Origin of the sequence: Roseateles sp. L2-2 (assembly GCF_050613215.1) — a bacterium.
Lineage (GTDB): Bacteria > Pseudomonadota > Gammaproteobacteria > Burkholderiales > Burkholderiaceae_C > Roseateles > Roseateles noduli.
In genome coordinates this window covers 108,522-163,370 of sequence record NZ_CP192509.1, presented here as the reverse complement: position 1 = coordinate 163,370, position 54,849 = coordinate 108,522, and the positions used below count along the sequence as shown (strand labels likewise).

Here is a 54,849-nt window from a genome sequence, read left to right as displayed (position 1 = left end):
TGCAGGAGCGCGCGGAGCAGCGCGAGGTGCTCGTGGCGGGCATCGAGCACGCGCCGACATTGCGCAACTACATCGAGCGCCAGACCTACACGATCAAGAACGCGCCCGCCGACTATGAGAAGCAGCTGCGTGACTCGAAGCTCGGCGATCCGGTGCTGGTCGTGCCGGCGGACTTCGAGACGCTGCTCGCCGGCGGCGAGCCGGCGACGGTCGAGATCGTCAGCGACAGCGCGAACCAGCGCGCCGAAGCCGGCGTCGGCGCGCTCGGCCGATTGCTGCAGGGCTTCAGCACCGAGCGCGCGACGCTGACACTGGCGATGCGCGGCATCGGCACGCAGCAGCTGCGCCCCATCGACGTCCAGGAACGCGATCTGGCCAGCATGCAGGCGCGCTCGACGCGGCTCACGCAGATGCTTCCGATGTTCATCATGATGGCCGTGCTCTACGGCGCGCTGACCGCGGCGCTCGACAGCACCGCCGGCGAGCGCGAGCGCGGCTCGCTCGAGCCGCTGCTGGTCAATCCGGCGCCGCATTCGGCCATCGTCGCGGGCAAGTGGGCCGCCGTGCTGATGGCGGGCCTGCTGGTGGCGGTGCTCTCCAACCTCAGTTTCCTGCCCGGCCAATGGCTCATGCGCAGCGACGCGCTGGCGGCGATGTTCCAGTTCGGATGGGGCGAGGCGCTGCGCTTCCTGCTGCTGCAGATCCCGCTCGGCGCGGGCCTGTCCGCGGTGCTGATGGCGCTGGCGATCCGCACCAAGACCTTCAAGGAGGCCCAGGCCAGCACGACGCTCGTCATCACCGCCATTGCGCTGACGCCGATGGTGGCGATCGTGAATCCGGGGGGCGAGGCGTCCTGGCACCTGTGGGTGCCGGGGCTGGGTCAGAACCAGTTGATGATGCAGGTACTCAAGGGCGAGCCGCTGACCTTCGCGAAAGTGATGCCGACGGTGATCGTGGGCGCGGCGCTCACCTTCGGCGGGCTGGCGCTGGTGGCCCGCTCGATGCGCGCGGCGGTGGCGCGCTGAGCGAAGGAGGAGCGGGCGATGACCGTGCGAAGGGGTGCCGTTTCAGTGCCGCGTGGCGAGCGCCAGCTGGACCTGTTCCTGCCACGGCAGCATGTGCACGATGCCGTTGAGCTGGATGGCCGATTCGATCGGCGCGAGCACCTCGCCCTCGCCGTTCAGGAACTGCATGTTGGTCACGAGCGCCATCGGATCGACCATCGAGACGACGCCGTAAGGCATGCGCACCCAGTCCCAGGCCACGCCGGCCGCACCGAATTCGGATTCGCCGCTCCACAGGGTTTGCCCCATGGCCGGGTGATCCTCGTCTCCCGTCACCAACACGCGCGTGCTCAAATGCGCGAACTGTAAGCGGGGCAAACGCTGGACATCACACAATATTCGTGGCCACGCGTACACAATCCAAGCTGGTGTCATTGTCAGAATTGTTTGGTTTGGCTATTGCGGATCGGCGCGGTTGCTGCTTCTCCCCTTGACCAGCAGTGTGGTCACGAAGCGGTCGACTCGCCAGCTGTAAACCCTGTCAGGGGCGTGAATGCGTCACGTGACCTATGCGGCCCATGCGGGCGCGTGGCGGATCACAGACAGGCGAACGGGTCCGCCATGGCGACCGAAGAGGCCCACTAGGCCGGCCATGGGCCGGAGCGATCAATGCTGCAAGGCGGTTATCAATCAGTCCTGGAAGCGCGCTCACGCGAGGAATTCCGCAGTGAGGTGATTCGCTTCGCCCATAAGCTGGACTTCCAGACGGTCTCGGCCATCACCGTCGTCGACCATACGCTGGCCGAGACCGAGTTCATCACCATCGACAACTGTCCCGTCGGCTATGCGGAGGTCATGCATGCGCCGGAATTCGGCCGTCGCGATCCGGTGATGCAGCACTGCAAGCGCAACAGCATGCCGATCGTGTGGGACCGGCAGACCTACGCGCGTCACGGCGCGAGCGACATCTGGGAATCGCAGGCCCAATTCGGCTACAGCACCGGCATCTGCCTGGCGCTGCACCTGCCGGAGGGGCGGCATTTCGTGCTCGGCGTCGATCGCGATCAGCCGCTGCCCAGCGATTCGGGCCAGCTCACGCGCATGGTCGCGGACCTGCAGCTGTTCGCCGTCCACGCGGTGGACACCGCGCTGCGCGTGCTGCTGCCCGAAGAGAAGGTCACAGAATCGCCGCGGCTCACGCCGCGCGAACTCGAGTGCCTGCATTGGACGATGGAAGGCAAGACCGCCTGGGAAGTCGGCGCCATCCTCAGCATCACCGAGCGCACCGCCGTGCTGCACATCAACAACGCGATGCACAAGCTGGCCTGCTCCAACAAGCACCAGGCGGTGCTCAAGGCCTTGCGGCTCGGCCTGATTCGCTGATGCTGCCCTCGACGCCAGCTTGTAAACACTGTAAGAGCTGACAGTTATGCGGGCGTGCGCGCGCTGCTTCAATCCGTTCCGTGCTCAACACTTTCCTGGGCACGTCACCGAATCTGGAGCCTCTCATGCAAGCCCAACCGCAAAACGTCGCTGTCAACACGCAAGTCGAAGAAGGTCTGGTCGAGTTGGACCTGCAATCCCTCGTGCATGTCGGCGGCGGCGCGCCCAAGGGCACGTGGCTGGTGGGCCAATCGGTCCTGGTCGACGTGTCCGCCGCGGAAGTCGAACCCGCGCCGAAGGGCACCTGGTAAGCCTCCCTCACGCTGCGATCCGTCAGGTTCGCAACAAGGCGTAGCAAATCGTGGTGGCGCTGTTCCGCGCCGAGGCGCAAGCCTCGCAGCAGCAGGCCTGGCTGGGATCGGTGCAATTGCATCGGCCGACCACGTTGAAATGGCTGAGCATCCTGGCGCTGGGCGGCGTGGTCGCCGTCGGGGCCTTCCTGTTCAGCACCGAATACACCCGCAAGGCCCGCGTCAACGGCCTGCTGGTGCCCGAGCGGGGCGTGATGCGGCTGAGCGTGCCGCAGAGCGCCACGGTGATGGCACGCCCCGTCCAGGACGGGCAGCAGGTACGCGAAGGCGACGTGCTGTTCGTGTTGTCGCTGGACAGCGCCAATCCGACCGGCGACGGCCTGTCGCGGACCTTGAAGGATCGCGAGCAATCGCTGGGCGCCGCGCAGGCGCAGCAGCGGGAACTCGCGCAGAGCCAGGCGGCCTCGCTGAAGGCGAGGATCGCCACGCTCACATCGACACTGCAGCAGGCCGACGCCGAGCTGCAGCTGCATGCCCAGCGCGAAGCGCTGGCGCAGCAGAGCCTGGGACGGCTCGAGTCGCTGGCGAAAGACCAGTTCGTCTCGAGCGCCCAGGTCCAGACCAAGCGGGAGGAGTTGCTTGGCTTGCAGGCCCAACGGCAGGCACTGGCGCGAGAGCGCGAGAACCTGCAGCGGGAGGCGTTGGGCTTGCAAGCTGAGCTTCAGGCGATCCCGCTGAAGGCACAGGTCCAGCAGGGGGAACTCGCCCGCGACATCGCCGCGCTGCAGGCGCAGGGCGTCGAGAACGAGGCGCGCCGCCGTCTCGTACTGCGCGCACCCAGCGACGGCCAGATGAGCACCGTGCTCGCCGAGCCCGGCCAGGTCGTCCAGGCCGGCACCCAGCTCGCCGCCCTGCTCCCCGCTCGCACGCCGCTGCAGGCGCATCTCTACGCACCCTCCAGCGCCGTCGGTTTCCTGCGCCCCCACCAGGCGGTGCTGCTGCGCTACCAGGCGTTCCCGTATCAGAAATTCGGACAGCAGCAAGGCGAGGTGCTGCAGGTCTCGCGCACGCCGCTTCAGGCCGCGGAACTCGCGCAGCTCGGACTGCCCGCCGCGATGGCGCAGGGCGAGCCGATGTACCGCATCACCGTGCAGCTGCAGCGCCAGTCGGTCGAGGCCTACGGCCAGGACCAGACGCTCAGCCCCGGTATGCTGCTCGAAGCCGACGTGCTGCTGGAGCGGCGCCGTCTGATCGAATGGATCTTCGAACCGCTGCTGAGCCTCGTCCGCCGTGTCTGATGCCCCTTCTTCAGGCGCTCGCGCCTCGAGCGCCACGTCCGGCGGCGTCCTGTCGCGGCTGAACCTCGGCTGGCGTCGCCGCCGTCCCGCCATCCTGCAGACGGAGGCCGCCGAGTGCGGTCTCGCCTGCCTGGCCATGGTGGCCGGCGCGCATGGGCAGCGGTGGACGCTCGGCGAGCTGCGCGACCGCTTCGCGGTCTCCCTCAAGGGCCTGACGATGGCCGACCTGGTGCGCATGGGCGCGCAGCTCGGCCTCACCGCCCGCGCGCTGCGCGCCGAGCCGCACACGCTGCACAAGCTGCAGACGCCCTGCATCCTGCACTGGGACTTCAATCACTTCGTCGTGCTGGAACGCGTCGACGGAGACCGGGCCGTGGTGCTCGATCCGGCGCACGGCGAACGTCGACTCGCCTTGGCCGAAGTCTCCAAGCATTTCACCGGGGTCGCGCTCGAGTTGCGTCCGGGCATGGACTTCGCCCGGAAGGCGCCAGCGCCCGCGCCCAAGTGGCGCCAGCTGCTCGGCCATGTGACGGGGCTGAAGCGCTCGATCGCGCAAGTCCTGGCCCTCGCGCTGGGGCTGGAACTGCTCGGCCTGCTGGCGCCTTTCCTGCTGCAGTGGACTGTCGACGGCGTCATCGTCAGCGCCGACCGCGACCTGCTGGTGACGCTGGGCATCGGCTTCGCGCTGCTGGTGCTGCTGCAGGTGGGCGTCGGACTGCTGCGCTCGTGGGCGGTGATGATCCTGTCGGCGTCGCTGAACCTGCAATGGCTCTCCAACGTCTTCTCGCACCTGCTGCGGCTGCCGCTGGCCTGGTTCGAGAAACGGCATCTCGGCGACATCTGGTCGCGCTTCTCCAGCGTGCAGGAGATCCAGAAGACGCTCACCGGCAGCTTCATCGAAGCCATCCTCGACGGCCTGATGGTGCTGCTGACGCTGGCGATGATGGTGCTCTACAGCGGTCGGCTGACGGCCGTGGCGCTCGCTGCGGTGGCAGGTTATGCGCTGCTGCGCTGGGCCTGCTTCCGACCGCTGCGCGACGCGCAGGAAGAGGCCTTGACCCACGAGGCGCGCCAGAACACCCACTTCCTCGAATCGCTGCGCGGCGCGCAGGCGATCAAGCTCTTCAACGCACAGGCGGACCGCGGGGCGCGCTTCGCCAACCTGATCGTCGAGCAGATGAACGCGTCGTTGACCGGTCGCAAGCTCGAGCTCGGCATGACGCAGGGCAACAAGCTGCTGTTCGGCCTGGAGCGTGTGGTCATCGTCGCGATGGGCGCGATGCTCGTGCTGGACAACGCATTGTCGGTGGGCATGCTGTTCGCGTTCCTGGCCTACAAGGACCAGTTCAGCCAACGCGTCGCGGGGCTGATCGACAAGGTGGTCGCGCTGAAGATGCTGCGGCTGCAGGGCGAGCGCCTGGCCGACATCGTGCTGACCGCGCCCGAAGCGGAGTTCGAGGCTCCCGGCCGCGCCGTGCCGCCCGACGCGGCGCTGGAGCTCGACGGCCTGCGCTTCCGCTATGCCGACGGCGAGCCCGAGGTCATCGCCGGCTGCTCGCTGCGCATCGAGCCGGGCGAGTCGGTCGCGATCGTCGGCCCCTCGGGCTGCGGCAAGACGACGCTGATGAAGCTGATGCTGGGCATCCACGCACCGCAGCACGGCGAGATCCGCATCGGCGGCGTCGCCCTGCCGCAGCTGGGCGCCAACGCCTGGCGCGAGCGCATCGGCACGGTGATGCAGGACGACCAGCTCTTCGCCGGCAGCATCGCCGACAACATCAGCTTCTTCGACCTGGACGTCGATCCGGACTGGGTGCGCGAGTGCGCGCGCCTGGCCTGCGTGCTCGAGGACATCGAGGCCATGCCGATGCGCCTGCAGACGCTCATCGGCGACATGGGGTCCAGCCTGTCCGGCGGTCAGCGCCAGCGCATCCTGCTGGCGCGCGCGCTGTACAAGCGACCGAGCTTCCTGTTCCTGGACGAGGCGACCAGCGCGCTCGACGTGGAGCGCGAGCGGCTCGTCAATGCGAGCCTGCGCCAGCTCCCGCTGACGCGGATCGTCATCGCGCACCGCCCGGAAACGATCGCCGCCGCACAGCGCGTCGTGAGCCTCCAGGGCGGGCGCGTGGTGCAGGACCTGCGATCGGTCCAGCACCGCTGAGGAGACCCTGGCGGGCCCCTCCGAACCCGTCCGACGGGTTCAGTCGGGCTTGATCTTGGCGCGGGCCACGACCTGCTTCCAGCGCTGCTGTTCCTGCGCGATGAAGGCGGTGAACTGCGCCGGCGTGTTGCCGACGGCTTCTGCCGCGTCATGGCTCAAACGCTCGCGGGCCGAGGCCGAACGGATCGCCTTCACCGATTCGATCGCCAGCTTGTCTGCGTTGGCCTGCGCCAAGTTGGCCGGCGCGCACAGGCCGTACCACTGCGTCATCTCGAAGCCGGGGTAGCCCTGCTCTGCCACCGTCGGGACATCGGGCAGTTGCGGCAGCCGCTCCTTGGAGCCCGTCGCGATGCAACGCAGCTTGCCCGCCTTGATGAACTGCATGATGGCCGGCGCGCCGACCGAGGCCGCCTCAAGGCGCCCGGCGAGCAGGTCCGTCAGCTGCGGGCCGGTGCCGCGGTACGGCACATGCAGGATGAAGAGGTCGGCGACCATCTTCAGGTATTCCATCGCCAGGTGTCCCGCGCTGCCGTTGCCCGCCGAGCCGTAGCTGAACTTGCCCGGGTTCTTGCGCACGAGGGCGACCCACTCCTTCAGATTGCGCGCCGGCACGTCGGGATGCACGACGTAGAGGCTGGGCACCTTGGCCAGCAGCGTGATGGGCTTGAAGTCGCGGTTCGGGTCGTAGGGCAGCTTGTCGTAGATATACGGGTTCACCGCCAGCGTGCCGATGTGGCCGAGGATCAGGGTGTGCTGGTCTTCAGCGCGTGCGACCTCGCCCATCGCGATGTTGCCGCCGCCGCCCGGCTTGTTGTCGACGTAGACCGACTGCCCCAGCGTCTTGCTGAGCTCGGCCGCCGTGGCGCGGGCGACGATCTCGCTGCTGCCGCCCGGCGCGAACGGCACGACGAAGCGCACGTTGCGCGACGGCCAGGTCGATTGCGCGAGCGCGGGGAGCGACGTGCCGAATGCGGCCCCCGCGGCGCCGAGCGCGGCGGACTGCAGGAGGAAGCGGCGGCGGTCCTCGTCGGTGGGAATCATGCGGAGTCTCCGATCAGTTCTTCTGGAAACTCCGACTCTACGCGGGGCGCGCTGTCAGCGTGCTTTCAGCACCCCGTGCCGGGCGGCGACCGCCCCGCCGCATCAGCTGCGGATGTCACCCTTCTTGGGCTGCAATGTCTTCGGCGCGGAAGCGGCAGTGGCCGTCGCCTCGGCGAGCATCTCCTTGATGGCGAGCGTGTCGATGGCCGCCGAGCGCGCGGCGACGCCGCTGCGGTCGAAGTAGAGGCGGTACTTCTGGCGGAAATCGAAGTCTTCACTCAGGTCGCGCAGCGTGTCGACCTGCGGCTTGAGTTGAGCTTCCGACTGTTCCGCGAAACGCTTGCACGTGTCGCTCTTGTCCTTGCCGGCCAAGGACAAGTGGTTGCGGCAGTCCCGGGCCTTGAGCGCAATCGCTTCCACTTCGGCGGTCGCCCGGGAAGCGCGATGCACGCGCTGATCGGTCACCCGAGCGAGGCTAGGCAGCGAAGGCATTCGCGGATCGGAAGTCTGCCGCGAAGACGACGGCGTCACCTTGATCTCGATTTCCTTGGACTCCGCCTCCCGCGGACAAGGCGCGTCCTGGAACGAGACGGTGCCATCCTTGTTCGTGCACTTGTTGATCGCCCAGGCACCGTCGATCGGCGCCAGGAGCAACGGCAGCCATAGAGCCCACTGCTTCATTCGGAACTCCCTCATTGTTTGGGGCGAGAGGATACGGCACGGCAGGGCCTCCGCCTCTCCCCCGGAGAGAGGGATCGACCTGGCGCTCAGACGGGACGGGTCTCTTCTTCCATCCACCCGAGCCAGCGCATCGCCTGCTCCCGGGAGTCCCCGCACATATCTTCTGACGGAGGCAGAGAGCCGCACACGGCAGGCCGCTCCGGTCGTCCGAAGATCTTGCAGCGCAGCGCCTCGTCGAGCTGGATGCAGCGCACCCCGGCCGGCTTGCCGTCGGGCATGCCGGGGATGGGGCTGCTGATCGAGGGGGCGATGCAGCAGGCGGCGCAGGAGGGACGGCAATTCATGGGAGGCGGATTGTCGCCGCCGTCCGCGAGCGCCGCCGACAAGGTCCGCCCGGCATGCCCCTGAGGCAGTGACTTATCCACAGCCCCGCGTAAAATCACGCCCTTCCCTCATCTGAACGCCAGCCGGCTGCCCCTCGCCTGATTCCGCGCCCTGCGCGCGTCGCGATGGCTTCGATCCCACCCGATCGCCGATTCCGCTGGACGCCTTGCCATGCTTTATCCCAAAGAGTTCGACGTGATCGTGGTCGGTGGCGGCCATGCCGGCACCGAAGCCGCACTGGCGGCCGCCCGCATGGGCGTCAGCACGCTGCTGCTGACGCACAACATCGAGACGCTCGGACAGATGAGCTGCAACCCGTCGATCGGCGGAATCGGCAAAGGCCACCTGGTCAAGGAAGTGGATGCGCTCGGCGGCGCGATGGCCGCGGCGACCGACGAGGGCGGCATCCAGTTCCGCATCCTCAACGGCTCCAAGGGGCCGGCCGTCCGCGCCACCCGCGCCCAGGCCGATCGCATCCTCTACAAGGCGGCCATCCGCCAACGGCTGGAGAACCAACCCAACCTGATGCTGTTCCAGCAGGCCGTGGACGACCTGATGGTGGAAGGCGATCGCGTCGTCGGCGCCGTCACTCAATCGGGACTGCGTTTTCGCGCTCGCGCCGTCGTGCTGACGGCCGGCACCTTCCTCGACGGCAAGATCCATATCGGCCTCGAGAACTACGCGGCCGGCCGCGCCGGCGATCCGCCGGCGGTCTCGCTGTCGGGCCGTCTCAAGGAACTCAAGCTGCCGCAGGGCCGTCTGAAGACCGGCACCCCGCCGCGCCTGGACGGTCGCACCATCGACTTCTCCCGGTGTGCGGAACAGCCGGGCGACCTGGATCCGGTGCCCGTCTTCAGCTTCATGGGGAACGCCGCACAGCACCCGCGACAACTGCCCTGCTGGATCACCCACACCAACGAACGCACGCACGAGATCATCCGCTCCGGCTTCGACCGCAGCCCGATGTTCACCGGCGTCATCGAAGGCGTCGGCCCGCGCTATTGCCCGTCCATCGAAGACAAGGTCAACCGCTTCGCCGACAAGAACTCACACCAGATCTTCCTGGAGCCCGAGGGTCTGACGACCCATGAGTTCTATCCGAACGGGATCTCGACCTCCCTGCCCTTCGACGTCCAGCTGGCCGCTGTCCGGTCGATTCCCGGCCTGGAGAACGCGCACATCCTGCGTCCCGGTTATGCGATCGAGTACGACTACTTCGACCCACGCGAGCTGAAGTCCAGCTTCGAGACGCGCGCCATCGGCGGCTTGTTCTTCGCGGGCCAGATCAACGGCACCACCGGCTATGAAGAGGCGGCGGCCCAAGGCCTGTTCGCCGGTCTGAATGCGGCGCTCCAGGTCCAGGGCAAGGACGCCTGGCTGCCGAGCCGCGACCAGGCCTACCTGGGCGTGCTGGTCGACGACCTGATCACCAAGGGAGTCACCGAGCCCTATCGCATGTTCACGAGCCGGGCCGAGTTCCGATTGCAACTCCGCGAAGATAACGCCGACATGCGTTTGACCGAAGCGGGTCGCCAGCTGGGGCTGGTCGACGATGCTCGTTGGGAGGCATTCAACCGCAAGCGCGACGCTGTTTCACGTGAAACAGAGAAGCTCAAGTCGACCTGGGTGAATCCGAACATCCTCCCGGCGGCCGATGCAGAGCGGCTCGTGGGCAAAGCCCTTGAGCGCGAATACAACCTGATCGACCTGTTGCGCCGACCCGGCGTCACCTTCGACACCATCTCCGAAGTGGCGTCCATCGCCCGACCGGCGTCCGGTGTCACGCGCGCCGCCCTGAACGAATCGCTGGGCAGCGACCTCGCGGCCGCCGTCATCGAGCAGCTGGAAGTGGGCGTCAAGTACGCGGGCTACATCAGCAAGCAGCAGGAGGACGTGGCCCGCGCATCGAACTTCGAGCACCTGAAGCTGCCCGACGATCTCGACTATGGCCTGGTCACCGCCCTCTCTTTCGAGGCGCGCCAGAAGCTCGGCAAGCATCGCCCGGAGACGTTGGGGCAAGCCTCGCGGATCTCCGGCATCACGCCGGCGACCATCTCGCTGCTGCTGATCCACCTGCGCAAAGGCCGCTTCAAGGGCTTCACCGATCAAGCCGCCGTCGACTCGACCGCCGCCTGACTTCACCCTCTTCCGTTCTTCGATGACCGATCTCGACCTCCGTCCCCGCCTCGCCGCTGCCGCCGACACGCTGGGGCTCGGCCTCACCGATGAACAGCTGGACCGGCTGATCGCCTACCTCGGACTGCTGTCGAAGTGGAACAAGGTCTACAACCTGACGGCTGTTCGCGATCCCGAAGCGATGCTCACGCAGCATCTCGTGGACAGCCTCAGTCTGATTCCGCCGCTCCGTCGCCATGCCGCCGGCCAGCCGCTGCGGCTGATGGATGTCGGCAGCGGCGGTGGTCTGCCGGGGGTCGTGATCGCCATCTGCGATCCGTCGATCGACGTCACCTGCGTGGATACCGTCGGCAAGAAGGCGTTCTTCATCGCCCAGGTCGCGGCCGAAATCGGTCTGCCCAACCTGCACGCGGAGCACTCGCGGGTTGAACAGTTGAAGACGGCCCCCTTCGACGTGATTACGTCGCGTGCGTTTGCCTCCTTGGCGGACTTCACCGAATGGACCCGCATGCACCTGAAGCCGGGTGCCGTGTGGGCCGCAATGAAGGGCCAACACCCGGGTGATGAGATCGCGGAACTCGCCAAACGCGCACCGGATCTGTCCGTGTTTCACGTGGAACAGCTGGAAGTCCCCGGGCTCGATGCTCAACGGTGTCTGCTCTGGATCCGTCCGACCGCCGCCATCGGTTAAGCTCCGCCCCTCCGAGAGCCCCTGCTACCCGACCATTCATGGCCAAGATCTTTTGCGTTGCGAACCAAAAAGGCGGCGTCGGCAAGACGACCACCACCGTGAATCTGGCTGCAGGACTGGCCAAGGTGGGACAACGGGTGCTGGTGGTCGATCTCGATCCCCAGGGCAATGCCACGATGGGTTCGGGCATCGACAAGCGTGCCCTGCCGCTGACCGTCTATGACGTGCTGCTGGAGTCGGCCACGCTCGCCGAAGCGCGTCAGCGCAGCGAGAAGGCCGGCTACGACGTGCTGGGCGCCAACCGTGAGCTGGCCGGTGCCGAAGTGGAACTGGTCGAGCTGGAACGACGCGAACAACGCCTGAAAACAGCATTGGCTGCCTCGGCACAGGATTACGACTTCATCCTGATCGACTGCCCGCCCTCGTTGTCGATGCTGACGCTGAACGGTCTGTGCTCGGCGCACGGCGTGGTCGTTCCGATGCAGTGCGAGTACTTCGCGCTTGAAGGCCTGACCGACCTGGTCAACACCATCAAGCAGATCCACGCCAATCTGAATCCGGACCTGCAGATCATCGGCCTGCTGCGCGTCATGTTTGATCCGCGCATCACGCTCCAGCAGCAGGTCAGCGAGCAGCTGAAGGCGCACTTCGGCGAGAAGGTCTTCGACACCGTCATCCCGCGCAACGTCCGTCTGGCCGAAGCGCCCAGCTACGGTCTCCCGGGTGTCGTCTTCGACGGCGGCTCCAAGGGCGCGCACGCCTTCATCGATTTCGCCAAGGAAATGGTGAAGCGCGTCGGCGCCATGCGCTGACCGATCTGCCGAGCGATCCGTTGAGCGATGTCTCCCGAGTTGAACGCCCTCGCCCGCCGTGCCGAACTGGCCGGCTTGAACGCGGCGGCCGCTCCACGTGAAGCGCAGGTCGACGGCTGGTTGCTCCGGCTGTCTCCCGGCAAGGCCAAGCGCTCACGATGCGTCAATGCGCTGGCGGGCGGCACCCTCCCCCTCGACGACATCCTTCGCCGCTGCCGCGGCAGCTTCGAGCAGGCCGGCTTGCCGCTGATCCTCCGCCTCACGCCCTTCAGCCAACCGATCGACCTCGACGACCAGCTTGCCTCCAGAGGCTGGACCTCCTTCGATCCGGCCGATGTGATGGTGCTGCCGTCGCTGGAGGCTTTTGACGACGCCGACGGCATCGAGCCGCTATCGCCGTCCGCCTACGCCCGATTGATCGGCGAGCTGCGCGGATCGAGCTCCGAAGAGATCGAGGGCCACGCCCGCCGACTCGAACAGGCCAGCGTCCCGCATCAAGCGTTCCAGATGACTCAGGGCGGCGTGCTGCTCGCCTGCGGCCAGGTGGCCATCGATACGGATCCGAATGGCGCATCCCTGGGTGCGTCGGCCGATGCACCGGCTGGCGGCATGGCAGGCCTCTTCGACATCTTCACGCCCGAGGACCAGCGCGGTCGAGGTCATGGCTTCCAGCTGTGCGCCGCGCTGCTGGCCGAGGCGCGCCGCCAGGGCGCCCGCAGTGCCTATCTGCAGGTGGGTGCCGACAACGCCGCCGCGCAGCGTCTGTACGCCCGCCTGGGCTTCCTGCAGGCCTATCGCTACCACTACCGCAGCGACGACCCGCGCGCCTGGGCTTGAAGGCCGAGGCGCAGGACTAGTCCCGCGCCTGCCAGACCTTCAACAGCGTGTGGCGGGTGAAGCCCGGCACGAAGTCGTGCACATGGCTGATGCAGGCGTAGCCGAGGTGCTCGTACATCTCGGCGGTCTCGTCCAGCAGCGTCTCGATGAGCGCGTCGACACAACCCCGCTTCAGCGCCATCGCCTCCAGCTGGCGAAGGCTGTCACCACCGAGGCCTTGCCCGCGATGATCCGCGTGGACCCACAGGTAGTTGACGTAGAGGCGTTGGAACTCGGTCCGTCCGGAGGCGCCGGCGATCAGCTCGTCGCCGTCGTACAGCGCCACGGCGATGTCCTCGGCGTCGCTGCCTTGCGTCTGCTGGCGCCCGTATCGGATGACGCCGTCGCGGAGGGCGTCCAGGTCGTGCAAGGGAACGGCGTCATCCCGACGCCATTCCCGGCTTCCGCCGCCCGTCGATGCCGTCATCAGATGTCGTTGACGTCCGGACCGGTCAGGCCCAGCGACTCGTCCACGCCCAGGTGCACGTTCATGCTCTGCACCGCGGCGCCGCTCGCGCCCTTGCCGAGGTTGTCCAGACGGGCCATCACGAGGATCTGCTGCTCGCTGCCGAAGACGAACAGGTCGACGTTGTTCGTGTCGTTGCAGGCCTGAACGTCGAAGAAACCGACGGCCAATGTGTCGGCGTCGCGCAGCGGTTTCACGTGGATGAAGCGCTCGCCCTCGTAGTGCGCGGCCAGCGCGTCGCGAACCTGCTGCGGCGTGGTGCCGGCGCGCAGCTGGCTCAGGTGCAGCGGCACGGTGACGGCCAGGCCCTTGTAGAAGTTGGAGACGATGGGCATGAACACCGGCGCGGTGGTCAGTCCCGTGTGGGCCATCATTTCCGGCAGATGCTTGTGGGCCAGGCCCAGCGCATACGGACGCGGCGCGATCAGCTTCGGATTTCCGCCCGCCTCGTACTCCGCGATCATCGACTTGCCGCCGCCCGAGTAGCCGGTGATCGACGTGGCCGTGACCAGCGCGTCGGCCGGCAGCAGGCCGGCATCGACCAGCGGACGCACCGCCAGGATGAAGGCGCTGGCATGGCAGCCGGGATTGGCGATGCGCTTGGACTCACGGATCGCCGCGCGCTGACCCTTGGCCAGTTCCGGCAGACCGAAGGCCCAGCCCGGGGCCGTGCGATGCGCCGTGCTGGCGTCGATCAGGCAGGTCCTGGGGTTGGTGATCATCGCCGCGGCTTCGCGGGAAGCCGCGTCCGGCAGGCACAGGAAGGCGACGTCTGCGGCATTGAGCAGGCGGGCGCGCTCGGCGGCATCCTTGCGCTTGTCGGCGTCGATGCGCAGCACCTCGATGTCGGCGCGCTGCGCCAGATATTCATTGATGCGCAGGCCGGTCGTGCCTTCCTGCCCGTCGACATACACCGCGTACTTCATCGCCGCTCCTGCAAAATCCGCTGCCTCCGGGACCCTCCCGAAGAAAGCGCGAAGCATAAGGCCAACCGATGTCAACACACGCCATTCCGCCGAATGACCTGGACCTCTCCCCGATCACGCGACCGGTCTACCTGCTGCCGGGCTGGATGAACTCCGACCCCGACCATTGGCAGAGCGAATGGCAACGGCGTCATGGCGACAGCCGCGTCGAGCAGAACGACTGGGAATGGCCGCGTCGCGGCGACTGGATGGCCCGCCTCGACGAGGTGCTGCAGCAGGACGGGCGCCTGCACGACCAGCCGGCGCTGCTGGTGGCGCACAGCCTGGGCTGCCAGCTGGTGGCGGCCTGGGCGGAACACTCGTCCCACACCCGCCTGGTCGCGGGCGCGCTGCTGGTCGCGCCCCCCGACACCGAGCGCGAGGAAATGCCCCCTCAGCTGCACAACTGGCGACCGATCCGGCGCCCTCGGCTGCCCTTCCCGGCCATCGTCGTCGCCTCGAACGACGACCCCTTCTGCGCCCCTGAACGCGCCGCCGGCATGGCGGCGGACTGGGGCGCGGAATTCGTGCTGGCGGGCCCGCTGGGGCACATCAACGCCGCCTCAGGACTGGGTGCCTGGCCCGAAGGCCGGGCGATGCTGAAGCGCCTCGCCGGCTGATCCGGGCGACCCCCGACATCGGGCCGACGGCCCTCCCCCGGAATCACGGAGAATCGCGCCCCATGGCGACAAAGAAACCCAAGGGCCTGGGCATGGGCCTCGAGGCCCTGCTCGGACCCAAAGTGAGCGACGCACCGGCGGTGCGCGAAGGCGAACCCGGCGTGCTGCCGCTCGCGCAGATGCAGGCCGGCAAGTACCAGCCGCGCACCCGCATGGACGAAGGCTCGCTCTACGAGCTGGCCGAGAGCATCAAGGCGCAGGGGATCATGCAACCGATCCTCGTGCGTCCGATCGCGCCCGACGGCGCGGTCCGCTACGAGATCATCGCGGGCGAACGGCGCTTCCGCGCCGCGAAGCTGGCCGGCCTGGCCGAGGTGCCGGTGCTGGTCAAGCCGGTGCCCGACGAGGCCGCCGCCGCGATGGCGCTGATCGAGAACATCCAGCGCGAGGACCTCAACGCGCTGGAAGAGGCGCAGGGCCTGAAGCGGCTGGTCGACGAATTCGGCCTGACGCATGACCAGGCGGCACAGGCCGTGGGCCGTTCTCGCAGTGCAGCATCCAATCTGCTGAGACTGCTGAACCTCGCGGAGCCGGTCCAGAACATGCTGATGGCGGGCGACATCGACATGGGCCACGCCCGCGCGCTGCTGGCGCTCGACGGCGCCCACCAGATCACCAGCGCCACCGAGATCGCCGCCAAGAAGCTCAGCGTGCGCGAAGCCGAGAAGCTCGTCCAGCGCCAGCAGGGCGGCGGGCGCCAGGCCCCGCTGCTGCGGGTGAAGGCGAACAAGAGCCGCGACGTGCTGAGACTCGAGGAAGAGCTCTCCGACCTGCTGACGGCGCAGGTGGAGATCCGCGTCAAGAAGAAGACCAAGCGCGGCGAGCAGGGGGAAGTCGCGATCAGCTTCGGCTCTCTCGACGAACTGAACGGCTTGCTGCAAAAACTTCGACCGCCCGGCGCGCAGGAGTGACCCGCGCTGGCCCCCCGCTCAGGGGGCCTGCCGACCGGGCAATCCACAAGAATGGCACGCGGGATGCGTGCTGTCTTCTTCGTACTTCCCACAGGTGCCCCATGTCGGGGGATCGTCAACTTTCGCGCTTCACAGGCGTTGGACATGGGAGTACAACGGGGTCATGTCTTGCTATCGCGCATCGCTTCCGATGGGGGTAGCATGGCCCGAAAAGCCGCACCCTCGCTGAGGTTGCCGAGGGGCATCCGCCCACGGTCGCGCACTTTGGACCAGCATGGGCTGGCCGTTTGCTGAATGCTTGCTGAGCTCGGAAAGCTCTGATGACGCCTTGAGTCATGGACGTCGCCAGAACTTCCTGGACGATGCGAGGTCCGTTGTCGCACGGACGCGCGTCGCCTCCCAATGCACCACTGGAGGTCAGCATGGACGTGATCAGCCATTTCGCGGCTCGCTATGAACGCAGCAAGGTCGAGGAACTCACCCTGGAGGAGTACCTCGACGAGTGCAAGCGCAATCCCCTCGCCTACGCCACCGCGGCCGAGCGCATGCTCAAAGCGATCGGCGAGCCGCAGATGCTGGACACGCGCAACGACTCGCGCCTGTCGCGGATCTTCCAGAACAAGGTCATCAAGATCTATCCCGCCTTCGCCGAGTTCTACGGCATGGAGGACGCGATCGAACAGGTCGTCTCCTACTTCCGCCACGCGGCGCAGGGACTGGAAGAGAAGAAGCAGATCCTGTATCTGCTGGGCCCGGTCGGCGGCGGCAAGAGCTCGATCGCCGAGCGCCTCAAGCAGCTGATGGAGCACGTGCCGTTCTACGCGCTCAAGGACAGTCCGGTGAACGAGAGCCCGCTGGGCCTGTTCGACGTCGTCGAGGACGGCCCGCTGCTGGAGCGCGAGTACGGCATCCCGCGCCGCTACCTCAACCGCATCCTGAGCCCGTGGGCGGTGAAGCGGCTCGACGAGTTCGGCGGCGACATCCGCAAGTTCAAGGTCGTCAAGCGGCTGCCGAGCGTGCTCAAGCAGATCGGCGTGGCCAAGACCGAGCCGGGCGACGAGAACAACCAGGACATCAGCTCGCTGGTCGGCAAGGTCGACATCCGCAAGCTTGAGACCTACGCGCAGGACGATCCCGACGCCTACAGCTACTCCGGCGGCCTGTGCCTGGCCAACCAGGGGCTGCTGGAATTCGTCGAGATGTTCAAGGCGCCGATCAAGGTGCTGCACCCGCTGCTGACGGCGACCCAGGAAGGCAACTTCAAGGGCACCGAAGGCTTCGGCGCGATCCCCTTCGACGGCATCGTGCTGGCCCACAGCAACGAGAGCGAGTGGAAGACCTTCCGCAACAACAAGAACAACGAGGCCTTCCTCGACCGCATCTACATCGTGAAGGTGCCCTACTGCCTGCGCGTCAGCGAGGAAGTGAAGATCTACGAGAAGCTGATCCGCGGCTCCTCGCTGGCCGAGGCCAAGTGCGCCCCCGGCACGCTGAAGATGATGGCGCAGTTCGCCGTGCTGACACGTCTGAAGGACCCGGAGAACTCCAGCGCCTTCAGCAAGATGCAGATCTATGACGGCGACAACCTGAAGGACACCGACCCGAAGGCCAAGTCCATCCAGGAGTACCGCGACTACGCCGGCGTCGACGAAGGCATGGCCGGCATCTCGACGCGCTTCGCGTACAAGATCCTGTCCAAGGTCTTCAACTTCGATTCGACCGAAGTCGCCGCCAATCCGGTCCACCTGATGTACGTGCTCGAACAGCAGATCGAGCGCGAGCAGTTCCCGCAGGAGGCGGAACAGAAGTTCGTCGGCTTCATCAAGGAAGTGCTGGCGCCGCGCTACGCGGAGTTCATCGGCAAGGAGATCCAGACCGCCTACCTGGAGAGCTACAGCGAGTACGGCCAGAACATCTTCGACCGCTACGTCACCTACGCGGACTACTGGATCCAGGACCAGGAGTACCGCGACACCGACACGGGCGAGGTGTTCGACCGCTCGGCGCTGAACGCGGAGCTCGAGAAGATCGAGAAGCCCGCCGGCATCAGCAATCCGAAGGACTTCCGCAACGAGATCGTCAACTTCGTGCTGCGGGCGCGCGCCAACAACGCGGGCAAGAACCCGCTGTGGACCAGCTACGAGAAGCTGCGCACGGTGATCGAGAAGAAGATGTTCTCCAACACCGAGGAGCTGCTGCCGGTGATCAGCTTCAACGCCAAGGCCAGCGCCGACGAGGCGAAGAAGCATGAGAACTTCGTCCAGCGCATGGTCGACAAGGGCTACACGCCGAAGCAGGTCCGGCTGCTCTGCGAGTGGTACCTGCGCGTGAGGAAGTCGAGCTGAGTCGGACGGAGTCGAACGAACGCCACCGGAAAGGTCCCTCAATGACCGGGCTTCAACAGATCATCGACAGGCGGCTGTCGGGCAAGAACAAGTCGATCGGGAATCGGGAGCGCTTCCTGCGCCGCTACAAGGACCAGATCCGCGACGCCGTGCGACGCGCGGTGGACAAGCGCGGCATCCGCGACATGGAACGCGGCGAGGACGTGCAGATCCCCAAGCGCGACCTGAGCGAACCTGTCTTCAGCCACGGCGACGGCGGGACCCGCGAGGTCGTGCGGCCCGGCAACACCGAGCACATCAAGGGCGACCGCATCGGCAAGCCGCAGGGCGGCCAGGGCGGGGGCGGCGGCTCCCAGGCGAGCGACTCCGGCGAGGGCGAGGACGACTTCGTCTTCCACCTCAGCAAGGAGGAATTCATGCAGGTCTTCTTCGAGGACCTGGCGCTGCCCAACCTGGCCCGCACGACGCTGGCCGAGACGCCCGAGTACAAGACGGTCCGCGCCGGCTACGTCACCGACGGCACGCCGACCAACCTGCACGTCGTGCGCTCGATGCGCGGTGCGTTGGGGCGGCGCATCGCGCTGGGCATGGACAAGCGGCGCGAGCTGCATGAGCTCGAGACGCGGCTGCTGACCCTGCAGCAGGAAGAGGACAAGCGCCGGCCCGAGATCCAGGCGCTGATCGCCGAGACCGAGGCGCGCATCGTGCTGCTGCGCCAGCGCCTGTCCAACATCCCCTTCCTGGATCCGATCGACCTGCGCTTCCGCAACCGCATCAAGGTGCCGCAGCCGACGACGCGGGCGGTCATGTTCTGCCTGATGGACGTGTCGGGCTCGATGGACGAGAGCCGCAAGGACCTGGCCAAGCGCTTCTTCATCCTGCTCTACCTGTTCCTGACGCGGCACTACGAGAAGATCGAGGTCGTCTTCATCCGCCACCACACCCAGGCGCAGGAAGTCGACGAGCAGAACTTCTTCCACGCCACGGAGACGGGCGGCACGGTGGTGTCGTCGGCGCTGGTGATGATGGAAGAGATCATCCGCGCGCGTTATCCGGCCGGCGACTGGAACATCTACGGCGCGCAGGCCAGCGACGGCGACAACTGGCATCACGACAGCGGCCGTTGCCGCGAGCTGCTGGCCGACAAGATCCTCCCACTGTGCCGCTACTACGCCTACGTGCAGGTGGCGGAAGCCGAGCAGAACCTGTGGGAGGAGTACGCGAAGCTGGAAGACGAAGTGCACCACTTCGCGATGCGCAAGGCCGTCGAGGTGGCGCAGATCTATCCGGTCTTCCGCGACCTGTTCAAGAAGGAAGGGGCGACCGCGTGAGTGCGGCGCCGGAGGACACCACCATGAGCAGTCTGGAGAATCGCCGCCAAGTCGGCGTCGGCGTGGGCGCCAACGAATACGGCGGCCGCCGCGTCCGCGCACCCCTGACCCAGATGCGGCCGCTGGAGAAGCGGCCCGAGCATCCGCTGCCGTCGCCCAGCGACTGGACCTTCGAGCTCGTCGAGCAGTACCACGAGGTCATCCGCCAGACCGCGGAGCGCTACGGTCTGGACACCTATCCGAACCAGCTCGAGGTCATCACCGCCGAGCAGATGATGGATGCCTACGCCTCGGTCGGCATGCCGGTGAACTACCGGCACTGGAGCTACGGCAAGGAGTTCATCGCCACCGAGCGCAACTACAAGCGCGGCCAGATGGGCCTGGCCTACGAGATCGTCATCAACTCCGATCCCTGCATCGCCTACCTGATGGAGGAGAACACGATGGCGATGCAGGCGCTGGTGATCGCGCACGCCTGCTACGGCCACAACAGCTTCTTCAAGAACAACTACCTGTTCCGGATGTGGACCGACGCGTCGTCGATCATCGACTACCTGGTCTACGCCAAGAACTACGTCGCCGACTGCGAGCAGCGCTACGGACTGGACGCGGTCGAGTCGACGCTGGACTCCTGCCATGCGCTGATGAATCACGGCGTCGACCGGTATCGCCGGCCGGCCAAGCTCTCGCTGGCGCAGGAACAGGCGATGCGCAAGGACCGCGAGTCCTATGCGCAGCTGCAGGTCAACGACATGTGGCGCACGCTGCCGCGGCGCCTGGAGGACGAGGCCAAGGAGGAAGGCAAGCGCCGCTTCCCCAGCGAGCCGCAGGAGAACCTGCTGTATTTCATCGAGAAGAACGCGCCGCTGCTGGAGCCCTGGCAGCGGGAGATCGTGCGCATCGTCCGCAAGATCGCGCAGTACTTCTATCCGCAGCGCCAGACGCAGGTCATGAACGAAGGCTGGGCCACCTTCTGGCACCACAAGCTGCTGAACACCATGTACGACGACGGCTACCTGTCGGACGGCATGATGATCGAGTGGCTGAAGTCGCACACCAACGTGGTGGCGCAACCCGCGATGGCGCAGCTCAATCCGTATGCGCTGGGATTCGCGATGTACACCGACATCAAGCGCATCTGCGAGAAGCCGACCGACGAGGACCGCGAGTGGTTCCCGGCGATCGCCGGCAGCGACTGGCTGCCGACGCTGGATCACGCGATGCGCAACTTCAAGGACGAGAGCTTCATCGCGCAGTACCTGAGCCCGAAGATCATGCGGGACTTCCGGCTGTTCTCCATCCTCGACGACGAGCACCAGGCGGAGTACGAGATCTCCGCCATCCACGACGAGCAGGGCTACCAGTACGTGCGGCAGGCCTTGTCGCGGCAGTACGACCTGTCCACGCGCGAGCCCAACATCCAGGTCTGGAACGTCAATCTGCGCGGCGACCGGTCATTGACGCTGCGCCACCAGCAGCATCAGGACCGCCCGCTGCATGACGGTGCGCAGGAAGTGCTGAAGCACGTCGCCCGCCTGTGGGGCTTCGGCGTCCAGCTGGAGAGCGTGAACGCACGCGGCGACGTGTCACGTCGTTGGAGCGTGCCGGCGCCCCAGCACTGAGGTCCCGGGCCCTTCAGACGAAGATCTTCCCGGGATTCATGATGTCGTTCGGATCGAGCGCGCGTTTGAGCGCTCGCATCTGATCGACCGCGCCCTCCCCCGCTTCCTGCAGCAGGAAGCCCTGCTTGTGCAGGCCGATGCCGTGCTCGCCGGTGCAGGTGCCTTCGAGCGCGATGGCCCGCGCGACCATCTGCGCGCTCAGACGCTCCGCGGCTTCGCGCTCCTCCGGGATCGCCGGGTCGATGAGATACCCCATGTGGAAGTTGCCGTCGCCCACGTGGCCGACGATGAAATACGGCAACCCGCTGGCTTCCACCTCCTCGACGGAGATGTTGATCGACTCCGCCAGGCGCGAGATCGGCACGCAGGTGTCCGTCGTCACCGCGCGGCAGCCGGGCCTGGTCTGCAGCGCCGACAGGTAGGCGTGATGACGCGCGGTCCACAAGCGCGTGCGCTCCTCCGGCGTCGTCGCCCACTCGAAGCCGGTGCCGCCGTGCTCGGCGGCGATCTCCTGCACCGTCGCCGCCTGCTCCGCGACGCCGGCGTCCGAGCCGTGGAACTCCATCAGCAGCATCGGCGCTTCGCGCAGGGTCAGCCTGTCATGGCGGTTGACCGCCCGCACGGCATGCGCATCGAGCAGCTCGCACCGCGCGATCGGCACGCCCATCTGGATGATCGCGATCGTCGTCCGGACCGCCGCGTCGATCGATTCGAATGAGCACACGGCCGCCGACACCGCTTCCGGCAGCGGATACAGCCGCAGCGTGATCTCGCAGATCGCGCCCAGCGTGCCTTCGCTGCCGACATACAAGCGCGTGAGGTCGTAGCCGGCGCTGCTCTTGCGCGCCCTCGAGCCGGTGCGGATCAGCCGGCCGTCGGGCGTTGCGACCGTCAGTCCGAGCACGTTCTCCTTCATCGTCCCGTAGCGCACGGCGTTCGTGCCGCTCGCGCGCGTGGCCGACATGCCGCCGATCGACGCGTCCGCGCCCGGATCGATCGGGAAGAACAGCCCTTGATGACGGATCTCGGCGTTCAACTGGTTGCGCGTCACGCCGGCCTGGACGGTGACCGTCAGATCTTCAGCGTTGATGCTCAGGATCCGCTTCATCCGCGACAGGTCCAGACTGACGCCGCCCTGGACCGCGAGCAGGTGGCCCTCGAGCGACGTACCCGCGCCGTACGGGATCACCGGCACCCGGTGCGCGTTCGCCAAGGCCAGCACCGCCGCCACGTCGTCGTTGCTTTCGGCGAAGACCACAGCCTCCGGCGGCGGCACATCAAACGGCGATTCATCGCGGCCGTGCTGCTCGCGCAGCGCCATCGCGGTGCTGCAGCGTTCGCCGAAGCGCGTCTTCAAGGCCTCGAGCATCTCCGCCGGCATCGGGCGCGGCGCATGGGTGGGCTGATGGCCCGGCCCGTCGACGCGTGGACGCCCCGCTGGAGTCGCTGCCGAGTGATCATCGAATTCCCGAGGCGCATTCATCGCTGTCTCCTGGTTCCACGCGGTCCGATGCGCAAGGCGCGCCGCGGCCGGTGTTGTCCGGTCGATTCTAGGAAGGGCGGCCGCAGCATCCGCTTGCATCGTCGCGCTTGCGCCGCGACCCGCACAGTGACAGCATGGACGGACCGCGCGCTTGCCCGCGCGACATGAGGAGTCCGCCATGTCCCATCTGTGGTTATGGACGATCTGGGCCCTGCTGCTGGCGTTGCTGCTGGTCGCGACCCTGCGCATGGATTGGCTGAAGGTCTGGTGGATGGATCAGCTCCGTCACCTGCCCAACGACGCCCTGGCCGGCGACATCGATCCCGGCGTCCCCGCCGAGCGGCCCGAACCGGGAACGCGCCCGCAGGCGCATCACGCCCCGAGACCTGTCGGCATTCCCCGCCACACCGTCCATGACATCCACGGCCACGCGGCCGAGATGAGCCACCACCGTCCGGTGTTCCACCGCAGCGGCAGCCGCAACTGACGGCCTTCGCCCGCGAGCCCTTGGGCCGGCGGGCTCGTGGGCCGATCTATCGGCATGTCCGGCGGCGGACGGGACGAGTTGCGGCAAGATGCCGGGTTTGCACTTCAGCAGCCCGCGCGGCACCGCCATGGCCAATCGACTCTCCCAGATCGCGACCCGCACCGGCGACGACGGCACCACCGGCCTCGGGGACGGCACCCGCGTCCCCAAGGACCACCTGCGCGTGCAGGCGATGGGCGATGTCGACGAACTGAATTCCCAGATCGGCGTGCTGCTGGCCGAGCCGCTCCCGGACGACGTCCGCGACCTGCTGGTCACCATCCAGCATGAGCTGTTCAATCTGGGCGGCGAACTCTGCATGCCCGGCTACAGCCTGCTGAAGGAGGCGGCGGTGCTGCACCTCGACCAGGCGCTGGCCGACCACAACGCCGCCCTGCCCCGCCTGGCGGAATTCATCCTGCCGGCCGGCACCCGCAGCGCCGCGATCGCCCATGTCTGCCGCACGATCGCCCGCCGCGCCGAGCGCGCCGTCGTCACGCTGGCCGCGAGCGAGACGATCAACCTCGCTCCGCGCCACTACCTGAACCGCTTGTCGGATCTGCTCTTCGTGCTGGCCCGCGTGCTCAACCGGGCCAACCTCGACGGCAAGGGCGGGGACGACGTCTACTGGAAAAGCGAACGTCTGGCCCGCTACGCCGCCGAGGACGCTGCTGAACAAGGCCAGGAAGGCCCTCAGAACACGCCCTGAGGCGTTTTCAGACGCAAGGCGGGTGGGAGATCAGGCCACGGCGTCCGCCGCGTTCCTGAGGCGCTTCACGTAGGCCTCGCGCAACGCGGGTGGCGAGACCACCTCGACCTGGCCGGCGTGCCGCAACAGGTCCATCAGCAGCTCGGTCGCATCGACGAAGGGCAATTCCAACTGCCAGCGGCCGTCCGGCAGCCATTCACTGCGTTGCGCGGGATGCCATTCCTCGCTGGAGACCCAGGCGGCGATCTGCTCGCTGAAGATCACGGTCGCCCACTGAGGATCGCCGCCGGCGAAGATCCCGTAGCCCTGGTCCAGCTCCCCCTCGAGCTCCTTCAGCGGGAGGCTGCGCGCCGCCTGGTCCTCGAGCACCTCCGCGTCCTCCATCGCATCGAGCGCGAAGCGTCTCAAGCCGTCGCTGGCATGGCACCAAGCATCGAGGTACCAGGTGTTCCGGTAGTGCACCAGGCGCTGCGGAGACACCTCGCGATCGCTCACCGAGCCGCCGCCAGGACCGCGCTTGCGGTAACGCAGCTTCAAACGCCTGCGTTTCACGACGGCGCTGCCGACGGTCTCGAAATGCTCTGAAGGCACGCGTCGCCGCGCGGTCGAGATCAGCTTGATGCGCCGCGTCATCTCCTGCGCCTCGACCTCGTCGCCGCCCAGCATGCCGGTGAGCTTGTCCAGCATCGGCTGCAGATGCCGGCTCAGCAGTCCGTTCTCGTCGAGCCCGGCCATCATCTGATGCATGGTCAGCAGCGCGTGCAGCTCCTTTTCGCTGAACCACACGCCCGGAAGCTCATGCCGCTGGCCGCGCCACTGCTGGCCGAAGCGGTAGCCGTTCTCGGCGGCGTCGTACTCGATCGGCGCGTCCATCCGCTCGCGCAGGTACTGCAGATCGCGCTTGAGCGTCGCCGGCGACACCTCCAGCAGCTCGCGCATCTCCGCGAAGCTCACGCAGCCGCGGCTGCGGATCAGCATCTCGATCTTGTAGAAGCGTTCGGTGCGATCCATGCGGGGCTCTCCTGACAGATCTGGACCAGATGGCCACAACTTTCTGTCGACTCATGTGGGGTAGCTCATTCTATGAGCGACCTCCCTTGAATACTTGATCCCAAGCCTGAAGCAGTTCCCACCGCCGGGCCCCGGTTTCCAAGTCCTCAAGGAGAACCCCATGGTCGCCACGTTCCGCCGTACCCCCGACGACATCGCCATCCAGCAACTGCCCCTGCCGATGACTGCCGTCCAGGCCGTGGACGACACCCGGGACGAAACCGGCCTCTCGAGCCACGAACGCGTCGGCTTCGAACTGGGCTGGGACTACGCCCACCACGGGCTGACGCCGCCGGTCGACCAGCTGTTCCGTCAATCGCCGCTGCAGCAGGGCTGGCAACTGGGCCGGTCGACCTTCGGCGCGCGGACGCTGAAATCGCATCGCCACACGCAGCTGTGGCTCTCGCTGCGCCTGCACGCCTGGCAGCGCGGCCGCAGCTTCGAGACCCTGCTGGTCACGCCCAACTACCTGCAGCAGCTCGACACCACGCACTGCCCGGTCAGCCGCCTCGCGTTCGTCGACGAACAGGATCACCCGCAACGTCGTTCGATCGACCGGGTGCGCGACGACGCTGGCTATGCCGCCGGCAACCTGGCCCTGTTGAGCCATGCGGCCAACGTCGCCAAGCTGGACCGCGGATGGCAGCACTGCTGGGCGATGGCGCAGAGCCTGCGCCAGGGACCGATGACGATGGCCGGGGGTCTCAACGCCGAGGCCTGGGAACGCATGGCCATCCTGACGAGTTTCGTGACGCCGATGTCGCATGAATTGGCCGCGCAGTTGCCCATGCTCGTGCTCCCGCCAAACCGCCTGCGCCTGTTCAACCCGATTCAAGCCTTGCAGGCCCTGGTCACCCGGCAGTTGGCCACGCCCGGATGGAGCCAGCGCCTGACGCGCCTCGAGGCACTGATGGCGTCGCAACAGCGCGCCGACTTCTCGAAGTTCGTCCTTGCGCTGGTGCCGCGCGTGCTGCGTTGCCAGTCGCTCACCGATCCGATGGAAATCCGCTGGGCGCTCGAGGATGCCTGGCGCGATCCGCTGCTGCAGAAGCGCTGGACGCACTTCGCGCAACAACTGACCCCGGAGCAGGCGGAACAGCTGGTGCAACGTGCGGCGAGCAAGCGGCTGAGCACCGTGCGTGTCCAGAGCCACCTCGCGCCCACCGAGGGTTGGGCGCTCGACCGTCAGGGCTTCCGCTCGGCCGCCTGAGTCAGCGCGAACACGTCGCGCCCAGCGTTACCAAGGTCTCTCAACCCGGGATGCCGACGTGCAGCTTTTCAAGCCCGCCGTTCTGGTCCTGGAGAGCGACGTGATAACCCTGTTCCTTGAACCAGTCGGCCCATTGCCGCGCGTGCGACTTCTCCGGGAGCCAAGGCCCGGTGCGATCCATGTGGACCCGGTTGCCGCGGCGTTCGTAGAACACCACGCGCCACATGTTCGAGGGGATGCGGTCGTGAAAGCTGGACATAAGCGACCGCGGAATCTAGCAAAGCAGGATGTCACGCTGGGAGGGGGGCAACACCTGGAACCATGCCGACATCGCACGGACCGTGCAGAGTTGCCGGGCCGCCTGGCTGCGACTGTTCGCAGACCATGCCGACAGCACCAGGTCGTCGCACAAGAGCAGTGACGCACCACCTTGCATCGCGAGTTCGACGAGCGATTGCGCCGACTCGGACACCGCCGCGATCCGCGGACCTCGAGACGGCTTCGCCACCTCGGCGTAGGGCAGGAAATCCGCGAGCAGTTCCTGCTGCTGCGCTTCGGACAACGCGAGCTTCGGATAGGCCAATGCGCGCATCAGCGTGGCCGCGAGTTCGGGACTCACCAGCGGTCGCAGCAGACCTTGCTGCCACGCACGACGCAGACCGAGCGCTTCACCGCCGGACATCAGCAGCGCGCGCAGGATCAACGCCGGATCGATGACGGCGAGCTCAGCCGCCGTCTTCTTCGATCGACGGGTCATGTCGCTTGGCGTGCGGTCTTGCGAACGACCTTCTTGGCCGTCTTGGCAGTTGCGGCAGGCTCCTTCACAGCCTTGGCGGCGGGCTTCGCAGCCTTGGACGCGAAGGCCATCGCCTGCGCGATGACGCCGTCATCGACCTCGAGTTCCGCCAGCTTGGCCCGGACCGCGTCGCCGCGCTGGATGCGCACCGGCGTCAGCACCACCTGCCCGGCCTGCAGCAGCACTTCGAAGTACTGCACAGGACCGAGCTTGTCGGTGACGCTTTTGGGCAGGGTGAGCTGGTTCTTGGACGTCAGCTTCGCCAGCACGGGGATCAGACCAGCGAGCGATGCAGGCGGAGCTGTTCCAGCGCGCGGCCTTCGACGTCGACGGCCTTGACGCTGTCGTTCTCGGCCTTGAAGCCGGCTATCTCGAAGAAGCGCATCGCGCGCTCGTTGTTCTTGTAGGTCCACAGCGTGACGCGGGTGCAGCCTTCTTCCTGAAGGCCTTCCTGCGCCGCTTCGACCAGGGCCTGGCCGACGCCCTTGTCCCAGTGGGCAGGCATGGCGTACATGGCCCAGATCTCACCGGTGGTGGAGGGCGTGCCCTTGTCGCGGGAGCGGTCGAAGCCGACGAAGCCCATGACCTCGTTGTCCAGGTGGGCGACCAGCACTTGCGGCTCGCACATGTTGATGGCTTCGCGCCAGTAGGCCTGACGCTGGGCGACGGACAAGCCGTTCAAGGCGCTGTCGGGCCAGAACTCCTTGTACGCGTCCTGAGCGGAACTCACCTGGATCTGGGCGATGGCCTTGGCATCACGCAGTGTGGCCGGGCGAATCTGAATACTCGACATACTTGGAGAACAAACGCATTTCGGGGAAAGGGCGGGATTGTCCCAGTCAATGCGGCCAAACGGGCATCTTGACAGCAAATGTTTTACTGATCTTGATCGCCGCTGTGCGCATCGCCGCGATACCGCGGCTTCGAAGTTCACGACATGCGAACTTCAGACCAGGGACACCTGCTGATGACGACGGAAGTCGCGCGCATAACCGGTGGCGGCCTTGTGCCACAGCGGACGCGCAACGGCCTGCAATCGCAGCAGCAGCTCGTGTTCGACGCTCAGTTCCCCGAGAAATTCGGCGAGTTCGACCCCGATGTCGCGCTGCATCCGCTGCACCAGCTGCGCGGTGGTCAGGGCATCGGCAAGCGCCCGGTGGGCGCGGCCGTTGTCCGGCAGGCGGTGGTGGCGGGCCAGGGTGCCGAGCTTGCAGTTGGGCGATTCCGGATAGAGGCGGCGAGCCAGTTTCACGGTACACGCGAACTCCGGCGCGATGCGCGGCGAGGCCTCCGCACGATCGAGTTCATGCAGCCAGAAGCCGCGATCGAAGCTCGAGTTGTGGGCGACGAAGCCGCAGCCTTCGGTGAAGGTCGCGACTTCGCGCATGACCTGGGCTGCGTCAGGCGCGTCCTCGAGCATCTCGTTGCTGATGCCGGTCAGGCGCTCGATCATCGGCGGGACCCAGGCGCCCGTGTTCATGAGGCTCTGGTACTGGCCGACGATTTCGCCGTCGCGCAGCAGCACGGCGGCGATCTCGGTGGCGCGACCGCCACCCTGCGGCGAGTTGCCCGTGGTCTCGAAGTCGATGACGGCGATGGTGCGCTTCATGCGGTCGGGGCGGGGTACTTCCGCGCATTCATCGCGATCTTCCGGTCGACCGCGGCCGGCACGTCGACGCCGGCCCGGTCGGCGATCTGCAGCAGGTACATCAACACGTCGGCGATTTCCTCGCCCAGATGCTGATGCTCCTCGGGCGGCAGCTGCTGCGATTCCTCGGCGGTCTTCCACTGGAAGATCTCGACGAGTTCGGCCGACTCCACGACCAGCGCCATCGCCAGGTTCTTCGGCGTGAGATACGGGTCCCAGTCGCGGGCTGCGGCGAAGTCGCGCAGCCGTCGTTGCAGGTCGGCAATGTCCATGGGTTGGCAGTGTGCAAGTCCGGCGCGGCGCGCTCAAGCGCCGTGTGCGCTGCAAGCGCCACACAGCAACGTCGCAAAGAAATTTCCCGCCTCTGTTTTCAACATCAAGGTTTTATATAACTCTTTAGTCGTCTTAGTAGAGGGACGGACTTTCTGTGGACAAGTCGGAAATTCCTTTAAAAACCAACGACTTGTGACCATCAAAAGCTTGTGCGTGGAGGGCCTTGTTGGCGTTGCACGGATCGACAACAACCAGGACCGCCCCCCGTCGGCCTGTGGAGAACCGGCCAGTTGCCAGAAAGTTTTCCACAGCGTTGTTGGCTATGCAGCCAACGCCGACTTGCGCTAGCGCTGCCAGGATTGGGGATAACTTTCCTCGGCCGCCTCAGTCGATGCCAACCACCTTGTGCATCTGGATCGACAGCTTCCACTGCGGATGAGCCATGCAGTAGGCGATGGCGGCCTTGGTGTTCTGCTTCTGCAGGACGGAGTCCATCGGCTGAAGGAAGAAGTGGTCGAAGGCCAGATCCGCGAAGCGCTCCGGCAAGGCCAGAGGCTGTGGATAAACCAGCTTCAACTCATGGCCCTTCGTGAGGACCACCTCCGCATCGGCCTTCGGGCTGACGCAGATCCAGTCCAGCCCCTCGGGCGCGGGCTGGGTGCCGTTGGTCTCGACGGCGATCTCGAAGCCGTGGGTCTTCAGCGCGGTGATCAGCGGACCGTCGAGCTGCAGCAGCGGTTCGCCGCCGGTACAGACGACGTAGGGCGTGCCGGTCTTGCGGCCGTGCTCGTCCTTGGGCCACTTGTCGGCGATGGCCTCCGCGAGCGCATCCGCCGAAGCGAACTTGCCCCCGCCCTGCCCGTCCGTGCCGACGAAGTCGGTGTCGCAGAAGGTGCAGACGGCTTTTTCGCGATCCTGCTCGCGACCGGTCCACAGATTGCAGCCGGCGAAGCGGCAGAACACGGCGGCACGGCCGGCCTGGGCACCCTCGCCTTGCAGCGTGTAGAACATTTCCTTGACGGCGTAGGTCATACGGGGATCAGCTCCTCGAAAGGACCATGGCTGACGATGACGCCGCTGCCGCGGGTCTCGTACAGGTCGACGCGCTCCAGCGGCGGCAGCTGCGCCTTGGCCTGCTGCAGCACCCAGGCAGCCAGGCTGGCGGTGTCCGAGTCGGCCAGGCCGGCGAGTTCATGCAACGGATGGTGGTCCATGGCCTTGTAGATCGGATCGAAGAGCAGCTTCACGTCGCTGAAGTCCATGGCCCAGCCGAACACCTGGTCCAGCGCCGCGCTGAGGTGCAGACGCAGCGTGAAGGTGTGGCCGTGGATGCCGGCCAGTGGATGCTCCGTCGGCGCGCGGTTGAGCTTCACGGCGCTGTCGAGGGTGAACTCCTTCCAGATCCGGTAGCGCTCGCCGTCGAAGTTGGCGCCGCTGGAACCGGTCTCGTAGACGGTGACCCAGCTCAGCTCGGGCAGCTGCGGCTTCAGGCGCGCCCACAGCCAGGACGAGATCAGCTCGCTGGTCGGATTGGACAGGCCTTCGATCTCGTTCAGGCACTGGTAGTTCAGCTGCGCGTGGAACGGCGCCCAGAGCTCGTCGAGGTGGTCGTAGTCGATGCTCAGATCGCGTTCGCCGAGGTCCTGGTTGGCGTGCAGGATCAATTCGAAGCCATGACCGTGCATCCGGCCGCACTTGTGGCCCATCGGGACGTTGGGCAGCTGATGGGCGGCCTGGAATCGGTATCGGCGCCAGACATGCGCGTGACCGTTGGCGTCCAGGTCGACGCCGGAGTTCGCGGTGCTCTGGATGCCGACCTGCGTGATGCCGGGGACCTTGAACTCGGTTTCCAGGCGATGCCGGATCCAGCGCGCGATGTTCTCGTCGGTCGGCTGGGTGATGTGCTGGTTCAGCAGCGCATGGTCCAGCGGGGCGATGCAGCGCTCGAGGCAATCGCGCAGCGCGCTGACTTCGCCGCCGGGGAAAGGCGCCCAGCCGGAGGGGAGTTCCGCGCGGACCGTGGCCAGATAGCTGTGACCGTGCAGACCGCGGGAGCGGTGCCCCGGGGGGAGCGCGTCGATCTGGCAGGCCGACTCGAACCCCGCGGAAGCGGTGAAAAGGGAAGCTGGAGAAGCAGGTAAAGCAGACATTCCGAGAGTGTGACACGCCCGCTTTTCTTATCTTCTTGTATTGAATATCTCCTTGGTCGTATTAATAGGTGTTCGAGGGTTCGTGTGGACAACGCCCGAATTGCTTGTCAGAACAACGACTTGCGAACAGGGCAACGATGTGGGCGGAACCCGGGGCAACAGCGGGATGGAGAGACAACAAGTTCCGGCATCGCGGAACCGCTGTGGACAACCTGCCAGTTGTTCATCGCTCATCCCCAGGGTTGTGCACAGGCCTGCCCATCAACACCAAGAGCGCATCTTTGAGCCAGAGACAGGGTCGAACTGGTCGAACAGACTATGGCACCTAGTGCTACAGTTTGGAGATCATGTGAAGAGGGTTTTCAAGACACGTGCGTTTGATCGATGGGCGAAGAAATTGGTGCCCGACTGCCTGCTTTGTTTAGCTGCCAGGGACATCGAGGCCGGCCGGTTTGAAGCGGACCTTGGCCATGGTCTATGCAAGAAGCGGATTGCAGTAGCGGGGCGCGGCAAGCGTGGAGGCTTGCGCGCGCTTGTCGCCAAGCGTCATGCTGACGCCGTCTTCTTCGTGGCAGGGCGGGAAAAGAACGAACCCGGGTTCGATTTTTCCGATGAAGCAGTGGACGTCGCGTTGGCAATTGCCTGCCAGCTGCAAAGCATGAGCCTGTCGGACTTGGCCGCGTCGATCCTCGATGGACGATTGAAGGAGATTTGCAATGGCAACCAAGGACCCTGAGAACGCGCGCATCTTGCGCGACTTGCTGGAGTTCGCTGAGGATCTGAACTCCTACGGACTGATGTCGAAATCGAGCATGGCAAAGATCAGGTCACTTTGCATGCCGCCGCCGGCCTACACCAGCGAGCAGATCGCGGCGATCCGTACGCGAGTGGCGAAGATGAGCCAATCGGTCTTTGCTGCGTTTCTGAACGTCAGCGTGTCGACGGTTCAGAAGTGGGAATCGCCCAGAGCAAACAAGCAGCCGACCGGGGCAGCGCTCAGGCTCCTGCAGCTCGTCGAGTCGAAGGGGGTCGAAGCATTGATCGCTTGAGGCGCCCGGTTCAGAAACGAAAAAGCCCCGCATGGCGGGGCTTTTGTTCATCTGAGCTCTGCGATCACTTCTTGTCCGACTTGTCAGCCTTGTCCGGCCAGATGCTCTCCAGCATCTGCGCCAGGCGGGCACCGCCCTTGATGACGTTGAGACGGGTCTGTTCGAGGCTGCGGGCCTCGTAGCCCGCCGGCGGCGTGGCCAGCCAACGCGGACCGCGCAGGCTCTGCTGCCGGGCGCCGAAGCTCATGCCTTCGAACGCGTCACGCGCATCCAGCAGCGACTCGCTGGCCCACAGCACGGGCCAGTCGTCGGGATTGCCCGTCGCGGGCGGCACATCCTTGGCCAGCGCAGGCATCGCTGCGAGCTGCTCGGCGCTCAGCCGTCCCGGCATCCCGTCCCAGAAGCTGTGCAGGTTGCCGCCAGGCGTGCCGTCCGGCTTCGGCAGCGTGATGGCGTTCGCGCCCACCGTGTGCGTCTGGGCGTCGGCACCCTGCGTGTCCGGGTCGTACGGCTTGCCGTCCGCGTCCAGGTACAGCGAGCCCATGTGCAGCGGCTGGTGCATGTCGCCGATCGCATGCACGACCAACGCCAGCGCGTCGCGCTCGTTGAAGTCCATCGGCGGCGTCTGCTTGCCGGTCTTCAGCACCAGGATCGCCGCCTTCAACGCGGGCACCAGGTCATGGTCGCTGGTGCCGATCGCCCCGGGCACATAACGGCCGCGCTGGATCGCGACGTTGGCGTAGTGGTACTGCTTGTTGCAGGACTCTTCGCCCGGCTTCGGACCGCACTGCTCGAAGTTGCGCTTCACGTAGTCGCGCATCCGTGCTTCTTCTTCAGCGTTGTTTTCGAACACGGCGCATTCGGCGAAACGACCGGTCACGGCGTACTTGAAGTCGTTGCCGGTGTCGATGCCCTTCACGCAGTCGTCCCAGACGGCGATGTCGCGCAGCGAGACCGGACCGAGGATCCGCTTCACTTCGGTGTCGGCGCGGTGGCCCTTGATCAACTGGGCAGCGATTTCGCCGACCGTGTTGTGGCCGACGGCGCCGAATCCGAAGGCCTGACCGCAGCAGGCGGCCACCAGCGACAACGCGACCAGGCTGCGCGCAAACGATTTAGTCATGACAGGGAATCCATGTCGAACGATGCGCCGGCGGGCGCCGGCAGGGGATTCGCGATTGTGCATGGGGCCTCATGACAGGCATCAACGGAGATTCCCGCGTGATGGCGTCCGATGGGCGCATCGCGCAGCCGAGGCTTCCGGCTTTACCTCCGCTTTACGGTGCCCTGCCCTGCCGACGCTTATTTGATCCGCGCATGTTGATCCATCAAGCGCTTCGTTCGGCAAATGAGCGTCGCTGCCTAAGCTCGTCCCCACCTTATCTGGAGCCCCTCGCATGACCATCACCGCCATCAACGTCCGCAACCAGTTCCGCGGGACCATCAAGGAGATCGTGGAGGGCCCCGTCGTCTCCGAAGTCGACGTGCAGACCGCCGCCGGCCTGATCGTCACCTCGGTCATCACGACGCGCTCGGTGAAGGAACTGAACCTGACCGTCGGCAAGGAAGTCGTCGCGCTGGTGAAGTCCACCGAAGTGTCGATCGCCACCCTGTGAGCCTTCGGCCCGAGACCAGCAGGAGATCGCCATGGCGCTCTACCCTCTCCGTGCGACGCAGCACAACGGCAGCGCCGAACCGCGTCTGCTGATCATCCCCGGCCTGCATGACAGCGGGCCGGCGCATTGGCAGAGCTGGCTCGAACAGCAATACCGCGACGCACACCGGGTGCGACAGCGCGATTTCAGTCATCCGGACCTGGAGCGCTGGTCGGAGCGCATCCACGCGCGGATCGACAACGCCGGTCCCGGCGAGTGGATCGTGGTGGCGCACAGCTTCGGCTGCCTGGCGCTGGCGCACCACCTGCAACGCCACCCCGATTCACCGGTACGCGAGGCGCTGCTGGTGGCGCCGGCGGAGCCCGACAAGTTCGGCCTCGCGGAGAGCCTGCCGCACCACCGTCTGGGTCGCCCAACGGCGCTGATCGCCAGCCAGAACGACCCGTGGATGAGCGCCTCGAGCGCTCTTCGTTGGGCGACGCGCTGGGGCAGCAGCTACAGCAACATCGGCCTGGTCGGCCACATCAACACGGAGTCCGGATTCGGTCCGTTCCCGCTGGCCAAGCGCTGGGTCGAGGCCGCCCGGGCCCGCGCCGCGCGCGAGCGCCGACCCGAACGCGCCGGCATCCTGGAGTGGTCGTTCTCGGTCTGACGCTGCGCCGCGCAACCACGAACGCGCCTTGATCCAGCGCCCGGCCGGACCCGCCTGAACGTCCCCGGGGAATCCCTGTCAGGGGCGCAGGGTCTCGCGCCGGACACGTTCCAGGGCTATCGTCAATCTCCCATTCGAGAACGAATCCGGAGACCCCGATGCCCTTCACCATCCGTCTGCACCGCGTCCTGAAAGCACCACCGGAACGCGTCTACCGCGCGTTCACCGACGCCGCAGCAATGTGCAAGTGGCTGCCGCCCCATGGCTTCACCGGCACCATGCACCACATGGACCCGAAGGTCGGCGGCACCTGGCGCATGTCCTTCAACAACCTCTCAGCCGGCGGATCACACAGCTTCGGGGGCGAATACCTCGAGCTCGAACCCGGGAAGAAGCTCCGCTACACAAGCCGCTTCGATGACCCGAATCTGCCGGGCGACATGACCACGACCGTCGAGCTGACATCGGTTTTCTGCGGGACCGAAATGCACGTCACGCAGGAAGGCATCCCCGATGTCATCCCTTCCCAAGCCTGCTATCTCGGCTGGCAAGAGTCCCTCACCCTCCTCGCGCAGTTGGTCGAACCCGATATTCCGAACGGCTGATTTGCACGCCTGTTCCTGGCAGGGGTTGTCAGGCTCTCAGCGTTTTTCAGCGACGGTTTTTGCGCTCTTGAGGCTGATTTACCCCGGCTTGCCAAGCGCGGGCTCTCCACGGGGCATGGGGCCTCGCGTCCGCGAACCCCAAGCCCCCTTCCGGCCCCACCCGCTCTCGCTGACCTCCCATTCTTTGCGTCGGTCACGGAGGAGCGGAATCACAGATATCGGCTTTTCCGATTTCGTCGAATCGTGGAAGTAAGGAAACAAGGAAAGACGACGCCTTGTGAGGGTCAAGCCCATTGCCTAGCATCCCGCCCATGCGTCTTCTGCCCACGACTCCGCTGCGATACACAGCCTCATCGAGCACCGCCACACTGGCGGGCATCGTCGCAACGGCGACCCTCGCCTGTCTCGCATCCCTGATGCCCACGGCAAACGCCGCACCGCCAACCGATCGCTCCGCCACCGATGAAGTCCAGGTCCGACTGATCAGCGCCTCCTCACAGGTGGCGCCGGGTCAGACGCTGCTGCTCGCGCTCGAACAGCGCATCGCCCCACACTGGCACACGTACTGGAAGAACCCCGGCGACTCGGGCCAACCCACCAGCATCGAATGGACGCTGCCCAGGAGCGCAGTCGCCGGCGACATCCTGTGGCCCGCACCCAAACGCTTCGACGTCGGCCCCATCACCAACTACGGCTACGAGGACCAGGTCCTCCTCCTGACCGAAGTCCGTCTGCCGCAAGACCTGGCCCCCGGCTCGACCGCCACCGTGAACGCCGACGCGACCTGGCTCGTCTGCCGCGAGGAATGCATCCCGCAGCAGGCGACGCTGTCTCTGTCGCTCCCTGTCGGCACCGCCGCCAAGGCGTCGACCGACGCATCGGCGTTGTCCGCGGCGCGCGCCGCATTGCCCGGCAAGGCCCCGTTCACAGCCGCAGCACGGATCGAAGGCAGGGATCTCCTCGTCACATGGCCCGCGTCTGCCGTCCCCGACGTCAAGCAGGCACTCTTCATGCCGCAGGACTGGGGTCGCATCCAGCATGCGGCGAAGCCGCAGCTCGATCGCGCCGGCAACGACTGGCGCCTGCGCGTACCCGTCGGCGAAGAACCTGCCCCCGCCGGCAAACCCATGAACGGGCTGCTGCTGGTCGACGGCAAGGCGTGGGAAGTCAGTCTGCCGGTCACCGGTGTCGCAACGGCGCCGACACCGACGTCCACGTCGACAGCCTCACCGAAGACGACGCCCGCGATACCCGGACTCTCGGGATCACCGGCGCTGGCATCCTCAGGCAGCGGTGAGGCGGACATCAGTCTCTGGACCGCGATGGGCCTCGCGCTGGTCGGCGGCCTGATCCTGAATCTCATGCCTTGCGTATTCCCGGTGCTGGCGATCAAGGCACTCGGTTTCCTGCATGGCAGCGCGAGCGAGCATCGTCGGCAGGGACTCGCTTATGCGGCCGGCGTCCTGGCTGCGTTCGCCGCGCTCGGCGCGGTGTTGCTGGCCTTGCGCGGAGCGGGTGACAGCGTGGGCTGGGGATTCCAGTTCCACTCGCCGCTGTTCGTGCTGCTGCTGGCGTGGCTGATGTTCGTGCTGGGCTTGTCGCTCGCCGGGCAGTTGCAGATCGGCGCGGGCCTTGCGGGCGTCGGAGAGGGCCTGGCGAGCAAACCCGGCCTGGCCGGCAGCTTCTTCACCGGCGTGCTCGCGACGGTGGTCGCGACTCCCTGCACCGCGCCGTTCATGGGCGCGGCGATGGCCTACGCGCTGGCGCAGCCGGCGATCGAGTTGATGGCTGTCTTCCTCTCTCTGGGACTGGGCCTGGCGCTGCCCTACCTCGCGCTGGCCTGGTGGCCGGCGCTGCAGCGGCGCATGCCGCGACCCGGCGTCTGGATGGACGTGCTCAAGCAGGCGCTGGCGTTCCCGATGTTCGCGGCCGCCATCTGGCTGGTCTGGGTGATCGCGCAGCAGGCCGGCCCGATGGGCGTGCTGGTGGCGCTCGCGGGCATGGGCTTGCTGGCGCTCGCCGCCTGGATTCGTTCGGTGAGCCGGAACGCGTCGTCGCGCTGGCAATGGACCGGCGCGGGCGCCGCGAGCGCTTCGCTGGTGGCGGCAGCGGCGCTGTTGCCGACCTTGTCGGCAATCAGCGGCACGGACTCGCCGGGCGCAGCGACATCGAGCGCCGCGGCGCGGACCGCCGCGGTCGATCACGAGCCCTATTCGCCCGAACGACTCGCTCAGTTGCGCGCGCAGGGCAAGCCGGTGTTCGTGAACCTGACTGCGTCGTGGTGCATCACCTGCCTGGTGAACGAGCGGGTCGCGTTGTCCACCGACGAGGTGCGCGAGGCTTTCGAGAAGCAAGGCGTGACCTACCTGAAAGGGGATTGGACGCGCCAGGATCCGCGCATCACCGAACTGCTGAAGCAGCACGACCGCAGCGGCGTGCCGCTGTACCTGTTCTATCCCGCCGGAACGGGCAGCGGCGCGCAGGTGCTGCCGCAGCTGCTGACGCCCGGCATCGTCACCACGGCCCTGCGGGCCGGAGCCCCCTGAGTTCCCCCGACTCATCCACGCTCGTCCCCTTTCCTTCCACAGCCGTTTTCATCTTGGAGACCTCGTCATGAACATCCCGATGACCGCTTCGCTTCTTTCGATCGCTCCATTCCGCGGCGCGCTGTCGCGCCGTGCCGTGCTGGCCGGCGCCGCGCTCGCGGCGACGATGGCCATGACCGGCATCGCGCAGGCGCAGGCGCAGATCGATCAGCCGGCGCCCGCGTTCAGTGCGACGACGGCCGACGGCAAGACGGTCACGCTGGACAGCTACAAGGGCAAGACCGTCGTGCTCGAATGGACCAATCACGACTGCCCCTACGTGAAGAAGCACTACGGCAGCGGCAACATCCCGGCGCTGCAGAAGGAGGCCACCGCGCAAGGCGTCGTGTGGCTGCAGGTGATCTCCTCCGCGCCGGGCCAGCAGGGCCATGTCGACGGGACGACCGCGACCAAGCTGAACAAGGACCGCGGCGCGGCGCCGACGCAGGTGCTGCTCGATCCGAGCGGTCAGTTGGGCAAGGCCTACGGCGCGCAGACCTCGCCGCACCTGTTCATCGTCAACCCGCAAGGCGTGCTGGTCTACAAGGGCGGCATCGACAGCATCGCCACCGCGAAGGCCGACGACATCGCCAAGGCCGATCCGTATGTGAAGACGGCGCTGAGCGAGCTGGCCGCCGGCAAGAAGGTCACGCACGCGAGCACCAAGCCCTACGGCTGCTCGATCAAGTACGGGAGCTGAAGCCGAGGCGGGCCGCGGCCCTGGCCCCTCGTGGTCAGTGCTTGCTTGTCATCGGTCTTCCCGCCAGTGGTAGCCCTTGCCACGCATGCACGCGGCCCGAGCTTGAAAGCGACGCCCCTCATTGGCGTCGCTCACCGGTGCATAGGCGCGCGTCGTCGTGGTCCTGCAATCCGTGGTGTCGCCGTTCTTGGTGCACTTCTTTGTTTCCGTGGAAGAGTCACGGCCAAATTGCGGCGCGTCCGTGATCGAGGGTGGGTACATGCGGGCGGATTCCCGCTCGCAGTCGAACAGGTCGTGGTCCACATCGACAAGCGATGCGCCTTCCCGCAGCCAACGGCCGGAGGAACAGGCCGTCAGCAGCAGCAAGGTACACATCGCAGCTGTTCGCATCGTGGGAATACGGAGGGACGAGGATCGAGTCATGGGCAAGGCTCTTGAGGGCAGGAAAAAGGCGCCCACTCTTTTCGGATCGGCTCCAAGAGGCAATGACTGAAACAGGCCAAATGAACGAATAAATCGGGATCGAAACGATGCTGATGCCGGCGCGAGGCAGGCCCGTTGCCGCCAGCCGTTACAGTCCGTGGACAACAGAGAGCGGATGGGATGACGGACAGACGAGCGTGGGAGGCGACCGATCCTGGGGCCTGGCTGGCGGAGCGGACGCTCCACCAGGGCCGCCGGAGCGAGGTCGTCCGGGTCGGCGACGGCCAAGGCGGAACGGTGCTGCTCAAGCGCCTGCGCGACCCCCGTGCCGACCCGGCCGCCGTGGCCCGGCTGCGCCGCGAGTTCGAGTTGGCCCAGCGCCTCGATCCTGCCTTCGTGCTGCGCCCGATCGCGCTGATCGAGCATGAGCGCCGCCCGGCGCTGCAACTGCCAGACCTCGGCGCGGAGACGTTGCGGGACCGGCTGCGGCGGGGCACCCTCCACAACGACGCGCTGATCCGCATCGCCCTCGACCTGGTCGACGCGCTCCAGCATCTGCACGGACATGGCCTGATCCACCGCAACCTCGGACCGGGCCAGGTCTTGCTGCTGACGGGTGCGGGTATCGAACCGCGCAAGGCGCTGATCGCCGATCTGGGACTCGCTGCGGAGATCGAACGCGAACGCCCGCTGGTCCAGCGGGCCGAGCTGATCGAGGCATCGCTCGCCACGCTCGCGCCGGAGCTGACCGGCCGCATGAGCCGCGACGTCGACTACCGGGCGGATTTCTACAGCCTCGGCGCCACGCTGCTGGAGGCGCTGACCGGCTCGCCGCCGTTCAACATCGACGATCCCGCGCGCGCCGTGCATGCGCACCTGGCGCTGACGGCGCCGATGGCGACGACACGCAACCACCAGGTCTTCGCGCCGCTGGCGCAGGTGGTGGCGCACTGCCTGCACAAGGAGCCCGAGGGCCGATACCAGAGCCACCAGGCGCTTCGACACGACTTGCAGCTGTGCGAGGCCGCGCTCGAACAGGGCCGCGGCCTGCCGGGCTTCGAGCCCGGCCAGGGCGACGCCGCCGTGCGCTTCCAGCCGAGCGGTCGGCTCTACGGCCGCGAGTCGGCGCAGGCGCAGCTCGGACAGGCCTTCGAGGAAGCCGCGCAAGGCGAGGCCGGCGGCGCCGGACTGGTCGCCGTGGCGGGGTTCTCGGGCATCGGCAAGACGGCGCTGGTGCTGGCGGCGCAGCGCAGCCTGCTGGCCCAACGTGGACATTTCGCGGCGGCCAAGTTCAACCAGTACGGCCAGGACCGGCCCTACGGCCCCTTGCTGCATCTGTTGCTGCAGCGCGCCGCGCAGGTGCTGGCGCTGCCGGCGCCGCAGCAGACGGTGTGGCGCGATCGGCTGCGGGAACGCCTCGGCGCGAATGCCGCCTTGCTCGCGCAGGCCTTGCCGGAAATGACGGCGCTGCTGGCGCTCGACGCGCCGCTGATGCCGGTCGGCCCGGCGGAGGCGGAGAACCGCTTCCTGCGCGCCGTCAGCCAGGGCCTGGCCGCGCTGGCGCGCGAAGGCGAGCCGCAGACCTTGTTCCTCGACGACTGGCAGTGGGCCGACCGCGCCTCGCGCCGGCTGCTGCGCGAGTGCCTGCACGACGCGACGCTGCGCCACACGCTGTTCGTCATCGCCTACCGCGACAACGAGGTCCCTCCCGGTCATCCGGTCGCGCTGGAGCTCGCGGAACTGCGCCAGCAGCTCGGCGAGCGCTTCATGCCCTTGCGCGTCGGCCCGCTGGGGCTGGACGACACGCGTCATCTGCTGGCCGACAGCCTGCACCGGGATCCGGTCGAGGAAGACGCGGGGCTCGACGAACTCGCCCGCCTCTGCCAGACGCGTACGGCGGGCAATCCGTTCTTCCTGCGCCGGCTGCTGGAGGACCTCGTCCGCCGCGGCCTGATCCACTACGACACCAAGGCCCAGCGCTGGGACCATGCGCTGGAACGCATCGCGGCGACGCGCACGGCGGACAACGTCGTCGCGCTGATGCTGCAGCAGCTCGAGCGCCTGCCCGACCCGACGCGTCAGGCGCTCAGCGTGGCGGCGCTGCTGGGCGCGGGCTTCAACCTGGACAACCTGGCCACCGCCCTGGACGTGCCGGCCGATCTGCTCGCCATCGATCTGCTGCCGGCGCTGCAGGCGCAGCTGCTGGTGCCGGCGAGCGCGCTGTACCGCTACGCGCCGCAACTCCGGGGCCAGGCCAGCGAGGCGGTGCGCTACGCCTTCGCGCACGACCGCGTGCAGGAAGCGGCCCTGCAGCGCATCGCCGCCGACCAGCGTCCCGCCCTGCAGCTGCGCATCGGCCGCCTGCTGCGCGACGGCCATCGCGCCGCGCATCCGGACGTGCCGCTGCCTTACACGGTGCTGCATCACCTGAACGCCTCGCGGCTGCTGCTGCATGAGCCGCATCACGAGGCTGAGCGCCAGGCGCTGGCCGGCTTCAACGCCCAGGCGTCCCGGCAGGCGATGGACGCGGCCGCGTTCGAGCCCGCCGCGGACTACGCCGAGCTCGCGCTCGAACTGGCGCCCTGCTCGCCGCAGCGGGCGGCCTGGCTGCATCACGCGGCGCGCATGGCCTACCTGGCCGGTCGTCCGTCGCGCATGGATGCCCTGCTCGAATCGGCGATCGCCGACGCCGAGGACAACGCCCAGCGGGCCCGACTGCTGGAGGTCCGCATGGAGGCCTTCTACGCGCAGGGACGGCTCGCCGACACCGTGGATCTGGGCTTGGAGCTGTTCCTGCTGCTCGGCGCGGAGCTGCCGCGCGCCGGCGGTCCCGACGCGATGGCGCAAGTCATGCAACTCCTGGCCGACCTGCAGCAGGAGATCGCCGGCATCGGTCTGGACACACTGGCCGCGCGCGCGCCGATGCGCGACGAGCAGCGGCTGCTGCTGATCTCGATCGCCGCGAAGATGACCGCCGCCGCCTACATCGTGCGGCCGGCCCTGCTGCCGCTGCTGACGCTGTTCCAGGTGCGGCTGATGGTCGACCACGGCCACGTGCCGCAGGCGTTGTCGGCGTACTCGGTGCTGGGGCTGATGTGCGCGGAGTTCCTCGGCGACTACCGCTTCGCCCACGACCTGGGCCGCATGTCGACGCAGCTCGTCGAGCGCCACGGCTGGATGCAGGTCTTCGCGCACGCGGGCTTCTCGTTCCACGCTTTCCTCAGCCACTGGGTGCAGGGTCTGCGCGTGAGCATGGACGGCCTGATGCAGACGCATCGCAACGGGCTGGAATTCGGCAACCTGCGGCATGCGGGCCTCGGCCTGTACGTGCATGACGTGCATGCGCTGCTGTCCGGCCTGCCGCTGCCCGCGCTCGAGGATCAACTGGTCACGCACGGCCAGCGCCTGCGCGCGATGCGCCAGCCGGTGGCGGCGGACTATGAGGACGCGCTGCTCGGTCTCGTGCGCGCCCTGCGACAACCGCAGCTGCCGGAGGAAGGCTTCGACGGACGGGAAGCGCTTGCACGCACCTACGGCGAACGCCAGGATCAGACCGGCCTGATGTTCCTGCACGGCTGGCAGGCGGTGCTGCACTTCATCGCCGACCGGCCCGAGCCCGCACTGCGTTTCGCGCTGGACGCCCGGGCGCTGTTCGCGGCGGGACGCGGCATGCACGCGCAGTCGCTGCTGCTGTTCATCGCGGCCTGGGCATCGCAGCGCGTCGCGCTGGCCGGTGGTCCGCGCGATCAGGCCTTGGAAGACGACGCACTGCGCCGCCTGCAGCGCTGGCGGGACGCGGGTCCCGGCCATCTCCACGACCGCGTCGCGCTGCTGCAGGCGCAACAGGCGATGCTGGCCGGCGACTCGGTAGAAAACATCGACCAACTGCTAGCCCAGGCGCTGGCGGCCGCGGAAGGTTCGCAAGGCACGCCGCTTGACATGGCAGCCGTTCTGCGCGCGCAGATCGATGCGTGGCGCGAGCGCGAGCCGGCGCTCGCGGATCAGGCGCGTCTGCGTCTCCAGCAGACCTGGAAGGCCTGGGGCGTGACGGCGCTGGCGGGCGAGGCGATGTCTCTGCCGCTCGAAGACGGCCACGCGCCGACGGCCCACGCGGCCGATGCCCACGAGAACCGTGCCGATGCGGCCGATCTCAGTTCGCTGACGAAGGCCGTGCACGCGATCAGCAGCCAGCCGGACCTGCCGCGCCTGTTGCGGCGCCTGCTGGAAGTGGTCGCCGAGAACGCCGGCGCGCAGCGCGCGGTCATCGTGCTGGCGAGCGGCACGGCCGGCACCGGCGGCGCGGTGCGCTGGGTGCTGCAGGCCGAAGCGACGCTCGGCGAATCGCCGAGGCTGCACCTGCTCGAACAGCTGCCGTTGGAACGCGCGGGCCAGCAACTGCCGCTGGCGCTGATGAACCGCGTGCTGCGCGACGGCCGGCGCGAACTGATCGTCGACGCGCGCGGCCTGGCCACGATGGAGGACTACTTCCAGCGCCACGCCGCCCCGCCGCGGTCGGTGCTGGCGCTGCCGCTGCTCAAGCAAGGGCAGACCGTCGGCGCGCTCTACCTGGAGAACGCCGCTGCCGCGGGTGTGTTCACCGAGGCGCGCGTGAGCTTCCTCGAACTGCTGTGCGCCAACGTCGTCAACGCGGTGGACAACGCGCGGCTGGTGGCCGAGCTGCAGGAGCTCAACGCCAACCTGGAGCGCCGGGTGGCGCAGCGCACGCGCGAGCTCGCGGACAGCGAGGAGCGCCTGCGCGCCGTGCTGGACCACGCGCCCATCCCGATGGTGGTGACACGCGAGCAGGACTCCTTGATCGTCTACGCCAACGGACCGTCGGCGGCGATCGCGGGACGCACGCTGGACGAGGTCGTCGGCAAGCCGGCGATCAGCTTCTACCGGGAGCCCGGCGAACGCGACCGCATGCAGGTGAAGTTCAAGGAGCACGGCCGGCTGCAGGGCGAGGAGATCTGCCTGCTGGCGGCCGACGGCAGCGAGCGGTGGATGCTGCTGTCGATGGTGCCGGTGGTGTACGACGGCGCGGCGTCCGTGCTGAGCACGCTGGTCGACTTCACCGACCGCAAGCGGCTGGAGATCGAGCTGCAGCGCCTGGCGACGACCGACGCGCTGACCGGCGCCGCGAACCGGCGCAGCTTCCTGGAGCACGCCGACGCGGAGCTCGCGCGCAGCCGGCGCTACGGGTTGGAGATGTCGCTGGTGATGATGGACGTCGACCACTTCAAGCGCATCAACGACACGCTGGGCCACGCGCGCGGCGACGCCGCCCTGTGCCACCTGGTGCAGCTGTGCGCGCAGATCGTGCGCAAGCAGGATCTGCTGGGGCGGCTCGGCGGCGAGGAGTTCGGCCTGCTGCTGCCGCAGACCTCGCTGGAGGACGCGACCCACCTGGTGGAGCGCCTGCGCCACCACATCGAGACCAGCGGACTGGAGCTGCAGACGGGCGCGCCGCCGGCGTCGCTCACGGCGAGCTTCGGCGTGACGGCGCTGCGGCCGGAGGATCTGCGGGTCGAGGAACTGCTCGGTCGCGCGGACCAGGCGCTGTATCGCGCCAAGGACGGCGGACGCAACCGCGTCGAGCGGCAGTCCTGATCGGATCCCGCCGCCGGTGATGGTCGGCGGCGGTGGTGTTCAGGGATCGATGCGGGACGGCTTGGCGCGCTCGCGATAGAACGCGTCGAAGCGGGCGGCGTAGTGCGCCTTCGTCTCGGGCGTGAGCCAGCGCATCAGGCCTTCGCGCAGGTTGGCGGCGCCTTCGGGGCGGCCGTAGGCCTTGTCGATGCCGCGGATCGCGGCGAGTCCCCACGCCGTGCGCGGGCAGGCGATGCCCGCCATCACCAGATCGCCGGCGCCCTGGATCGGCACGCTGACGAGGTCCGGAGGATTGCCGGCCATGATGAGCGCCATGTCCATCTCCACCGAATAGTCGGCGCGCCCGAGGCTGAGCATCTGCAGCACGCGCGCGCCGAAGTCCTTGGGCGAGAAGAGCGAGACGGTGCTGTCGACCGGCCGGGCGGCGAGCATCTCGTCGAGCGCCGGACCGTAGCTGCGGCCGTCGATCAGCGCGCCGCGCAGCGTGTGATCGGCGAGCAGGCGCGACAGCTGCACCTCGCCGGCGGCGTTGCGGGGCAGGCGCCTGAGCGTGTCGCGACGCACGATCAGCCCCGGCGGCGGCGTGAGCTGGGTGTTGATGAAGTAGGCGAACTTCTCGCGATCGGGCGTGCGGACCATGTTGGCGCGGCAGACGTCCTCGCCGTTCTCGATCATCTGCCAGCTGCGCTTCGCGTTGGCGAAGACGATCTCGTGCCGGACGCCCGGCCACTGCTTCTCGAGATAAGCGGTCACGCGTCCGGTCACGCCGCTGACGTCGGAACCCTTCATCTGCGGCGCATGGTCGGACGCGAGCCAGGTGATCCTGGTGATGGTCGGCGTCGATCCTTCGGCCTTGCCCTGCGCATGCGCGGACATTGCCGTCATGAGCGCGGTCAGGGTCAGGGACAGGAGCGCGGCGAGGCGCATGGCGGGCGAGGCGAGGAACTTCACAGGCGCCAGCATACGGGGCCGGCGCGGGGCGATCGTCGCCCGCCCGCCACGGGTCCGCTCCTGAAGCGGTAGTTGGTCACTGCCCGGTGCGTTGCGACCTCACGAAAAAAGGCCCCGCCGACTGGTGGCCGGCGGGGCTGCTCGCACAGAGCGAACGGTCTGATTGCCTGTGACGCCGTGGGTACGACGCCCGAGACCGACCGAGGAGACAAACGTTGAATGCGTGAAGCGCGGTCCCGTCGGGACTCAGCGCACCGCGCTGATCTGGTCGAAGACGCCGCCGTCGTCGAAGTGGGTCTTCTGGGCATTGCGCCAGCCGCCGAAGACCTCGTCGATGGTCACCAGCTTCACCGGCGCGAAGGTCTTGGCGTACTTCGCGGCGATCTTGGCGTCACGCGGACGGTAGTAGTTCTTGGCCGCGATCTCCTGACCTTCCGGCGAGTACAGGTACTCGAGGTAGGCCTGCGCCACCTTGCGCGTGCCCTTCTTGTCGACCGTCTTGTCGACCACGGACACCGGCGGCTCGGCCAGGATGGACAGGCTCGGGGTGACGATCTGGAACTTGTCCGGACCGAGTTCCTTCACCGCCAGGTAGGCCTCGTTCTCCCAGGCGATGAGCACGTCGCCGATGCCGCGTTCGACGAAGGTCGTCGTGGAGCCGCGCGCGCCGGAGTCCAGCACCTTGGTGTTGGCGTAGATGCGCTTGACGAAGGCCTTGGCGGAATCGGCGTTGCCGCCCGGCTGCTTCAGCGAATAGGCCCACGCGGCCAGGTAGTTCCAGCGCGCGCCGCCCGAGGTCTTGGGATTCGGCGTGATGACGTCGATGCCGCTGCGGGCCAGATCCGGCCAGTCGTTGATGTGCTTGGGGTTGCCCTTGCGCACCAGGAACACGATGGTCGAGGTGTAGGGCGAGGCGTTGCTGGGCAGACGCTTCTGCCAGTCGGCCGGCAGCAGCTTGCCGTGGTCGTGCAGCGCGTCGATGTCGTAGGCCAGCGCCAGCGTGACGACGTCCGCGTCCAGGCCGTCGATCACCGAGCGCGCCTGCTTGCCCGAGCCGCCGTGCGAGTTCTTCACCGTGACGGTCTCGCCGGTCTTGGCCTTCCAGTACTTCGCGAAGGCCGCGTTGTAGTCCTGGTAGAGCTCGCGGGTCGGGTCGTAGGACACGTTGAGCAGCGTGACCGAGCCCTGGGCATGGGCCGCGGGCATCAGCGCGGCACCGCTCAGCAGGGCGGCGGTGGCGAGCAGCGAGACAGTGCGACGAAGTGAGTTCACGGGATTCTTCTCATCACGGGGGGTGGAGGGGAGCGCTCAATGTAGGCAAGCCCACATTCAAAGGGAACGAAGAAGATCTGCTTTGCTTTGCAGATCAGACACCGAAGCGGTGCTCCAGCTCGATCCAGCCCTGACGCCCGTGCGGCGAGTAGTAGCCGACCGGGTAATACGGCCAGGTGGCGCTCGGATCGCGGCGGATCTTGTCGAACAGGTTGTTGACGATCAGGCTGACGCTGGTGCGCTTGCCGATCTGCCAGGCGGTGCTGGCGTTGAAGTTCCAGTACGGGCCCAGCGTGCCTTCCTGGTCCTCCCGATGGATGCGGCCGTTGCGCTGCGCCGAGAGCGCGTGCGTCCAGTCGCCGGTCTGCCAGACCACGCTGGCATTGAGCCGGCTCGGCCAGTCGCTGAAGTCGGACGTGCCGACCACGTTGCGGTTGTCATCGCCGGCGAACTGCTGGTACTTGAAGCTCTTTACCCGCGTGTACTTGGCGTCGACGGTCCACTTGCCCCAGGCCGCCGTCCTCCACGAGTAGCGCGTGCCGACGTCGACGCCCCAGGTCGATTCGTTCGCGGCGTTGATCGGGTTGACGCGGACTTCCGCGACCTCGCCCGGACGGACCAGCGCATCGGCCGGATTGCGGCGCACGCGCGCGATCGCGTCGACGCAGGTCGGCGACTGGATGTCCTTGACGCCGGTGCGGCAGTCCGATTCGTCGCGCAGCACGCCGTCGGCGCTGAGGTCGGTGACCAGGTCGCGGATGGCGATCTTCCACAGGTCCAGCGACACATCGAAGGACGAGGCCGGCTGCCACACCGCACCCACGCCCCAGGAGCGGCCGCGCTCCGACTTCAGGTCCGACGACCCGGTCCGCACAAAGTTGAAGCCCGGCGAGACGTCCGCGAAGTCGCAGGTCGACAGCGGCTGGCCGGTCTGCTTGCAGCGGTAGTAGTCCGTCGACGACGAGTAATAGCCCTTCGTCTGCTGCGCGAAGATGTAATTCATGTCCGGCGCGCGGAAGCTGGTGGCGTGCTGCGCGCGCAGCAGCAGGGACGACAACGGTCGGAACTCGAGGCCCGCGTTGTAGGTCGTGCTGCCGTCGCTGCGGCCGGCGAATTCGTAGCGGTCATGCCGCGCGGCGAGCGTCGCGGTCAGCTGCTTCGTGATCGGCGCGTTGAGCTCGCCGCCGAGCGCCAGCCGCTCGCGCGTGCCGCGCACGGTCGCCGAGGCGCTCGTGTTGTAGAACACGCCCTGCCCCAGCCGCGGATCGGCCTCGTTGCGGAAGCCTTGCGTGCCGGCTTCGGCCACGACGGCCGCGCGCACCGGTCCGCCGGGCAGCTGGAACCACTCGCCGCTGGCGGACGCGCTCAACTGCTGGTTCCAGCTGGCGTTGCGCGTCCAGCTGCGGTCGGTGACGCTCTCCACTTCCTGCGGCGTCAGCGGTCGGAACAGGCGCGCCGGATCGGCCGAATAGATCGGCGTGCCGTCGGCCTCGGTGCCGAGTTGCTGTCCGAGCAGCAGTTGCTCGATGCCGGCGGTCAGCCGCGGCGTCGTCGTGCGGTTCAGGTAGTAGGAGCTGTTGGCGGCGACCTCGAAGGTCCAGGTGCCGGTGAGCTCGCCGCGCGCGCCGACGGCCACGTTGTGCGTCGCGTCCTGCCACTTGCGGTTGAAGTTGTCCACGCCGCCGAGTTCCTCGGGCGCGAAGCGCCGCGTCCAGATCTCCAACTGGCCAGTCGTTGCGTTGCGGAAGTAGCCCTTGTTGGCGATGTCCGAGGTCCAGGTCGGACCGCGGGTGTTGTTCTCGGTCCTTGCCCAGCCGAACTGGCCCTCCGCGAACAGCTCGAGGCCGTGGTCGAGCGCAAGCGTCAGCGAGCCCGCCGCCTGCGCGCTGCGATTGCCGGTCTGGGTCGTCCAGTAGGTCGTCGAGGCGCGGCCGCTGCCGCAATAGGTGCCGTTCTTCGCCGTGTAGGGAGAGACCGAGCCCTCGAACAGCGAGCCCGCGCCCGCGCAGCCGTCGGTCGGCGTCAGGTAGGCGCCGCCGTTGGCGTTGCGACGGCCGATGACGACCGACGGCGCTGCGCCCTTCAAGGTCGTGTCCGCCATGAAGTCGCGCTGGCGGCTCCAGATCGGCTGGCGCCCGCTGAGCTCGACGCCCCACACGCCTTGAAGCCGACCCGCGTCGAGACCGCCGGTGATCTGCGCGCGGGCGTTCTCGCCGCCGCCGCGTTCCGTGCCGCCGGCGCGCAGGTTCACGGTGACGCCGTCGACATGCTTCTTCAGCACGATGTTGACGACGCCCGCGATCGCGTCGGAGCCGTAGACCGACGACGCGCCGCCGCTGAGCACCTCGATGCGGTCGATCAGCGCGGACGGGATGTTGGCGATGTTGACGAAGTTGACCGAGCCCTCATAGGCGGTCGGGTAGTCGGCGACGCGCCGGCCGTTGACCAGCACCAGCGTGTGGTTGGGGCCGAGGCCGCGCAGGCTGATCGCGTTGGCGGCCGGCGTGAAGGTGTTGCCGAAGTCCTCGCCCTGCGTGAAGCCGGTGTTCTCGGTCAGGCTGCTCAGCGCGTCGGAGACGTTCTTGTAGCCGAGGCGGTCCAGGTCTTCCGACTTGATGACCGTGATCGGACTCGGCCCTTCGCTGTTGACGCGCGAGATGCGCGAGCCGGTGACGACCACCGACGGCAGCGGTGCGTCCTTGGCCGCCGTCGCGTCCTGCGGCGCCGCGGCGGAGGCCGCGGGCGTGACGGACGGCGGGGCCTGTTGTGCAAAGGCGGCGGTGACGGGGAAGGCGGCGGCCAGCGCCGCGACCAGTGTGGCGGCCGGTCCGGTGTGGCGGGCCACGTGCTCGACGAATTGCTTCAAGAGACTTCCTTGTGGGAGTGAACAGGTGAGCCCGTCACTCTAGGAAGCGCCCTCGCCGCGATGAACCAATGCTTTCTGCGTTGCTTAGCTGTGCACCCGGTCTATGCACATGAGGATTTTCTTTCGGCACCCCTCGAGGGGATGAGGGCCGCTCAATCCGAGCCGTTCGGCGCGACGCGCGCCTGCTCCACCAGCTCGCGCGACAGCGGCGGCGCGAAGGTCTCGATGAAGGCGTAGACGTAGTCGCGCAGGTAGGCGTCGCGACGCACCGCCAACCGCGTCAGGTTGTCCGCGAACAGATGTCTCGCATCGATCGAGCGCAGATGCCGGTCGCGTTCCTCGTCGTAGGCGATCGCGGCGACGATGCCGACGCCCAGACCCAGTTCGACGTAGGTCTTGATCACGTCCGCGTCCATCGCGACCAGCACGACGTTGAGGTCCAGCCCCGCCGCGGCGAAGGCATCGTCGATGTGGGAGCGGCCCGTGTAGCCGGTCTCGTACGTGATGACCGGGAACTCGGCCAGGCGCTCCAGCGTCAGCGGCGTGCCGGCGTTGGCTTCGGCCTCCAGCGGATGTCCGGGCGGCACCAGCACCGTGTGGGTCCAGCGGTAGCAGGGCAGCGTCAGCAGCTGCGGATGCAGCGCGAGCGCTTCGGTGGCGATGCCGATGTCCGCCTCGCCGTCGATCAGCAGACGCGCGACCTGCTGCGGCGAGCCCTGCGTGAACTGCAGGCTGACCTCGGGATGCGATTCGCGAAAGTCGCGCACCGCCGGCGGCAGCGCATAACGCGCCTGGCTGTGCGTCGCGGCGATGCGCAGATGACCGCTGTCGGCGCGGGCGAAGTCCTCTCCGGCGCGACGCAGGTTCTCGGCCTCGCGCAGCAGGCGCTCGACAATGGGCATCACGTTGCGACCCGGCTCGGTGAGCCCGGTCAGCCGTTTGCCGGCACGGATGAAGATGTCGATGCCGAGCTCGTCCTCCAGCTCCCGGATCTGACGGCTCACGCCGGGCTGCGACGTATGCAGCGCCTGCGCGACCTCGGTCAGGTTGAAGTTGCGACGCTGGGCCTCGCGGACGGATCGGAGTTGTTGGAAGTTCATCAGGAAAGCCGCTTGCTTATGCGGTTTGATTATTCGAATCCGCGACCCCGGTGTCCTCCAACAAATATCGATAAGCAATCCCGCGCCGGATGCATGTGCATAGAAGATGAATCGCCGTTCCCTGCTGCCCTCGTTCCTCGCGTGCTTCGCCCTGGGCGCCCTGTCCGCGCCCGTCACGGCCTGGGCGGTCGACAGGATCACCTGGCTGATGCCCGAGGTCGACACCGTGGCGCCGCCCTCGCCCGGCGCGGCGTCGGTGCCCGTGCGGCGCGGTCTGGCGCAGCCGCTGTCGGACTATCTGACTGCAAATTGGGGAACGCCGGCGAAGCACGAGGTGCTGATCGCCAACGTCAAGCGCAGCTGGCGCATGGTCGAGGACGGCGAACAGGCGTGCCACCTCGGTGTGCTGCGCACGCCGGAGCGCGAGGCCGTCGCCTACTTCTTCGATACCCACCTGATTCCGCCGCATCAGCTGATGGTGCGGCGCAGCGCGCTGCCGAAGGTGCCGCGCCTGCCGGACGGTGATGCCGACCTGGAGAAGATCTGGGCCGACAAGCAGCTGCGCGGCGCGATCGTCGCGGGACGCAGCTATGGACGGGCGCTCGACGCCCTGCTGGCCAAGCGTCCGGCCGGCGTGATCGACGAATACACGACCTCCGATTTCGGCGGCAACATGCTGTCGATGATCGCCGTCGGCCGCGCCGACTACACGATCGAATTCGACTTCGTGCTCGCCAACCAGCAGGAGTTGCGCGCGGCCGTCGTCGCCGGCAATGCGGGCGGTGCGAGCGGCAACGGCAAGGTGTCGACCGCCGATCTCGTCAGCGTGCCGATCGAAGGCTTCAGCAGTCCGGTGATCTCGGGCATCGCCTGCCCGCGCAACGCCTGGGGCAAGCGGACCATCGAGCAGGTGGAGCGTGTCCTCTCCACACCGCAGGCGCGGCAGTTCATGCGCGATGAATTCATCTCCCACCTGAGCCCGGAGGCCCAGGCCCGCTACGGCTCGCGGATCGACGCGTTCTACTTCTACGCGAAGCCGGCGACCGGCGCGCCCAAGTGAGCGGGGACGCTCAGGCGTCCGGGTCCATCGCCTCGCGCACCGCTTCCTCGGTCAGCTCGGCCACGCATTCCTGCAGGAAGCGATAGGCGAAGCCGCGCAGGTAGTGGCCGCGCTTGAGCGCGATGCGCGTGGTGTTCGGCGGGAAGAGATGTGTCGCCTCGATCAGCTGGAGGCCGGCGTCGCGCGCGGGTTCGAAGGCCATCGCCGCGATCACGCCGACGCCCAGCCCGATCTGCACGTAGGTCTTGATGACGTCCGCGTCCAGCGCCGACATCACCAGATCCGGCGCCAGGCCCGCCGCGGCGAAGCTCGCGTCGATGCGTGCGCGGCCGGTATAGCCCTCGTGATACGTGATCAGCGGCTGTTCGGCGAGCGCCTCCAGCGTGAGCGGCTGGCGCGTCAGCGCATGCCCTTCCGGGACCACGACCGCGTGGCGCCATTCGTAGAACGGGAAGGTGACGAACGCGTCGTCCTTGCCGAGCGCCTCGGTCGCGATGCCGATGTCGGCCTCCCCCGATTGCAGCAGCGAGACGATCTCCGACGGACTGCCCTGATGCAGCACCAGGTGCACGCGCGGATACGCGGCCTTGAAGCGCGCCACGACCTGCGGCAGCGCATAGCGCGCTTGCGTGTGCGTCGTCGCGATCGTCAGCTGGCCCTGGTCGGCGCTGCTGAACTGCTGCGCCAGGCGCTTGATGTTGCGCACGTCCTGCAGCATGCGGTCGACGACGACCGCCAGCTCCTTGCCGGGCTCGGTCAGCCCGAGCAGGCGCTTGCCGCGACGCTGGAAGAGCTCGACGCCGAGTTCGTCCTCCAGGTCCTTGATGTGCTTGCTCACCCCCGACTGCGAGGTGAACAGCGCCGCCGCCACCTCGGTCAGGTTGAAGTTCTGCTGCACCGCCTCGCGGACGATGCGCAACTGCTGGAGGTTCATGCCGCCTGATCGATCCCGAACAGGCTCAGACGCGACGCTTGCAGGCGCACGTGCTGGCCGGCGGACAACTGCAGCGCCTCGGCCTGCTCGCGGCTGAGCTCGGCTTCCAGGTGCTCGCCCTGCGCGCCGCGCAGCTCGACACGCGCGGCGGCGCCGAAGGCCAGCACCCGCTCGACGGTGGCGGGCAGGCCCGGCGCATCCTGCGACGGGATGATCACCAGCTCGTGCGGACGCGCATAGGCCTGCACCAGACCTTGCTGCGCACCTTCGATGGACGCGGCGGCGCCCTGCGCCAGCGTCTGGTCACCGACGCGCACGATGCCGCTGTCCACGCGGCCTTCGAAGCGGTTGACCGCGCCGAGGAAGCCGTAGACGAAGGGCGTCGCGGGGCGCTGGTAGACCTCGATCGGCGAGCCGACCTGCTCCACGCGACCATGGTCCATCAGCACGACGCGGTCCGCCACTTCCAGCGCTTCTTCCTGGTCATGGGTGACGAAGATGCTGGTGATGTGCAGCTCGTCGTGCAGGCGGCGCAGCCAGCGGCGCAGTTCCTTGCGCACCTTCGCGTCCAGCGCGCCGAAGGGCTCGTCCAGCAGCAGCACGCGCGGCTCGACGGCCAGCGCGCGGGCCAGCGCGATGCGCTGGCGCTGACCGCCGGACAGCTGCGGCGGATAGCGGTCGGCCAGCCAGTCCAGCTGCACCAGCTGCAGCAGCTCATGCACCTTGCGCTTGATCTCCGCTTCCGGCGGACGCTGCTTGCGCGGCTTCACCCGCAGACCGAAGGCGACGTTGTCGAACACCGTCATGTGGCGGAACAGCGCGTAATGCTGGAACACGAAACCGACTTCGCGCTCGCGCACATGGGTGTCGGACGCGTCGGCGCCGTCCAGCAGCACCTGGCCGCGATCGGCGGTCTCCAGCCCCGCGATGATGCGCAGCAGCGTGGTCTTGCCGCAGCCCGACGGGCCCAGCAGCGCGGTCAGTTCGCCGGTGGGGAAGTCCAGGTTGACGTCGCCCAGCGCGGTGAAGCTGCCGAAGGACTTGTGGATGTTGCGGACCTGGATGCTCATGCTTCTTCCTTCACGACACTGCGCGTGGCTTGCCACTCGACGAACTGCTTGAGTCCGAGCGTGACCAGCGCCAGCAGCGCGAGCAGCGATGCGACCGCGAAGGCCGCGGCGAACTGATATTCGTTGTAGAGGATCTCGACCTGCAGCGGCAGCGTGTTGGTCTGGCCGCGGATGTGGCCCGAGACTACCGACACCGCGCCGAACTCGCCGAAGGCGCGCGCGTTGCACAGGATCACGCCGTAGAGCAGGCCCCACTTGATGTTGGGCAGCGTCACATGCCAGAAGGTGCGGAAGCCGCTGGCGCCGAGCACCGTCGCCGCCTCTTCCTCGTCACGGCCTTGCGCCTGCATCAGCGGGATCAGCTCCCGCGCGACGAAGGGGAAGGTCACGAACACGGTGGCCAGCACGATGCCGGGCACGGCGAAGATGATCTTGATGTCGTGCTCCTGCAGCCACGGGCCGAACCAGCCCTGCGCGCCGAAGATCAGCACGTAGATCAGGCCCGCGACCACCGGCGACACCGAGAACGGCAGGTCGATCAGCGTGATCAGCAGCTGCTTGCCGCGGAAGTCGTGCTTGGTGATGGCCCAGGCGGCGCTGACGCCGAAGACGATGTTCAGCGGCACCGAGATCACCGCGGCCAGCAGCGTCAGCTTGATCGCGGAGACCGCGTCCGGCTCGATCAGCGAGGCGAGGTAGGTGTCCCAGCCCTTGCGCAGCGCCTCGGTGAAGACGGCCGCCAGCGGCAGCAGCAGGAACAGGGCGAAGAAGGCCAGGCCCAGCGTCAGCAGCGTGTAGCGCACCCAGCGCTTCTCTGCCGTGGCGGGGTTGCCCTGGTAGTGGCCGGCCGAACGGGCCCGGCCGAGCGATGCAGCGGATCCGGCCATGTCAGCGCTTCCCGTCCAGACCGTTGCGACGCAGGCTCCAGGCCTGCAGTCCGTTGATGCCCAGCAGCAGCAGGAACGAGAACACCAGCATCACGACCGCGATCGCGGTGGCGCCGACGTAGTCGTACTGCTCGAGCTTGGTGATGATCATCAGCGGGGTGATCTCGCTGACCATCGGCATGTTGCCGGCGATGAAGATGACCGAGCCGTACTCGCCGACCGCGCGCGCGAAGGCCAGCGCGAAGCCGGTCAGCAGCGCCGGCGTGAGCATCGGCAGCACCACCAGGCGGAAGGCCTGCCAGCGGTGCGCGCCCAGCGAGGCGGCGGCTTCCTCGAGCTCCGTATCCAGGTCCTCGAGCACCGGCTGCACCGTGCGCACCACGAAGGGCAGACCGATGAAGATCAGCGCGATCAGCACGCCCAGCGGCGTGAAGGCGACCTTGATGCCCAGCGGCTCCAGCCACTGGCCCATCCAGCCGTTGGGCGCGTAGAGGGCGGTCAGCGCGATGCCGGCCACGGCGGTGGG

52 protein-coding genes (2 of these 52 running past the window's edge) are annotated in these 54,849 nt (G+C 67.4%); 26 read left to right on the top strand and 26 right to left on the bottom strand.

Features of this window, described 5'->3' with window-relative positions; all coding sequences use genetic code 11:
• Positions 1-1,025, top strand: the 3' portion of a protein-coding gene (locus ACQZ13_RS00815) for an ABC transporter permease (protein ID WP_431049395.1). The gene continues 154 nt to the left of window position 1, outside the view; 1,025 of the gene's 1,179 nt are visible here — the last part of the coding sequence; its start codon lies off the left edge, out of view; the stop codon is at positions 1,023-1,025.
• A 42-nt stretch (positions 1,026-1,067) separates the two neighbouring features.
• Here ACQZ13_RS00815 and ACQZ13_RS00810 read toward each other — a convergent pair whose 3' ends face one another.
• Positions 1,068-1,313 carry a hypothetical protein gene (locus tag ACQZ13_RS00810; protein WP_067280137.1) on the bottom strand — a complete coding sequence of 82 codons (246 nt, stop codon included), beginning with the start codon at positions 1,311-1,313 and terminating at the stop codon, positions 1,068-1,070.
• Positions 1,314-1,673: 360 nt separating this feature from the next.
• Between ACQZ13_RS00810 and ACQZ13_RS00805 the strand changes: the two genes are divergently transcribed.
• The 4 genes from ACQZ13_RS00805 (at position 1,674) to ACQZ13_RS00790 (ending at position 6,157) form a co-directional block, all read left to right on the top strand.
• Entirely contained in the window at positions 1,674-2,387 is a 714-nt protein-coding gene (locus tag ACQZ13_RS00805) for a helix-turn-helix transcriptional regulator (protein WP_088408028.1), read from the top strand.
• Between the two features lie 125 nt (positions 2,388-2,512).
• Positions 2,513-2,698 (top strand): hypothetical protein, encoded by a 186-nt coding sequence (locus ACQZ13_RS00800; RefSeq protein WP_431049394.1) that lies wholly within the window; start codon positions 2,513-2,515, stop codon positions 2,696-2,698.
• A gap of 50 nt (positions 2,699-2,748) precedes the next feature.
• Positions 2,749-3,996, top strand: coding sequence for an HlyD family secretion protein (locus tag ACQZ13_RS00795; RefSeq protein ID WP_431049393.1), 1,248 nt, complete (start codon positions 2,749-2,751; stop codon positions 3,994-3,996).
• The gene (locus ACQZ13_RS00790) at positions 3,989-6,157 is read left to right on the top strand and encodes a peptidase domain-containing ABC transporter (protein WP_431049392.1); all 2,169 of its coding nucleotides are present in this window, start codon (positions 3,989-3,991) and stop codon (positions 6,155-6,157) included. The genes ACQZ13_RS00795 and ACQZ13_RS00790 overlap by 8 nt, the downstream gene beginning before the upstream one ends.
• 39 nt (positions 6,158-6,196) lie before the next feature.
• On the opposite strand, the gene ACQZ13_RS00785 is transcribed toward ACQZ13_RS00790, so the two are convergent.
• The 3 genes from ACQZ13_RS00785 to ACQZ13_RS00775 all read right to left on the bottom strand — a co-directional run bounded on the left by ACQZ13_RS00785 (position 6,197) and on the right by ACQZ13_RS00775 (position 8,223).
• Positions 6,197-7,198, bottom strand: a complete 1,002-nt coding sequence (locus ACQZ13_RS00785) for a Bug family tripartite tricarboxylate transporter substrate binding protein (protein ID WP_431049391.1) — start codon at positions 7,196-7,198, stop codon at positions 6,197-6,199.
• A gap of 102 nt (positions 7,199-7,300) precedes the next feature.
• The gene (locus tag ACQZ13_RS00780; RefSeq protein WP_431049390.1) at positions 7,301-7,879 is read right to left on the bottom strand and encodes a DUF4124 domain-containing protein; all 579 of its coding nucleotides are present in this window, start codon (positions 7,877-7,879) and stop codon (positions 7,301-7,303) included.
• A gap of 86 nt (positions 7,880-7,965) precedes the next feature.
• Complete coding sequence (locus tag ACQZ13_RS00775) at positions 7,966-8,223, bottom strand: YkgJ family cysteine cluster protein (RefSeq protein WP_431049389.1); 258 nt, start codon at positions 8,221-8,223, stop codon at positions 7,966-7,968.
• A 211-nt stretch (positions 8,224-8,434) separates the two neighbouring features.
• Here ACQZ13_RS00775 and mnmG point away from each other — a divergent pair, with 211 nt between their 5' ends.
• Genes mnmG through ACQZ13_RS00755 form a run of 4 tightly spaced genes read left to right on the top strand, consistent with a single transcriptional unit; the run spans position 8,435 to position 12,739 of the window.
• Entirely contained in the window at positions 8,435-10,399 is a 1,965-nt protein-coding gene (mnmG, locus tag ACQZ13_RS00770; protein ID WP_431049388.1) for a tRNA uridine-5-carboxymethylaminomethyl(34) synthesis enzyme MnmG, read from the top strand.
• Between the two features lie 22 nt (positions 10,400-10,421).
• Positions 10,422-11,090 (top strand): 16S rRNA (guanine(527)-N(7))-methyltransferase RsmG, encoded by a 669-nt coding sequence (rsmG, locus tag ACQZ13_RS00765; RefSeq protein WP_431049387.1) that lies wholly within the window; start codon positions 10,422-10,424, stop codon positions 11,088-11,090.
• Between the two features lie 38 nt (positions 11,091-11,128).
• The gene (locus tag ACQZ13_RS00760; protein ID WP_088408034.1) at positions 11,129-11,902 is read left to right on the top strand and encodes a ParA family protein; all 774 of its coding nucleotides are present in this window, start codon (positions 11,129-11,131) and stop codon (positions 11,900-11,902) included.
• Between the two features lie 27 nt (positions 11,903-11,929).
• Positions 11,930-12,739: a GNAT family N-acetyltransferase gene (locus ACQZ13_RS00755; protein WP_431049386.1), complete on the top strand. Its 810-nt coding sequence runs from the start codon at positions 11,930-11,932 to the stop codon at positions 12,737-12,739.
• Between the two features lie 16 nt (positions 12,740-12,755).
• On the opposite strand, the gene ACQZ13_RS00750 is transcribed toward ACQZ13_RS00755, so the two are convergent.
• Positions 12,756-13,148 (bottom strand): GNAT family N-acetyltransferase, encoded by a 393-nt coding sequence (locus tag ACQZ13_RS00750; protein ID WP_431049385.1) that lies wholly within the window; start codon positions 13,146-13,148, stop codon positions 12,756-12,758.
• Positions 13,149-13,204: 56 nt separating this feature from the next.
• Positions 13,205-14,170 (bottom strand): N-acetyl-gamma-glutamyl-phosphate reductase, encoded by a 966-nt coding sequence (gene argC / locus ACQZ13_RS00745; protein WP_431049384.1) that lies wholly within the window; start codon positions 14,168-14,170, stop codon positions 13,205-13,207.
• A gap of 68 nt (positions 14,171-14,238) precedes the next feature.
• Between argC and ACQZ13_RS00740 the strand changes: the two genes are divergently transcribed.
• The 5 genes from ACQZ13_RS00740 to ACQZ13_RS00720 all read left to right on the top strand — a co-directional run bounded on the left by ACQZ13_RS00740 (position 14,239) and on the right by ACQZ13_RS00720 (position 21,098).
• Positions 14,239-14,829 carry an RBBP9/YdeN family alpha/beta hydrolase gene (locus ACQZ13_RS00740; RefSeq protein ID WP_431049383.1) on the top strand — a complete coding sequence of 197 codons (591 nt, stop codon included), beginning with the start codon at positions 14,239-14,241 and terminating at the stop codon, positions 14,827-14,829.
• 62 nt (positions 14,830-14,891) lie between these two features.
• The gene (locus ACQZ13_RS00735; RefSeq protein ID WP_088408039.1) at positions 14,892-15,800 is read left to right on the top strand and encodes a ParB/RepB/Spo0J family partition protein; all 909 of its coding nucleotides are present in this window, start codon (positions 14,892-14,894) and stop codon (positions 15,798-15,800) included.
• A 422-nt stretch (positions 15,801-16,222) separates the two neighbouring features.
• Complete coding sequence (locus ACQZ13_RS00730) at positions 16,223-18,145, top strand: PrkA family serine protein kinase (protein ID WP_088408040.1); 1,923 nt, start codon at positions 16,223-16,225, stop codon at positions 18,143-18,145.
• A gap of 41 nt (positions 18,146-18,186) precedes the next feature.
• Positions 18,187-19,476 carry a YeaH/YhbH family protein gene (locus ACQZ13_RS00725; RefSeq protein ID WP_431049382.1) on the top strand — a complete coding sequence of 430 codons (1,290 nt, stop codon included), beginning with the start codon at positions 18,187-18,189 and terminating at the stop codon, positions 19,474-19,476.
• 23 nt (positions 19,477-19,499) lie between these two features.
• A complete protein-coding gene (locus ACQZ13_RS00720; protein WP_431049381.1) occupies positions 19,500-21,098 on the top strand; it encodes a SpoVR family protein in 1,599 nt (532 codons plus the stop codon).
• Positions 21,099-21,111: 13 nt separating this feature from the next.
• Here ACQZ13_RS00720 and ACQZ13_RS00715 read toward each other — a convergent pair whose 3' ends face one another.
• On the bottom strand, positions 21,112-22,479 hold the full coding sequence (locus ACQZ13_RS00715) for an FAD-binding oxidoreductase (RefSeq protein WP_431053430.1): 1,368 nt from the start codon (positions 22,477-22,479) through the stop codon (positions 21,112-21,114).
• 280 nt (positions 22,480-22,759) lie between these two features.
• On the opposite strand from ACQZ13_RS00715, the gene ACQZ13_RS00710 reads away from it, so the two are divergent.
• Together ACQZ13_RS00710 and ACQZ13_RS00705 are read left to right on the top strand one after the other, a co-directional pair.
• On the top strand, positions 22,760-23,068 hold the full coding sequence (locus ACQZ13_RS00710) for a hypothetical protein (protein WP_431049380.1): 309 nt from the start codon (positions 22,760-22,762) through the stop codon (positions 23,066-23,068).
• A gap of 127 nt (positions 23,069-23,195) precedes the next feature.
• Positions 23,196-23,816, top strand: a complete 621-nt coding sequence (locus tag ACQZ13_RS00705; RefSeq protein WP_431053428.1) for a cob(I)yrinic acid a,c-diamide adenosyltransferase — start codon at positions 23,196-23,198, stop codon at positions 23,814-23,816.
• A gap of 30 nt (positions 23,817-23,846) precedes the next feature.
• On the opposite strand, the gene ACQZ13_RS00700 is transcribed toward ACQZ13_RS00705, so the two are convergent.
• Positions 23,847-24,827 (bottom strand): helix-turn-helix transcriptional regulator, encoded by a 981-nt coding sequence (locus ACQZ13_RS00700; protein ID WP_431049379.1) that lies wholly within the window; start codon positions 24,825-24,827, stop codon positions 23,847-23,849.
• 160 nt (positions 24,828-24,987) lie between these two features.
• On the opposite strand from ACQZ13_RS00700, the gene ACQZ13_RS00695 reads away from it, so the two are divergent.
• Positions 24,988-26,076 (top strand): hypothetical protein, encoded by a 1,089-nt coding sequence (locus ACQZ13_RS00695; protein ID WP_431049378.1) that lies wholly within the window; start codon positions 24,988-24,990, stop codon positions 26,074-26,076.
• 40 nt (positions 26,077-26,116) lie between these two features.
• On the opposite strand, the gene ACQZ13_RS00690 is transcribed toward ACQZ13_RS00695, so the two are convergent.
• From ACQZ13_RS00690 to ACQZ13_RS00655, 8 genes are all read right to left on the bottom strand, one after another.
• Positions 26,117-26,335 carry a hypothetical protein gene (locus ACQZ13_RS00690; RefSeq protein ID WP_067280209.1) on the bottom strand — a complete coding sequence of 73 codons (219 nt, stop codon included), beginning with the start codon at positions 26,333-26,335 and terminating at the stop codon, positions 26,117-26,119.
• A 15-nt stretch (positions 26,336-26,350) separates the two neighbouring features.
• Positions 26,351-26,833 (bottom strand): PIN domain-containing protein, encoded by a 483-nt coding sequence (locus tag ACQZ13_RS00685; protein WP_431049377.1) that lies wholly within the window; start codon positions 26,831-26,833, stop codon positions 26,351-26,353.
• On the bottom strand, positions 26,830-27,141 hold the full coding sequence (locus ACQZ13_RS00680; RefSeq protein ID WP_431049376.1) for an AbrB/MazE/SpoVT family DNA-binding domain-containing protein: 312 nt from the start codon (positions 27,139-27,141) through the stop codon (positions 26,830-26,832). Before ACQZ13_RS00680 ends, ACQZ13_RS00685 begins: the two co-directional genes overlap by 4 nt.
• 5 nt (positions 27,142-27,146) lie before the next feature.
• Entirely contained in the window at positions 27,147-27,665 is a 519-nt protein-coding gene (locus ACQZ13_RS00675; protein WP_431049375.1) for a GNAT family N-acetyltransferase, read from the bottom strand.
• Between the two features lie 153 nt (positions 27,666-27,818).
• Positions 27,819-28,481 carry a 3'-5' exonuclease gene (locus ACQZ13_RS00670; protein WP_431049374.1) on the bottom strand — a complete coding sequence of 221 codons (663 nt, stop codon included), beginning with the start codon at positions 28,479-28,481 and terminating at the stop codon, positions 27,819-27,821.
• Positions 28,478-28,792 carry a nucleotide pyrophosphohydrolase gene (locus ACQZ13_RS00665; RefSeq protein WP_431049373.1) on the bottom strand — a complete coding sequence of 105 codons (315 nt, stop codon included), beginning with the start codon at positions 28,790-28,792 and terminating at the stop codon, positions 28,478-28,480. Before ACQZ13_RS00665 ends, ACQZ13_RS00670 begins: the two co-directional genes overlap by 4 nt.
• A gap of 385 nt (positions 28,793-29,177) precedes the next feature.
• Positions 29,178-29,825: a 7-carboxy-7-deazaguanine synthase gene (gene queE / locus ACQZ13_RS00660; RefSeq protein WP_431049372.1), complete on the bottom strand. Its 648-nt coding sequence runs from the start codon at positions 29,823-29,825 to the stop codon at positions 29,178-29,180.
• Complete coding sequence (locus tag ACQZ13_RS00655) at positions 29,822-30,943, bottom strand: 6-pyruvoyl trahydropterin synthase family protein (protein WP_431049371.1); 1,122 nt, start codon at positions 30,941-30,943, stop codon at positions 29,822-29,824. The genes queE and ACQZ13_RS00655 overlap by 4 nt, the downstream gene beginning before the upstream one ends.
• A gap of 349 nt (positions 30,944-31,292) precedes the next feature.
• Here ACQZ13_RS00655 and ACQZ13_RS00650 point away from each other — a divergent pair, with 349 nt between their 5' ends.
• Together ACQZ13_RS00650 and ACQZ13_RS00645 are read left to right on the top strand one after the other, a co-directional pair.
• Positions 31,293-31,679: a type II toxin-antitoxin system RelE/ParE family toxin gene (locus ACQZ13_RS00650; protein WP_088408053.1), complete on the top strand. Its 387-nt coding sequence runs from the start codon at positions 31,293-31,295 to the stop codon at positions 31,677-31,679.
• Positions 31,660-31,992: a helix-turn-helix domain-containing protein gene (locus ACQZ13_RS00645; RefSeq protein WP_431049370.1), complete on the top strand. Its 333-nt coding sequence runs from the start codon at positions 31,660-31,662 to the stop codon at positions 31,990-31,992. The genes ACQZ13_RS00650 and ACQZ13_RS00645 overlap by 20 nt, the downstream gene beginning before the upstream one ends.
• A 64-nt stretch (positions 31,993-32,056) precedes the next feature.
• On the opposite strand, the gene ACQZ13_RS00640 is transcribed toward ACQZ13_RS00645, so the two are convergent.
• On the bottom strand, positions 32,057-33,115 hold the full coding sequence (locus tag ACQZ13_RS00640) for a S1/P1 nuclease (protein ID WP_431049369.1): 1,059 nt from the start codon (positions 33,113-33,115) through the stop codon (positions 32,057-32,059).
• A 274-nt stretch (positions 33,116-33,389) separates the two neighbouring features.
• On the opposite strand from ACQZ13_RS00640, the gene ACQZ13_RS00635 reads away from it, so the two are divergent.
• From ACQZ13_RS00635 to ACQZ13_RS00615, 5 genes are all read left to right on the top strand, one after another.
• A complete protein-coding gene (locus tag ACQZ13_RS00635) occupies positions 33,390-33,608 on the top strand; it encodes a TOBE domain-containing protein (RefSeq protein ID WP_067280234.1) in 219 nt (72 codons plus the stop codon).
• Between the two features lie 31 nt (positions 33,609-33,639).
• Entirely contained in the window at positions 33,640-34,260 is a 621-nt protein-coding gene (locus tag ACQZ13_RS00630; protein WP_088408056.1) for an RBBP9/YdeN family alpha/beta hydrolase, read from the top strand.
• 158 nt (positions 34,261-34,418) lie between these two features.
• On the top strand, positions 34,419-34,865 hold the full coding sequence (locus ACQZ13_RS00625; RefSeq protein ID WP_431049368.1) for an SRPBCC family protein: 447 nt from the start codon (positions 34,419-34,421) through the stop codon (positions 34,863-34,865).
• 416 nt (positions 34,866-35,281) lie between these two features.
• Positions 35,282-37,411 (top strand): protein-disulfide reductase DsbD family protein, encoded by a 2,130-nt coding sequence (locus ACQZ13_RS00620; protein WP_431049367.1) that lies wholly within the window; start codon positions 35,282-35,284, stop codon positions 37,409-37,411.
• A gap of 67 nt (positions 37,412-37,478) precedes the next feature.
• Positions 37,479-38,150 carry a redoxin domain-containing protein gene (locus ACQZ13_RS00615; protein ID WP_431049366.1) on the top strand — a complete coding sequence of 224 codons (672 nt, stop codon included), beginning with the start codon at positions 37,479-37,481 and terminating at the stop codon, positions 38,148-38,150.
• 48 nt (positions 38,151-38,198) lie between these two features.
• Here ACQZ13_RS00615 and ACQZ13_RS00610 read toward each other — a convergent pair whose 3' ends face one another.
• Positions 38,199-38,516, bottom strand: a complete 318-nt coding sequence (locus ACQZ13_RS00610) for a hypothetical protein (protein WP_431049365.1) — start codon at positions 38,514-38,516, stop codon at positions 38,199-38,201.
• 237 nt (positions 38,517-38,753) lie between these two features.
• Here ACQZ13_RS00610 and ACQZ13_RS00605 point away from each other — a divergent pair, with 237 nt between their 5' ends.
• Complete coding sequence (locus ACQZ13_RS00605) at positions 38,754-44,183, top strand: diguanylate cyclase (protein WP_431049364.1); 5,430 nt, start codon at positions 38,754-38,756, stop codon at positions 44,181-44,183.
• A 39-nt stretch (positions 44,184-44,222) separates the two neighbouring features.
• Here ACQZ13_RS00605 and ACQZ13_RS00600 read toward each other — a convergent pair whose 3' ends face one another.
• The 4 genes from ACQZ13_RS00600 to ACQZ13_RS00585 form a co-directional block, all read right to left on the bottom strand.
• Positions 44,223-45,068 carry a TIGR02285 family protein gene (locus ACQZ13_RS00600; protein ID WP_431049363.1) on the bottom strand — a complete coding sequence of 282 codons (846 nt, stop codon included), beginning with the start codon at positions 45,066-45,068 and terminating at the stop codon, positions 44,223-44,225.
• Between the two features lie 312 nt (positions 45,069-45,380).
• The gene (locus ACQZ13_RS00595) at positions 45,381-46,406 is read right to left on the bottom strand and encodes a sulfate ABC transporter substrate-binding protein (protein WP_431049362.1); all 1,026 of its coding nucleotides are present in this window, start codon (positions 46,404-46,406) and stop codon (positions 45,381-45,383) included.
• A 94-nt stretch (positions 46,407-46,500) separates the two neighbouring features.
• Positions 46,501-49,272 carry a TonB-dependent receptor plug domain-containing protein gene (locus ACQZ13_RS00590; protein WP_431049361.1) on the bottom strand — a complete coding sequence of 924 codons (2,772 nt, stop codon included), beginning with the start codon at positions 49,270-49,272 and terminating at the stop codon, positions 46,501-46,503.
• A gap of 152 nt (positions 49,273-49,424) precedes the next feature.
• The gene (locus ACQZ13_RS00585; protein ID WP_088408061.1) at positions 49,425-50,372 is read right to left on the bottom strand and encodes a CysB family HTH-type transcriptional regulator; all 948 of its coding nucleotides are present in this window, start codon (positions 50,370-50,372) and stop codon (positions 49,425-49,427) included.
• Between the two features lie 106 nt (positions 50,373-50,478).
• On the opposite strand from ACQZ13_RS00585, the gene ACQZ13_RS00580 reads away from it, so the two are divergent.
• Positions 50,479-51,432, top strand: coding sequence for a hypothetical protein (locus ACQZ13_RS00580; protein ID WP_431049360.1), 954 nt, complete (start codon positions 50,479-50,481; stop codon positions 51,430-51,432).
• Between the two features lie 10 nt (positions 51,433-51,442).
• Here the strand turns inward: ACQZ13_RS00580 and ACQZ13_RS00575 are convergent, their stop codons facing one another.
• The 4 genes in view from ACQZ13_RS00575 to cysT are tightly spaced (at most 1 nt apart) and all read right to left on the bottom strand, a layout consistent with a single transcriptional unit that may run on beyond the window.
• Positions 51,443-52,366, bottom strand: coding sequence for a CysB family HTH-type transcriptional regulator (locus tag ACQZ13_RS00575; RefSeq protein ID WP_431049359.1), 924 nt, complete (start codon positions 52,364-52,366; stop codon positions 51,443-51,445).
• Complete coding sequence (locus tag ACQZ13_RS00570; RefSeq protein ID WP_431049358.1) at positions 52,363-53,436, bottom strand: sulfate/molybdate ABC transporter ATP-binding protein; 1,074 nt, start codon at positions 53,434-53,436, stop codon at positions 52,363-52,365. Before ACQZ13_RS00570 ends, ACQZ13_RS00575 begins: the two co-directional genes overlap by 4 nt.
• Positions 53,433-54,323: a sulfate ABC transporter permease subunit CysW gene (gene cysW, locus ACQZ13_RS00565; RefSeq protein WP_431049357.1), complete on the bottom strand. Its 891-nt coding sequence runs from the start codon at positions 54,321-54,323 to the stop codon at positions 53,433-53,435. Before cysW ends, ACQZ13_RS00570 begins: the two co-directional genes overlap by 4 nt.
• A gap of 1 nt (position 54,324) precedes the next feature.
• Positions 54,325-54,849, bottom strand: partial view of a sulfate ABC transporter permease subunit CysT gene (gene cysT / locus ACQZ13_RS00560; RefSeq protein ID WP_431049356.1) — the 3' portion only. Its footprint extends 357 nt past the window's final position; the window shows 525 of its 882 coding nt (coding positions 358-882); its start codon lies off the right edge, out of view; its stop codon occupies positions 54,325-54,327.

Bases quoted from the DNA above. Each gene is read 5' to 3' on its own strand.
- ACQZ13_RS00810 (WP_067280137.1), bottom strand. From the start codon at position 1,313: ATGGGGCAAACCCTGTGGAGCGGCGAATCCGAATTCGGTGCGGCCGGC.
- ACQZ13_RS00805 (WP_088408028.1), top strand. From the start codon at position 1,674: ATGCTGCAAGGCGGTTATCAATCAGTCCTGGAAGCGCGCTCACGCGAG.
- ACQZ13_RS00800 (WP_431049394.1), top strand. From the start codon at position 2,513: ATGCAAGCCCAACCGCAAAACGTCGCTGTCAACACGCAAGTCGAAGAA.
- ACQZ13_RS00785 (WP_431049391.1), bottom strand. From the start codon at position 7,198: ATGATTCCCACCGACGAGGACCGCCGCCGCTTCCTCCTGCAGTCCGCC.
- ACQZ13_RS00780 (WP_431049390.1), bottom strand. From the start codon at position 7,879: ATGAAGCAGTGGGCTCTATGGCTGCCGTTGCTCCTGGCGCCGATCGAC.
- ACQZ13_RS00775 (WP_431049389.1), bottom strand. From the start codon at position 8,223: ATGAATTGCCGTCCCTCCTGCGCCGCCTGCTGCATCGCCCCCTCGATC.
- mnmG (WP_431049388.1), top strand. From the start codon at position 8,435: ATGCTTTATCCCAAAGAGTTCGACGTGATCGTGGTCGGTGGCGGCCAT.
- rsmG (WP_431049387.1), top strand. From the start codon at position 10,422: ATGACCGATCTCGACCTCCGTCCCCGCCTCGCCGCTGCCGCCGACACG.
- ACQZ13_RS00760 (WP_088408034.1), top strand. From the start codon at position 11,129: ATGGCCAAGATCTTTTGCGTTGCGAACCAAAAAGGCGGCGTCGGCAAG.
- ACQZ13_RS00755 (WP_431049386.1), top strand. From the start codon at position 11,930: ATGTCTCCCGAGTTGAACGCCCTCGCCCGCCGTGCCGAACTGGCCGGC.
- argC (WP_431049384.1), bottom strand. From the start codon at position 14,170: ATGAAGTACGCGGTGTATGTCGACGGGCAGGAAGGCACGACCGGCCTG.
- ACQZ13_RS00740 (WP_431049383.1), top strand. From the start codon at position 14,239: ATGTCAACACACGCCATTCCGCCGAATGACCTGGACCTCTCCCCGATC.
- ACQZ13_RS00735 (WP_088408039.1), top strand. From the start codon at position 14,892: ATGGCGACAAAGAAACCCAAGGGCCTGGGCATGGGCCTCGAGGCCCTG.
- ACQZ13_RS00730 (WP_088408040.1), top strand. From the start codon at position 16,223: ATGGACGTGATCAGCCATTTCGCGGCTCGCTATGAACGCAGCAAGGTC.
- ACQZ13_RS00725 (WP_431049382.1), top strand. From the start codon at position 18,187: ATGACCGGGCTTCAACAGATCATCGACAGGCGGCTGTCGGGCAAGAAC.
- ACQZ13_RS00720 (WP_431049381.1), top strand. From the start codon at position 19,500: ATGAGCAGTCTGGAGAATCGCCGCCAAGTCGGCGTCGGCGTGGGCGCC.
- ACQZ13_RS00715 (WP_431053430.1), bottom strand. From the start codon at position 22,479: ATGCCGGCGGAGATGCTCGAGGCCTTGAAGACGCGCTTCGGCGAACGC.
- ACQZ13_RS00710 (WP_431049380.1), top strand. From the start codon at position 22,760: ATGTCCCATCTGTGGTTATGGACGATCTGGGCCCTGCTGCTGGCGTTG.
- ACQZ13_RS00705 (WP_431053428.1), top strand. From the start codon at position 23,196: ATGGCCAATCGACTCTCCCAGATCGCGACCCGCACCGGCGACGACGGC.
- ACQZ13_RS00700 (WP_431049379.1), bottom strand. From the start codon at position 24,827: ATGGATCGCACCGAACGCTTCTACAAGATCGAGATGCTGATCCGCAGC.
- ACQZ13_RS00695 (WP_431049378.1), top strand. From the start codon at position 24,988: ATGGTCGCCACGTTCCGCCGTACCCCCGACGACATCGCCATCCAGCAA.
- ACQZ13_RS00690 (WP_067280209.1), bottom strand. From the start codon at position 26,335: ATGTCCAGCTTTCACGACCGCATCCCCTCGAACATGTGGCGCGTGGTG.
- ACQZ13_RS00685 (WP_431049377.1), bottom strand. From the start codon at position 26,833: ATGACCCGTCGATCGAAGAAGACGGCGGCTGAGCTCGCCGTCATCGAT.
- ACQZ13_RS00675 (WP_431049375.1), bottom strand. From the start codon at position 27,665: ATGTCGAGTATTCAGATTCGCCCGGCCACACTGCGTGATGCCAAGGCC.
- ACQZ13_RS00670 (WP_431049374.1), bottom strand. From the start codon at position 28,481: ATGAAGCGCACCATCGCCGTCATCGACTTCGAGACCACGGGCAACTCG.
- ACQZ13_RS00665 (WP_431049373.1), bottom strand. From the start codon at position 28,792: ATGGACATTGCCGACCTGCAACGACGGCTGCGCGACTTCGCCGCAGCC.
- queE (WP_431049372.1), bottom strand. From the start codon at position 29,825: ATGACCTACGCCGTCAAGGAAATGTTCTACACGCTGCAAGGCGAGGGT.
- ACQZ13_RS00655 (WP_431049371.1), bottom strand. From the start codon at position 30,943: ATGTCTGCTTTACCTGCTTCTCCAGCTTCCCTTTTCACCGCTTCCGCG.
- ACQZ13_RS00645 (WP_431049370.1), top strand. From the start codon at position 31,660: ATGGCAACCAAGGACCCTGAGAACGCGCGCATCTTGCGCGACTTGCTG.
- ACQZ13_RS00640 (WP_431049369.1), bottom strand. From the start codon at position 33,115: ATGACTAAATCGTTTGCGCGCAGCCTGGTCGCGTTGTCGCTGGTGGCC.
- ACQZ13_RS00635 (WP_067280234.1), top strand. From the start codon at position 33,390: ATGACCATCACCGCCATCAACGTCCGCAACCAGTTCCGCGGGACCATC.
- ACQZ13_RS00630 (WP_088408056.1), top strand. From the start codon at position 33,640: ATGGCGCTCTACCCTCTCCGTGCGACGCAGCACAACGGCAGCGCCGAA.
- ACQZ13_RS00625 (WP_431049368.1), top strand. From the start codon at position 34,419: ATGCCCTTCACCATCCGTCTGCACCGCGTCCTGAAAGCACCACCGGAA.
- ACQZ13_RS00620 (WP_431049367.1), top strand. From the start codon at position 35,282: ATGCCCACGGCAAACGCCGCACCGCCAACCGATCGCTCCGCCACCGAT.
- ACQZ13_RS00615 (WP_431049366.1), top strand. From the start codon at position 37,479: ATGAACATCCCGATGACCGCTTCGCTTCTTTCGATCGCTCCATTCCGC.
- ACQZ13_RS00605 (WP_431049364.1), top strand. From the start codon at position 38,754: ATGACGGACAGACGAGCGTGGGAGGCGACCGATCCTGGGGCCTGGCTG.
- ACQZ13_RS00600 (WP_431049363.1), bottom strand. From the start codon at position 45,068: ATGACGGCAATGTCCGCGCATGCGCAGGGCAAGGCCGAAGGATCGACG.
- ACQZ13_RS00585 (WP_088408061.1), bottom strand. From the start codon at position 50,372: ATGAACTTCCAACAACTCCGATCCGTCCGCGAGGCCCAGCGTCGCAAC.
- ACQZ13_RS00580 (WP_431049360.1), top strand. From the start codon at position 50,479: ATGAATCGCCGTTCCCTGCTGCCCTCGTTCCTCGCGTGCTTCGCCCTG.
- ACQZ13_RS00575 (WP_431049359.1), bottom strand. From the start codon at position 52,366: ATGAACCTCCAGCAGTTGCGCATCGTCCGCGAGGCGGTGCAGCAGAAC.
- ACQZ13_RS00570 (WP_431049358.1), bottom strand. From the start codon at position 53,436: ATGAGCATCCAGGTCCGCAACATCCACAAGTCCTTCGGCAGCTTCACC.
- cysW (WP_431049357.1), bottom strand. From the start codon at position 54,323: ATGGCCGGATCCGCTGCATCGCTCGGCCGGGCCCGTTCGGCCGGCCAC.